This window comes from Rhodococcus sp. 05-2255-3B1 (assembly GCF_002258545.1).
In the GTDB taxonomy this organism is placed as follows: Bacteria; Actinomycetota; Actinomycetes; order Mycobacteriales; family Mycobacteriaceae; genus Rhodococcoides.
In genome coordinates this window covers 1-56,701 of sequence record NZ_NOZC01000020.1, presented here as the reverse complement: position 1 = coordinate 56,701, position 56,701 = coordinate 1, and the positions used below count along the sequence as shown (strand labels likewise).

Below are 56,701 nucleotides of genomic sequence, written 5' to 3'. Positions count from 1 at the left end.
GTGATCTCCGACGAGACGCTCGCTCCACTGGCCGAAGCAGTTGTAGCGCAGAGTGATTCACTGACCGGAATCATCGTCGCCGGAGACGCGTACGAGACGTTGCTGTCCACCGCCGAACCGGCGGACCCCGTCGACGTGCCGGACGACGCCCCGGCACTGATCATGTACACCTCGGGCACCACCGGAAGGCCCAAGGGCGCGGTACTCACACACGCGAACATGCAGGCGCAGGCGTTCACCTGTGTCCGGGCACTGCAGATGAGCGCCACCGACGAGGTCGGCTTCTGCGCCTCACCGATGTTTCACATCGCCGCACTCGGCAGCCTCGCGCCGAGCCTGCTGCTCGGGATTCCCACCGTCGTCCACCCGGTCGGGGCATTCGATCCGGGCACCCTGCTCGACGTACTCGCCGCCGAACGTGTCACCAATCTGTTTCTCGTCCCCGTGCAGTGGCAGGCGATGTGCGCCGAGCAGGCGGCCAACCCGAGAGAACTTGCCCTGCGGGTCATTTCCTGGGGCGCCGCCCCGGCATCGGACACCGTTCTGCGCGCGATGTCGGACACGTTCCCGGGTGCGATGAACGTCGCGGTGTTCGGGCAGACCGAGATGTCGCCCATCACCTGTGTGCTCGACGGCGTCGACGCCCTTCGCAAACTCGGCTCGGTAGGACGCGTCGTCCCGACCGTCGCAGCACGCGTCGTCGACGACGACATGAACGACGTGGCGCAGGGCGAGATCGGCGAAATCGTCTATCGAGGGCCCACATTGATGCGCGAATACTGGGAGAACCCCGACGCGACCGCGGACGCGTTCCACGGCGGCTGGTTCCACTCCGGCGACCTCGTACGCCAGGACGAGGAAGGCTTCGTGTTCGTCGTCGACCGCAAGAAGGACATGATCATCTCCGGCGGTGAGAACATCTACTGCGCCGAAGTCGAGAACGTCCTGTTCTCCCACCCCCGAATCCTCGAGGCCGCAGTGATCGGCCGACCCGACGACAGGTGGGGCGAGGTACCCGTCGCGGTGGTCGCACTGCACGATTCCCCCGACACCCCCGACCTGACTCTCGACGAGCTTCTCGTGTGGCTCGGCGACCATCTCGCGCGGTTCAAACACCCCAAGGAATTGGTCGTCGTCGACGCCCTCCCGCGCAACGCGAGCGGCAAGGTGGTCAAGGTCGCACTCAGGAAGACCTACTCGCCTGCACCTGCCTGAGAGACCGGCAGGGAGGCGTCGGACATGCCCGGTACACGACGCCCTTCGAGAGCCGACACGGGGCCGAAGTGCTGGTCGGGGCACACCCCGAATCGGATAGGACGTAGCCTGGCTGGGAAGGTTCGGTGGCTCGACCGGAATGACAGCCGTGTTGTTCGGTTAGATTGGAAGAGCCACCAGGCACGATGCAAGAGGGTCGAGACCTGTCAACGAGCGACGGGTCACCACAATCGAGGAGAACAGGCCATGGCTTTACCAGTATTGACACCGGAACAGCGCACCGCGGCGCTGGCCAAGGCGGCCGAGGCACGCACTGCGCGGTCGAAGCTGCTCGCATCCGTCAAGTCCGGCGAACTCAGCGTCGCTGACGTTCTCGCCAAGGCGGAGAACGACGAGATCGTCAAGAAGACCAAGGTGTCCGCCCTGATCAAGGCCCTGCCGGGTGTTGGTTCCGTGCGCGCCGCACAGCTGCTCGAGCAGCTGTCCATCGCCGATACCCGCCGTATCGGTGGCCTCGGCGCAAACCAGCGCGAAGCCCTCCTGGCTGCCGTCGCATCCTGATCGAGACGGGTCGGGCTGCACGCCCGATCCTTCGATAATGCGCTGCCTGCAGGGCTAGCATTTCGACCATGAACGTCGAAGTGACCCTGCTGCCGGGAATCGGAGTGCGAAAGGATTTCGCACTCGCTTCCGGGCGTCGCATAGGCGTCATCACCCGCAAGGACGGCGTGAACGAGTTGATCGTCTCGCGCAAGGACGACCCCGATGCGACGCAGGAATCCATCACGTTGAGCAATGAGGAAGCGGCGGCCCTGGGCAATCTGCTCGGGTCGCCGCAACTCATCGCTCAGCTCGGGGAAGAGCATCGAGACCTCCCCGGAATCAACACCCGTCGGCTTCCCATTCGCGCCGACTCACGGTTCGTCAGCCGCACACTCGGCGACACCGCCATGCGCACCAAAACCGGAGTATCGGTCGTCGCTGTCATGCGCGCCGGTCAGGTTCAACCGTCCCCCACCCCCGACTTCACGCTGGCCGCAGGTGACCTACTGGTCGCCGTCGGTACCGCGGACGGACTGGACGCAGCGGCCAAGTTGCTCGGCAATGCCTGAGATCAGTCGGGGCTGAACAGTGGCCGAGAGCGCACTTGCCCTCACCGAGCTGGGTGCAGTGTTCTTCGTTCTCGGACTACTCGCTCGTCTGGCGGGTCGAATAGGTGTCTCCCCCATCCCGTTCTATCTGCTCGGCGGTCTCGCGTTCGGAAACGGCGGCATCGTCAATCTCAGCGGCATCGACGAGTTCAGCGAGATCGCGAGCGAGATCGGCGTCGTCCTGCTGCTGCTCCTGCTCGGACTCGAATACACCGCCGCCGAACTCGTCACCGGTCTGCGCCGATCCTGGATGGCAGGTCTGGTCGACATCGTGCTGAACTTCGCACCGGGTGCACTGGTCGCGTTTCTGCTCGGCTGGGGCGGAGTCGGAGCGCTGGTGATGGGCGGTGTCACGTACATCTCGTCCTCGGGCATCATCGCCAAGGTCCTCACCGATCTGGGCCGACTGGGAAACCGCGAAACCCCCGTCGTGCTGTCGATTCTGGTGTTCGAAGACCTGGCGATGGCCATCTACCTGCCGATCCTGACCGCGGTGCTCAGCGGGGTGAGCTTCCTCGGCGGACTCGAAGCGCTCGGCATCTCACTGTTCGTCCTCACCGTCGTGCTGGTCGTCGCACTGCGCTACGGCAACCTCGTCTCAGCAGTACTCGACAGCCCCGACCGCGAAGTGGTGCTGCTCAAGGTCCTCGGATCCGCGTTGCTGGTGGCCGGCATCGCGTCGGAACTGCAGGTCTCGGCCGCCGTCGGCGCGTTCCTGCTCGGTATCGCCATCTCCGGATCGACGGCCGACAACGCCACCCGCGTGCTCGAGCCACTGCGCGATCTCTTCGCCGCGATGTTCTTCGTGGTGTTCGGACTCGCCACCGACCCGGCGACCATCCCACCCGTGCTCGGCTGGGCCGTCGTGCTCGCGGTCACGACGACAGCCACGAAGGTCGCGACCGGCTGGTGGGCGGCGGGCCGTCAGGGAATCGGACGACCGGGCCGGTTGCGCACCGGTGCGGCACTGGTGGCGCGCGGCGAGTTCTCCATCGTCATCGCCGGACTGGCCGTGGCCGCAGGCGCGGTAGAGGGCGAACTCGCGGCTCTGGCGACGGCATACGTGCTGCTGATGGCAATCCTGGGGCCCATCGCGGCCCGAGTCGTCGAACCGGTCGCGCAGGTCCTCCTTCGCGCGAAGCCCGCCGTGTGATTGGCTTTCGGAATGGTGGACAAGCGTCGAGCATCGGTTCTGCGCCGACGGCCGCAGCTGTCGGAGGAGGTGGCCAGCCACGTCCGGCACCTCGTCATGTCCGGCGAAGTGAGTCCGGGCGACTTCATCCGACTCGACGAGACCGCCGCAGAACTCGGTGTCAGCGTCACTCCCGTCCGCGAGGCACTGCTGACGCTGCGGGGTGAGGGCATCGTCGAACTCGTCCCGCATCGCGGCTACAAGGTTTCGCCGCTGACGCCGAACGACATCGTCGACATCTTCTGGTTGCAGGGCCAGATCGCTGTCGAACTGGTGCGCCGCGCAGCACCGAAGATCACCGAGGCCGAACTCGCCCGACTCGCCGAACTCACCGCACTGCTGTCCGCGGCCGTCGAGAACGGCAGGCCGGAGGATGTCGAGAACTGCGAGTTCGAGTTCCACCGCGTCCTCAACCGACTCGCCGACTCGGCGAAACTGGCGTGGTTTCTCAACAACGCCACCCGCTACACACCCACCCGCCTCTATGCCACCGATCGTGACTGGGGCCGAGCGGCCGTCCGCAACCACGAGGAACTCATCGAGGCACTCGTTCGAAACGACATCGACGCCGCCTGCGAATTGATGAAGCAACAATTCACAGACGGCGCCGAGAGGTTGATCGCGCATCGCGGGTAGATGCCTTCGGCAGTGGTGCGGTTATGTGCCACCGGGGGCACTCGATCGCACCACTGCCTCGGCACTAGCGCAGCGAAGCAGGAACCTGGAAGCGATCGCCGTACTTCTTCGCCAATTCGTCTGCACGAGTGACGAATCCGGCCTGACCTCCCGGGTAGCCGACGACGTACTGGTGCACGCCTCCGGTCCAGGCGGGGAAGCCGATGCCGAAGATCGAGCCGATGTTGGCGTCGGCGGTGGTGTTCAGCACACCCTCGTCGAAGCACTTCTGCGTCTCGATGGCCTCGATGAACAGCATGCGTTCCTTGAGGTCCTCGAACGGGATGTCCGCCGAACCCGACTTGAACGCATCACGCAGTCCGGGCCACAGTCCGGTGCGCTTGCCGTCCTCGTACTCGTAGAAGCCCGCGCCCTTGGCCTTCGACGGACGCTCGAACTCGTCGACCATCTTGTCGATGACGGCACCGGCCGGATCCTCGGGAGGAGTCTGACCCGCGGCGATGAGGGCGTCGTAGGTTTCCTTGCGGATCTTCTGCATCAGGTTGAGCGTCAGCTCGTCCGAGAGCTGAAGCGGCGCAGCCGGGTAACCGGCCTGCAGACCGGCCTGCTCGATGGTCGACGGCTCGACGCCCTCGCCCAGCATCGCAATGGCCTCGTTGATGAACGTGCCGATCACACGCGAGGTGAAGAAGCCGCGGCTGTCGTTGACGACGATCGGGGTCTTCTTGATGATCTGCACCAGGTCGAATGCCTTGGCCAAGGCCGCATCCGACGTCTTCTCGCCGCGAATGATCTCCACCAGCGGCATCTTGTCGACGGGCGAGAAGAAGTGGATTCCGATGAAGTCTTCCTGACGCTTGATGCCCTGAGCGAGGCTCGTGATGGGCAGCGTCGAGGTGTTGGAACCGAGCAACGCCGTCGGATCGACGAGGTCCTCGATCTCCTGGAACACCTTCTGCTTCAACTCTTCCGACTCGAAGACGGCCTCGATGACGAGGTCTGCGCCTTCGACGTCCTTGGCGTCGGCCGTCGGGTGGATCCGCGCGAGCAGAGCGTCGGACTTCTCCTGGGTGGTCTTGCCACGCGAGAGTGCCTTGGCCTCGATGGCCTCGGAGTACGCCTTGCCCTTCTGCGCCGCCTCGAGAGCAACATCCTTGAGCACCACGTCGATTCCGGCCTTGGCACACACGTACGCGATGCCCGCGCCCATCATGCCTGCGCCGAGAACCGCAACCTTGGTGAAGGTGGTCTTCTCGATGCCGTCGGGACGGGACTTGCCGGCGTTGATCGCCTGCAGATCGAAGAAGAACGCCTGAATCATGTTCTTGGACACCAGGCCGGTGACCAACTCGGTGAAGTACCGCGACTCGATGGTGCACGCGTTGTCGAAGTCGACCTGCGCACCTTCGACCGCCGCCGCGAGAATCGCACGCGGTGCAGGCATCGGAGCGCCCTTGATCTGCTTGCGCAGATTGGACGGGAATGCGGGCAGGATCTGTGCGAGCTTCGGATTGGACGGCGTGCCGCCGGGAATCTTGTAGCCCTTGACATCCCACGGTGCGACGCCACCCTCGGGGTTGGCCTTGATCCAGGCCTTGGCGGTGGGCACCAATTCGTCGATGCTGCCGACCAACTCGTGAATCAGACCGATCTCGAGTGCCTTCGCCGGACGGAACCGGGTGCCCTGCGCGAGCACGGTCATGAAGCCGGTCTGGATGCCGAGAAGTCGCGTGATGCGGGCGACTCCACCGCCGCCGGGCAGCAGGCCGAGGGAAACCTCGGGAAGACCGATCTGGACGCCGGGAACGTCGGCCGCGATGCGGTGATGAGTCGCGAGCGCGATCTCGAGTCCGCCGCCGAGTGCTGCGCCGTTGATGGCGGACACGACCGGCTTGCCGAGCTTCTCGATACGACGCAGCTGGCCCTTGACTTCCTGCACCTCGTCGAACACCTGCTGAGCGTCCTCGGGCTTGGCAGCGATGAGCGTGTGCAGATCGCCGCCGGCGAAGAACGTCTTCTTGGCGGAGGTGATCACGACGCCGGTGATGGAGTCGACCTCGGCCTCGAGGCGGTCGACGGTCGCTCCCATCGAATCCTTGTACAGCTGGTTCATAGTGTTGGCGCCCTGGTTGGGGTCGTCCATCGTCAGAACGACGATACCGTCGGCGTCCTGGTCCCACTGAATCATGTTGTCAGACATCGTAATACCTCAGACTCGCTCGATGATGGTGGCGACGCCCATGCCGCCGCCGATGCACAGGGTGATCAAGGCGTACCGGCCGCCGCGGCGCTCGAGCTCGTCCAGCACGGTGCCGGTGATCATCGCTCCGGTCGCTCCCAGCGGGTGGCCCATGGCGATGGCACCACCGTTGACGTTGAGCTTCTCGTTCGGGATGTTCAGATCCTTCTGGAAGCGCAGCACAACGGAGGCGAACGCCTCGTTGAGCTCGAAGAGATCGATGTCGTCGACGGTCAGGCCCGCGGTCGCGAGAACCTTCTTCGACGCCGGGGTGGGCCCGGTCAGCATGATGGTCGTATCGGCACCACTGGTGGCGGTCGCGACGATGCGCGCCCTCGGAACCAGGTTCAGATCCTTACCGGCCTGCTCGCTGCCGACGAGGACGAGTGCTGCGCCGTCGACGATGCCGGAGCTGTTTCCGCCGGTGTGCACGTGATCGATCTTCTCCACCCAGTGGTACTTCTGCAGCGCCACATCGTCGAATCCGCCCATGGCCGCGATACCGGTGAAGGCCGGGTTCAGCTTGCCGAGCGATTCCACGGTGCTACCCGGACGCATGTGCTCGTCCTGATCGAGGATGAGCAGGCCGTTCTGGTCGGTGACCGGAACGACGGACTTCGCGAAGTAGCCACCCGACCACGCTGCGGCGGCGCGCTCCTGCGACTGGACGGCATATGCGTCGACGTCCTCGCGGCTGAACCCCTCGATCGTCGCGATGAGGTCGGCACCGATGCCCTGCGGGGCGAAGTAGGTGTCGTAGTTGGTGACGGGGTCCATGGCCCACGCGCCGCCGTCACTGCCCATCGGCACACGCGACATCGACTCGACGCCACCGGCGATGACGAGCTCGTCCCAGCCCGAGCGCACCTTCTGTGCAGCCAGGTTGACGGCCTCGAGACCGGACGCGCAGAAGCGGTTGAGCTGGAAGCCGCCGACGGTGTCGGGCATCTTCGCTGCGAGCACCGCCGTGCGCGCGATATCGGCACCCTGATCTCCGACGGGTGAGACCACGCCGAGGATGAGGTCGGAGATCCGGTTCTCGTCCATGTCGGGGAACCGTCGACGAAGCTCGTCGATCAGACCGGTCACCAGGGAAATCGGCTTCACCGAATGCAGGGAGCCGTTCTTTCCCTTGCCTCGGGGAGTCCTGATGGCCTCGTAAATGAATGCCTCTGTAGTCACAGCGCGCAGTTCCTTCCAGATACTCGATCTTCTTGCGGTCGCCGTGCCGGCCGACCGCGTCGGTGCGAGGCCATGACAGACCTCAGCTCATGCCACAGTAGGGCGGGCGATGGATCCGGCGTAAGGACCGAAACGAGCGTTGTACATGACCGACGCGAAGGTTCACGTTTGAACGACCTGATCGTGGGACACTCCGATAGATCAGATCTACCGAGCGCGGAAGAAGACCTCCATGGAAACCAACAACGAATTGACCGTGGGCGCTCGCGTCAAAGTACGCATTCACACCACCGGCACCGATGACGAAGCTGCTCAGGACACGTACGAGACCGGGGCGATCGTCGAGGACTTCGGTGTCCAGACACCCGAGACCACCTCCCGGGACTGGGCGGTGGCACGGCGTTGGGCCGTGGCGCTCGACAGCGGACGCCTGGTGTTCGCCGACAACGAGGACCTGACCGTCGGCTGAGTCACCCGTCGATCAGGTCTCCTTGAGCGGTACCGCTCCCAGTTCGCTGACCAGCAGCTCCATCGCGACGGTCTCCGGATCGCGTCGAACCGTCGGATCGGCAGGCTCGGCCGCGGCCTTGAGCAGCTCTTCCTCGTCCTCCGGGGTCTCCGGTGGCGGTGGCCCTACCGGCTCGGGCTCGTCGGGGTAGTCCGGCGCTTCGGGCATCGGAATGTCGTCCGCCCCGATGCCGGCCGAGGATCCATCGCCCGCTGATCCGAACCCGTCCGACGTGGGACGGGAAGCCCCTGCCTGGCTCGGCCTCGAGAACTTCGGCAGCGACGCGGGTTTCGCTGCCGGTTCATCTTTTTTTGCTGATGACTGTTCCGGCGGTGCCGCCGCACCGACCAGGCACACCACCGACCATTCGACCCCGAATACGTCACGCAGAGCGTCGCGAATGACGTCGGCGTTGCGCGGTTCCTCCAGCCGCTTGGCCAGCGGTGCCGAGTCGTGACCGAGCGTGATGGTGCCGTTCTCGACGGTGCGCACCGAGGCACCGGAGAGCATCACCTCGACGGTCCGGCTCCGGTCTCGTACCTTCGTGCGCACCTCCGACCACACAGCTCGAACCGCGGCTGCGTCGGGCTCGCTCGACACGGCGGCGGGGGCCGCCACGGGTTCCGGTTCCGACTCGAACACCGGATCCGGCTCGGGGCCGTAATCGTCCTCGGGCTCCGGCGGAAAATCTTCGTGGGAAACCGAGGCAGCGGGGGCCGGTTCCTGTGATGCCGAAACCGGTTCCGGAGCGGGCTCGGGTGTGGGAGCGGGCTCGGGTGTCGGAGCGGGCTCGGGTATCGGGGCCGGCTCGGGTCGTGCAGGCTCCGGTGCCGGTGTGGGAATCGAGGCAGCGGGTGCGGGCGCCACTGGAGCAGGTGCCGGTGCGGGCGCTGCCGGCTCTGCGGCCGGTGGACGTTGCGACGGTCGCTGAAACTTGCTCACCGGTGCCGGACCCGGGGGCGCGGGTTCCTCGGTGGGTTGCAACTGCGGTCGCGTCGGATCTGCGGCTGCCTGGGCGACGGCTGCTTGCTCCCCCGCCGGAAGGGTGACGTCCAGGCGGCGCTCGACGCGTTCGAGTCGTTGCAGCACCGCCGATTCCGCGTCGGACGCCGAGGGCAGCAGCATTCGGGCACACATCACTTCGAGCAGCAGACGCGGGGCCGTGGCACCGCGCATCTCGCCGAGGCCCGAGTGCACGATCTCGGCGTACCGAGTCAGTGTCGCCGAACCGAGCAGATCGGCCTCGTCACGCAGTCTCTCGAGGACGTCGCCGGGAACGTCGACCAGACCGCGTTCTCCGGCGTCGGGCACGGCCTTCATCAGGATCAGATCTCGCATGCGATCGAGGAGGTCGATGGCGAAGCGGCGTGGGTCGTGGCCCGCGTCCATCACCTTGTCGACGGTGCCGAACAGTGCGCCGCCGTCGCCCGCGGCCAACGCGTCGACCGCTTCGTCGATCAGTGCGACGTCGGTGACGCCGAGAAGCGAGAGTGCGCGCGGGTACGTGACGCCCTCGGGTCCGGCTCCGGCCAGGAGCTGATCCATGACGCTGAGCGAGTCACGGGGCGAACCTCCGCCGGCGCGGATGACCAGCGGGTAGACCGCATCCTCGACCGGAACCTGTTCCTGGCCACAGATCTTCTCGAGCAGACCGCGCATCGTCGACGGCGCGAGGAGCCGGAACGGGTAGTGGTGGGTACGCGAGCGGATGGTGGGGAGCACCTTCTCGGGCTCGGTGGTGGCGAAGATGAAGACGAGGTGCTCTGGTGGCTCCTCGACGACCTTGAGCAGCGCGTTGAAGCCCGCCGGGGTCACCATGTGTGCCTCGTCGATGATGAAGATGACGTAGCGCGATTCAGCCGGGGCGTACACGGCCTTGTCTCGCAGATCTCGCGCATCGTCGACGCCACCGTGGCTGGCCGCGTCCATCTCGACGACGTCGAAGTTGCCGGGTCCGCCCGGTGCGAGGGCGACGCAGGAGTTGCACACGCCGCAGGGGGTCGACGTCGGACCCTCGGCGCAGTTCAGCGATCGGGCGAGGATGCGCGCCGAGGAGGTCTTTCCGCAGCCACGCGGCCCGGAGAACAGGTACGCGTGGTTGATTCTGTTGCTGTCCAACGCCACGCTGATCGGCTCGGTGACGTGCTCCTGACCGACGACCTCGGCGAACGTCGCGGGACGGTACTTCCGGTAGAGGGCCACGCCCGAAAGGGTACCGGCGACCACGGACACAGTTGCATCGCCGGTCATTGTGGACGGGTGGATACCGCTCTGATGTTCATGATGGCGAAGCTCTCGCGGCTGCCGGTCGATTCCGAGAGCGCGTGCAGCCAGTGGCCGTCCTGCAGCGCATCCGAGATCGCGTGCCGAACGATGGCTCCTCTGGAGTTCTGGTAGTCGATGGAGACGGGTGTGCCGCGCGCTGCGGCGTCGGTCAACAGATCCAGCTCACGCGGCAGCAGCCGGCTGTGTGAATCGAGTGCAGACCGCACTCGTGCCTCGTCGACGGCTCCGTCGCCGCCGGCCAGCAGGAGCCGCGCGAGCTCGCGTGGTTCGCGGCGGTGCCGTGCCGGGTGGACGGCACGATGGGTCTCCCGAGTCTCCCCCGTGCGGATTCGAGGCGCGCTGTCGAGTTGGAGTTGCCCGGTGTCGGAGTGCCGCACCGGGGAGTATCCGTGCCTGCGAAGCACGGCGATGGTGTCGATGGGCGTGGCCGAACTGACCAGGACGGTGGGAGCGAGGCGCTGGAACTGCAGCACGGCCAGTGACTCGTCGGTCTCGATGTTCGTCAACAGGACGACGTCCTCAGAGACGATCGCGCACGGGATCCTCCTCACGGCCAGTGCGCCGTAGCTGCGCCAGCAGTCTCGGATCGTGTAGTCCAGTGCCTGAGGCAACTCGGTGTCGGCCATCGCGGTCAACGCATCGATCAACTCCTCGCCGGTGCCGCCGGTGTCGAAGAAGCCCCGGATGGTCGCCGGGGTGAAACGCCAGACCGACGCGACGTCCCTCGACTCGGGCTGCGCCGCCGAGCCGAGTATCGACGCCACCTCGGTACTGGGTGGTCCGGTCACCACCGCCGTGGAATCGGGCAACAGCCGAACGGAGAACGGAACCCACCCGGCCATGTCCTGCAACTGTGCTGTCAGAGCCGCGCGGATCTCGCGAGGGTCGCCGTCTCGACCCGCAGGGAACTCGGTGAGGGTGCGGCACAGATCGGTCGGCGCACCGTCGGCCAGTACCCCGAGTCGACCGGCCTCGAGCCACAGCGCGTGCACGTGACCGGCCCCGGCGCTGGTCGAGACGACCGGGATGTGCCAGTCCAGATACCGGGCAAAATCCTCCGAACCATGCAGAACCGTCGCCGGCGCGTCGGCGTCCTCGTATCGCAGCAGAGCCGTCAGCGCCGTCGCACGCAGGTCCGCTGCCGCCGGGTCGTCGAGCATCTTCTTGAGAACGGGAACGGTCTTCTGGGACGCACGGGGCACTCGGTGGGTGGGCGTGAAGGGCGAACTCCACCATGCCGTCAGCAATGTGGCCGCCTGTTCGGCCCGCGTGCTCGTGGACCACGTCTCGTACGCCGAAGTCAACGCGATTCCGGTCTTCCCGCGTTCGGCCAGCAGTCCGGCTTCGCGGGCCAGCATCAGCATCAACGCGGTGTCGTGTTCGTCGGCGAATCCCAGCCTGCTCGTCAGCGACCGAATCCCCTTGGCACTGACGCCACCGGTCTTCATCGTCGTCAGGCCGTCGGCGTCGATGGCCGTCAGCAACGCCTGCGTGTGTTCGCAGAACTGCAGCAGGGCGATCGAACGTGTGCGCCGCACGTCGTCGTGCGAGAGCACTCGGGTGTCGAATGTCGGCGGCGTGAGTTCGATGGGCAGACGCCACCGCTCCCCTCGCAGGGCGATGCTCACCTCCAACGGCATCTCGACGCGGTGCCCGTCGAGTCGATACAACAATCCCCGCTCGAATGCGGCCGCGCTTGCAGTCGGAGGAACATCGAAGATCAGTGACACCGGCTTGCCATCGACGAAGCGGGACAACATCTCTCGCATCTCCTCGGGCCCGCCGTCGAACAGTGCCCGGATACGTTCGGGCGTCATGGCAGTGGCAACGGAGTCCGCGCGCGCCGCTCGCTCGAGCGTCGGGTCGATACCGAGGAGCGCAAGCACAGCCACCCTGTCCTGCTCGACTGCGCAGTGCAGGAACAGCTTTCGCTGCCTGCGGGCCAGTCCGAACGGATGCGAGAACACCCCGGACAGGTCGACGGGTGAGTATTCGACAGTGCCTGCGCCGAGTGAGGAATTCGGCCAGATCAACCCGTGGGCCGTCAGTGTGGCCAGAGCTGCATCGATGTGTGGTGTCTCGTTGATCGACCCCTCACTCGCCCAGTGCCCGATCTCCGCGCGGCTCAGATCGCCCATCAGCGCGAACAATTCGAGGAGAGCGAGCGCACCGCTGTCGAGTCGACGCGGCAGCATCGACACCCGAGACGGGGCCTCGAGCAACTGCGCGAGCAAGCCGAACGAGCGTGGTGGTGGGTCGGTGGCCACGTCCGGCCGACGGTGCAGCAGATCGGTCAGCGCGTCCTCGTCGAGAGACGCCAGCCAGCCCTCGTACGTCCCGATACTGTCGGCCATCTCGCCCCCCGGTGAAAGTTCTGGTCACTGTAACGACCGGCACCGACAGACTTATTTGTTCTTGGCTGCCGCTTTCGCCGCCTTCTTGAATTCGCGCACCTCGAGCAGCGACTTCTCGTCCACCACGTCGGCGATGGATCGACGCGCTCCGTCGTCGCCGTACGGTCCGGCGGCCTTGCGCCACCCGTCGGGCGTGACGCCCATCTGCTTACCGAGCAGCGCGAGAAAGATGCGGGCCTTCTGATCGCCGTAGCCGGGGAGGGCCTTGAGCCGTTTCAGCACTTCGGCACCGTTGGGATCATCGCGGGTCCAGATCTCCTGCGGCTTCCCGTCGTAGTTCTCGACCAGGAACGCCGCCAGCCCTTGGATGCGCTTGGCCATCGAACCCGGGAACCGATGGACGGCCGGGGTCTGCGCGCACAGGGCCGCGAATTCCTCGGGGTCGGCGTCGGCGACGGTGTCGACTTTCAGGTCGCCGAGACGGTCGACGAGCTTCTTGGGCCCTGCGAACGCCGACTCCATCGGTACCTGCTGATCGAGCAACATGCCGATCAACAGCGCGAACGGATCCTCGGCGAGCAGTGCATCGGCCTCGGGATCGCCGACGAGGTGCAGTGTGCGAGACATGGCCTCGATCCTGCCACGCGCGTGTACTCGTGCGATCAGGTGATCGAGACCAGCTGGGTGATGTCGTCGAAGGGCAGTGGTCCGTCGACGACGGCTCCGACGACGGCGCTGTTGAGGATGATCGATCCGCCGTGGTTGTCGAGGAAGGCGGTGTCGGATGCATCGCGTCCGGTGGCGATGCGCACCAGGGTCGATCGAGGTGCGAGGCACGTCGCGTCCACCACTCGCCATTGGCCTTCGACGAATGCTTCGGCGACCGCGTGGAAGTCCATGGGATCGCAGCCCGGTGCGTACACCGCGACCAGGCGAGCGGGGACGTTGACCGCACGCAGCAGGGCCACCACGAGGTGGGTGTAGTCGCGGCAGACTCCGGCTCCGGCGAGGAGGGTGTCGACCGCGCCGTCGATGGGGTCGCTGCTGCCCGGGACGTAGCTCAGACGGGCACCGACCCAGGACGAGACCTCCGCGAGCAGCTTCTCCGACGGCGGGTAGGAACCGAATTCCGTTGCCGCGAAACCGAAGAACTTGTCCGCTTCGGAGTATCGACTCGGCCGCAGGTAGAGCGAGAGGTCGTAGTCGGAGACCGGAGCAGGCTCGGTGTTGCCGTAGATGGTCGCCGAATACGACGCCTCGAGCTTGCCGACGTCGGCGTGGATCTTGTGGATGCGGGTGCCGTGAGCGCCGCTGATCTCCTGCGCCTCGATCGGTTGACCGTCGAGTGTGAACGAGAGTGCTTCCCACACATCGGTTCCCGGATGAGGTGCGATTGCGATCTGGAACTCGAGGGTGCTGGCCTCGGTCACGTCGACATCGAGGTACGCAGAGACGTCACGTTTCATCGTGCCGATCCTGCCATCTTCGAGCCGTTCGCGCAGACTATGACTCGTCGGTGGGGCGATCGCCGGTCACCAGGAAGATGACGCGTTTGGCGACCTCGACAGTGTGGTCCGAGTATCGCTCGTAGAAGCGTCCGAGCAGCGTGATGTCCACTGCGGCCGGCACACCGTGCGGCCAATCGGGTGCGGAGGTCAGCATGAACAGGCTGCGGTGCAGCGCGTCCATCTCCTCGTCCTGGATCCGGAGGTCGGCTGCGAGTTCGGCGTCTCGGGTTTCCAGCACGCGTTGGGTGGCCGCTGCCTGGGCGACGGCAACCCGGCCCATCTCCTCGAACACTCCCTCGACCTCGGGCGGAAGTACGTGCGCGGGATGGCGGCGGCGAGCCAGCTCTGCGACGTGGACGGCGAGTCCGCCCATCCGCTGTAGGTCGGCGACGATATTGATCCCGGAGACGACGCGTCGTAGATCGTGGGCGACCGGTGCCTGCAGGGCCAGGAAGCCGAATGCTCCGTGCTCCCACTCGGCGGCGAGGGTATCGATCTCCTCGCGGTATTCGATGGTCTGCTCGGCCATGACGATATCGGCGGTCAGCAGTGCACGGGTGGCGTCGACCATTGCCTTCTCGGCGATTCGCGACATTTCGGACAGGTTCGACGCCAAGGAATCGAGCGTCTCCGTGTAACTGTCCCGCATGTGAAACTCACCCCTACCGACTCGGCCCTCGACGCGGGGCCTGTAGGCCTGTACCCCCAAAGGCATCTTTCTACACCAGGTCGGGGCTGTGGGAGCCTTTGTCGCATGAACATTGTGAAGTCGGTCATGCTGTTCGCGGTTGCGGCCGTGTTCGAGATCGGCGGGGCGTGGCTGGTGTGGCAGGGGGTCCGCGAACATCGCGGATGGCTCTGGGCGGGAGCGGGCGTGATCGCCCTCGGTGCCTACGGTTTCGTGGCGACGCTGCAGCCCGACGCCAATTTCGGTCGGATCCTGGCGGCATACGGCGGTGTGTTCGTTGCGGGATCACTGCTGTGGGCGATGGTGGCCGACGGCTTTCGACCCGATCGCTGGGACATCGCCGGGTCGTCGATCGCACTGATCGGCGTGGCGGTGATCATGTACGGCCCGCGCTGACCCGCGCGGGCCGTACATCGGCAGATCAGCAGTTGGACGGCGCGGGCACTCCGTAGAACCGATCCTTGATCCAGTTCTGCGCCTCGCCGAGACCGAGAAGGTCCGGAATCAGGTGTCCGGCACCGGAACCCGGCACGATTGCGGGTACCTGCGCGGCACTCAGCTGCACGGTGGCACCCTTGCCGCACCAGTCACCGGCCAGCCCGACGGCCTGTCCGTGAGGCACGATGTCGTCGGACGTACCGGACTGGATCAGCACCGGAGCGTTGGGCGTGCGCTCACCGATCTTGTTCTTGGCCAGGATTTCCGCGGCGATGGGCAGCCGGTCCAGTACAACCGAGAGCGGCTCGCCGGTCTTGGTGTACTCGTTGGTGCGGTGCAGCCCGACGTTCAGAATCGTTTCTCCCACACACTGATTCGCCACCAGGTTAAGCATGGCCTTGCCTGCGTCATTGATGTTCTCGTCGACGATCGGCTGCAGACCGGGATCGGAATTGAGCAGACCGTTGAGGGTGTAGCCGATCACGCCGGTCAGGATGGTGCCGTCGACCTGCTCGAGGGTCGCCTTCAGATCCGCCGGGGGTGCGCCCGCATAGGTGCCGACGAGGTCGATCTCCGGTGCGTACTCTCCGGCGATTTCCGCTGCAGCAGCCGCTGCTCCGCCGCCCTGCGAGTAGCCGTACGCCGCGACCGGACCGTCCGCGGAGATCTTGGTGCCCTGCAGGTTCTGCGCTGCGCGGGCGGCGTCGAGCACAGCGTGCGCTTCCGAGGCGCGGTTGACGTAGGTGTGCGCACCGGGAGTGCCGAGGCCCTCGTAGTCGGTGATGACGACGCCGTATCCCTGCGACAGCAGGGAGTATGCGGCGAGTACCTCGTACTCGACCATGAAGCCGAGCGGCGGGGTGTAGGTGATGACGTTGTTGAGCATCTTCGATGGCGCGCACTGATCGCCCTGGCCCTGGGTTCCTGGGGCGAGGACGACGAGCGGACGCGGGCCCGGCCCGGTCCACGGTGCGGCAGGATCGATGTAGGTGCCCGTGACGGCATTGGCCGCATCGTTGGAGTCGGTGCTGCGGTACATGATTCGCGTTGCCGCGCCGGGCAGAGGGCCACCGATTCCGGGGACCGACAGAGCGAGATGCGACGGCTCGGACCGGATCACATCACCCGGGGAGCCTGCGGGCAGCGGGCTCGGCGGTACGTAGAAGTCCGATTCGACGGTGGAACCCGTCGACGATCCGGAGCCCGGGGCTGCCGATGCAATCGGATTGGTCATACCGATGAGCACCGCGGATACCGCTACTGCCGAAAAAATGACACGCGTCGAACGCAACTCGAATCCCCCAACGTCGATCCCCAGCTCCCGAGTAAGCGGTACATCGGGTAGCACTCAATTCCGTTAGGGACCCTACGTGATCGATCGCACAACGCAAAGGGTTTCGTGACGTGGACCCAGTTCACTCAGCGTCGACGACGATGCATCACCGTCTTGGCCATGTCGACCTCGTCGCTGGTGAAGGGACGCCCTGGAAGCGCCGAGCGCGGGACACCGTCGCCCCGCAGACCGTCGAGGAGGACGGTGAAGTAGCGACGCCAGTTGGTCGCATCGACGGCGCTGGAGAATTCGACGCTCGCGCCGATCATGCCGAGCACCGGATAGAAGTCGTTGACCGCGATATCGGACCTCAGCTGCCCGGACGCGAGCGCTCGCTCGACGATCTTCTCGAAGAACGGATCGATACGCGAACGAACCCGAGCGATGCCGCGACAGCCTTCGTCCGAGCCGAGGACGACCTCACCGAGTCCCCTGTCGGAGGACATCCCCTCGCACACCTCGGCCAGGAACTGCACCAGCCCCTCCCACGGATCCTCGGCCTCGAGTGCGCGCTCCGCGGTCGCGAGCATGTCTTCGAGTCGCTGCTCGAAGACGCCGTCGATCAACTCTTCCTTGCAGGAGAACCGTCGGTAGACGGTTCCGACGCCCACTTTGGCGTGGGCAGCGACGTCGTCGAGTGTGATGTCGATTCCGCGTGAGGCGAACAGTTCGCGCGCCGCGTCCACGATGCGTCGACGGTTGCGTTCGGCGTCCGCACGGAGGGGCTTCGCTGCCGATGTGTCGGCTCTCACACTCATTCGATGTCCGTTTCACCCGATAAGCGGAGGACAGTCCTCCACTTCGCTGCTACCTTGTTCTACAACCGGAGGATACACCTCCGCATAGTCGAACCGAGGACACCATGACCACCCTTTCATCGGAGAACGTGGGCGACGCGACGTCGACCACGACACCGGCGGACGAACGTGCGCAAAGGAATCGATGGCTGATTCTCGCCACGCTCGGCCTGGCCCAGCTCATGGTCGTGCTCGACGCGACCATCGTGAACATCGCACTCCCCGCTGCCCAGCTCGACCTGGGCTTCGACAACGCCGATCGCTCCTGGGTCGTCACCGCATACGCCCTCGCGTTCGGCAGCCTGCTGCTGCTCGGCGGACGGCTCAGCGACCTCTTCGGTCGCCGCAACACCTTCCTCATCGGCCTCGTCGGCTTCGCGTTGATGTCGGCGGTGGGCGGCGCGGCCGTCAACTTCGGCATGCTCGTCGCGGCTCGCGCCGGTCAGGGTCTCTTCGGCGCACTACTGGCCCCCGCCGCCCTGTCTTTGTTGGCCACCACCTTCACCGACACCAAGGAACGCGCCAAGGCATTCGGCATCTTCGGTGCCATCGCAGGCGGCGGCGGCGCACTCGGCCTGCTGCTCGGCGGCATGCTCACCGAATGGGCCAACTGGCGCTGGAGCCTGTACGTCAACCTGATCTTCGCTGCACTCGCCTTCGTCGGCGGGTTCCTGTTCCTGGCCAAGCACAAGGTCGACGTCCGGCCGAAGCTCGACATCCCCGGCACCCTGGCGGTCTCGGCTGCACTGTTCTCCATCGTCTACGGCTTCGCACACGCCGAGTCCGACGGCTGGAGCAACTCGGTCACCCTCGGATTCCTCGCCGCTGGTGTCGTTCTGCTCGCGGTATTCGTGACCATCCAGATGCGCGTCGAGCACCCCCTGTTGCCGCTGCGCATCGTCCTCGATCGCACCCGTGCGGGATCGTTCCTGGCCGTATTCGTCACCGGCGCAGGCATGTTCGCGGTATTCCTGTTCCTGACCTACTACCTGCAGAACACCCTGAAGTACACACCCATCACCACCGGGTTCGCGTTCATGCCGATGATCGCGTCGCTGATCCTCACCGCCACCCTGTCGACGGCGCTGATCCTCCCCCGCTTCGGGCCGCGCATCCTGATGACGACCGGCCTGATCGTGGCCTCGGTCGGAATGGGACTGCTGACGCAGATCGACATCGACAGCAGCTACGTCACGCACATCCTGCCCGGCCTGGTCATCATGGGCCTCGGACTCGGGGCCACCATGGCACCGGCCATGCAGGGCGCGATCTCGGGCGTCGACCCGGACGACTCCGGCGTCGCATCGGCAACGGTGAACACGATGCAGCAGGTGGGCGGCTCGATCGGCACGGCGCTCCTGAGCACAGTGGCTGCCAACGCCGCCACCAGCTACGTCAGCTCCAACATGGCGACGGCAACCGACGCGGCTCTGCTGCAGGCCAATGCCGAGATCGCCAGCTACACCACCACGTTCTGGTGGGCGTCGGGAATCTTCCTGCTCGGCGCAGTGCTGTCGGCCACGCTGCTGAAGAAGGGACCGCTACCGTCGGCTCCCGAAGGTGCGGTTGTCGTCGGGCACTAGTGCGCTACGCGCAGTGGTGTGGTTATGCGCCTCAGGGGCGCATAACCACACCACTAGCTTTCGAGGAGCTTCTCCGTCGCGGCCAGCAGAACGCAGGTCGCGACGCCGTCCATCGACTTCTCCAGCTCACCGAGCGACGGGAAGCTCGGGGCGAGGCGAATGTTCTTGTCTTCCGGATCTTTTCCGTACGGGAAGGCCGAGCCGGCGGCCGTCAGAGCGATTCCGGCATCCTTGGCCAGCGCGATCGACCGCGCAGCCGTCCCTTCGAGCACGTCGAGGCTGATGAAGTAACCACCCTTGGGTTCGGTCCACGACGCGATCTTCGAGGCACCGAGCCGGTCCTCGAGAATCTGCTGCACCAGCGCGAACTTGGGCTTCAGAATCTCGCGATGCTTGGCCATGTGAGCCCGCACCCCCTCGGCGTCACCGAAGAATCGCAGGTGCCGTAGCTGGTTGAGCTTGTCCGGTCCGATGCTCTTCTTACCGAGGTGCTTCTGATACCAGGCAAGGTTCTCCTCGGAACTGCCGAAGAAGCTGACGCCCGCACCGGCGAACGTGACCTTCGACGTCGAGGCGAACACGAACGCGCGATTGGGGAAACCGGCCTCCGCCGCCATCCCGATGACGTCATAGGACGGCGCGAACTCCTCGGTCAGCGGATGCACCGCGTAGGCGTTGTCCCAGAACAGACGGAAGTCCGGTGCAGCCGTGGGCATCGTGGCCAGCGCTCGCACAACTTCCTCGGAGTAGACGGCACCGGTGGGGTTCGCGTAGTTCGGCACCACCCACATGCCCTTGATCTGCGGGTCCGACGCCACCAGGTTGGCGATCTCGTGCACATCGGGGCCGTCGGGTCCCATGGGAACAGAGATCATCTCGATGCCGAAGCTCTCGGTGATCGCAAAGTGCCGGTCGTAGCCGGGAGCCGGGCACAGAAAGCGCACGTTCGGCTCGGCCGACCAGGCCCGCGGCGAGTCGGGCAGACCGTGCAGCAGCGCCCAGACCACGAGGTCCTGCATGATCTCGAGGCTGGCATTGTTGCCGGCCAGCAGGTTCTTCACCGGGATGCCGAGCAGTTCACCGAAGATGGCGCGCAGTTCCGGCAGGCCCGCGAGCCCACCGTAGTTGCGGCAATCGGTGCCGTTGCCGTCCTTGTAGTCCGCGCCCGGGAGCGTCAACAGCTCGGCAGCGAGATCGAGCTGCTCGGGTGACGGCTTGCCGCGGGTGAGATCCAGCTTCAGATTCTCGGTCTTGAGCTGCGTGTACTTCGCGCTCTGCCGCTCGTGCTCGGAGGCAAGCTCCTCATGGTTCATCAGACCCAACTGGGTTTGCGCTGACATGCGGAGCGGCCTCTCGGTGACTGGGTTCCCCGGACAGTGTTGCTGCCACTGAATAAAGGGGACCCCGCGCACCCGGCAGAGCCCATTGACCCTTGCTGCCTTCCGGCCCTGGGGGAGTTCACAGGATGCGCGCCGCGCGGGATCCGTTAGGAAGTGTAGCCGCCTCCCGCCGGGCAACACATCACCACCCTTCGCGCCTCCCGATTTGGGAGATGGTGGGGGTAACCGGGTAAGCTCCCCCACGGAGGATTCGCCTAGTGGCCTATGGCGCTCGCCTGGAACGCGGGTTGGGTTAACGCCCTCAGGGGTTCAAATCCCCTATCCTCCGCCAGAGAAGCCCCCGTGACACGTCACGGGGGCTTCTTGCTGTTCGGGATGGGTCCATTCACCCGCCCGCCCTGGTTCGCGCCTACCCCGTTCGCGTCAATGGACCCTTGCACCGGTCAGACGTGTGCAAGGGTCCATCCACCCAGTTCACGATTCCGCGTCGATGGCACATTGACACGCTCAGACGTGTGCAGTGGTCCATTGACGCGGGGCGCGGACTATCGAGCCGACCAACCACCGTCCATCGTGTAGGACGCTCCGGTGACCATGCCTGCGTGCTCGGAGGTCAACCAGCCGACCAGTGAGGCGACTTCGGCGGGTTCGACGAGTCGCTTGATGGCAGCCTCGGTCAACAGGACTTTTTCGAGTACTTCGTCCTCGGGGATGTCGTGTGCCTTGGCCTGGTCGGCGATCTGCTTCTCGACCAGCGGCGTGCGCACGTATCCCGGGTTGACGCAGTTGCTCGTCACACCGTGGGCGGCACCTTCGAGGGCCGTCACTTTCGACATGCCTTCGAGTGCGTGCTTGGCGGTGACGTAGGCGACCTTGAATTCCGATGCCCGCAGTCCGTGTACCGAAGACAGGTTGACCACTCGGCCGAAGCCGCGAGAGTACATGTGCGGCAGGGCAGCTCGGATGAGCAGGAACGGAGCCTCGACCATCAGGGTCTGAATTCTGCGGAACGCGCCTGGGTCGAAGTCGACGATCGGTGCGACGGTTTGAATGCCCGCGTTGTTGACCAGGATGTCGACGTCCAATCGGAGGTCGTCGAGAGCGGTGGTGTCGAGCAGATCCACCGACCAGACGTCACCGCCGATCTCCGACGCCAATTCCTTTGCGGCAACGTCGTTCACATCGGCGACGGTGACGCGGGCGCCCCGGCCGGCGAGCTCGCGTGCACACGCGGCCCCGATGCCGGACGCTCCCCCGGTGACGAGGGCGGAGCGTCCGGTCAGGTCGGTCACTGCTTCACATTCTGATCGAGCAAACCAGCCTTGGCCAGCTCGGCTTCGGTGGCCAGGTTCTTGGCGTCGGCGATGTCGATGCTTTCGAGCGCCAGTCCCTTTGTTTCCCTTGCGATGACGACGGCAACCACGGTGATCGCGCAGGCCACGGCGAGGTACACCGCGATCGGCACGGACGAGCCGTAGACGTCGAGCAGCTTCACCGCGATGATCGGGGCCAGCGAACCGGCGACGATCGAGGTGACCTGGTAGCCGAGGGACACACCGGAGTAGCGCATCCGCGTCGGGAACATCTCGGCCATGATGGCCGGCTGCGTGGCGTACATGAAGGCGTGGAACATCAGGCCGATGATGATGGCCAGCATGATGACGACGTTGTGTCCGCTGTTCATCATCGGGAAGGCGAAGAAGCCCCACGTCGCGGCGGTGATGGCACCGGCGAAGTAGACGGGGCGACGCCCGACGCGGTCGGCGAGCTTGCCCACCAACGGAATCGTGCAGAAGTGGATCGCGTGGGCGATGAGCATCCACCACAGGATCGTGGAGGTATCCGTTCCCACTTCCACCGAGAGGTACGTGATCGAGAAGGTGACCACGAGGTAGTACATGACGTTCTCACCGAAGCGCAGGCCCATTGCGGTGAACACGCCACGGGGGTAACGCTTGACGACCTCGAAGACACCGTACGACGCGGCCTTGATGACCTCGGCCTGCTTGTGGGCCTCGAGGAAGATCGGGGCGTCGGAGACCTTGGTGCGGATGTAGTAGCCGACGAAAACGATGACGGCAGAGAGCCAGAACGCGACGCGCCAGCCCCAGCTGAGGAAGGCCTCGTCGGACAGGGTGGTCGTCAGGACGAGCAGAGCGACGGTGGCGAGCAGGTTGCCGGCGGGCACGCCTGCCTGCGGCCAGCTGGCCCAGAATCCGCGGGACTTGTTGGGGCTGTGTTCTGCGACAAGGAGAACCGCGCCGCCCCATTCGCCGCCGACGGCGAAGCCCTGGATGAATCGCAGGGTCACCAGCAGGGCCGGTGCCCAGTAGCCGATCGCCTCGAAGGTGGGCAGGCAGCCCATGAGGAACGTGGCTCCGCCGACGAGGACGAGGCTGAACTGCAGCAACTTCTTGCGGCCGTACTTGTCGCCGTAGTGGCCGAAGACGATGCCACCCAACGGTCGTGCGACGAAGCCGACGGCGTAGGTGACGAAGGCAGCGAGGATGGCGTCGAGCTCGCTGGTTCCGGCGGCGAAGAAGATCTTGCTGAACACCAGTGTCGCGGCGGTTCCGTAGAGGAAGAACTCGTACCACTCGACGATGGTGCCTGCCATCGATGCCCCGACGACCTTCTTGAGGCCTGCGGGGGTGGCATCGGGGTCCGGTTCGGACCGTTCTGCCAGCGGCTGATCGACGCTCATTGACTCTCCTGTGTTACTCGGCACTCGATGGTCACTCTTGTGACAGACCACACATTGGCGGGTTGCTCTGAGTATTGGTGCAGATGTTTCTCGGCGCAAGAGCCATGAACGCAGGTCGGATCTGCAAAACTGCAGACATGACGCTCGGTGGCGCGAAGATCCCCAGTGCAGACGACCTGCTGGTGCTGCTCGCTGTCAGTCGAACAGGTCGCTACAGTTCTGCGGCCGACGACCTGGGTATCAACCACACGACCATTTCCCGACGCATCGCCGCGCTCGAGGACACCCTCGGTGGCCGGGTCCTGACGCGGGGTGCCGGTGGCTGGGAGCTGACGCAGTTGGGCCGCGGAGCGCTGGCCGCTGCCGAGGCCGTCGAGGACGCGCTGCGCACCCTCGTCTCGAGCGACGCGGGTGCGTTGGAGGGCGTCGTGCGCATCTCGGCGACCGATGGCTTCAGTGCCTACATCGCGGCCCCGGCCGCGGCGCGGGTGCAGCGCGCTCACCCGCGGGTGAGTGTCGAGATCGTCGCGGTCACCCGACGGGCATCGCAGCAGCGATCGGGCCTGGACATCGAGATCGTCGTCGGCCAACCGCAGGTGCACCGCGCGGAGGCCATCCGGCTGGGGGACTATCTACTCGGCCTCTATGCCTCCGAGGCCTATCTGAAGGACCACGGAACTCCGCAGGTGCCGGCCGACCTCTCCGCGCACCCGTTCATCTATTTCATCGACTCCATGTTGCACGTCGACGATCTCGATCTGGCCCCCAACTTCACCCCGACGATGCGCGAATCGGTCACCTCCACCAACGTCTTCGTCCACGTCGAGGCGACCCGCGCCTCGGCCGGCATCGGACTGCTGCCGTGCTTCATGGCCGACCGCCACTCCGACCTACAACGAATCCTGCCCGACGCCATCGCGGTGAAACTGACCTACTGGCTCGTCACCCGAAGCGAAACGTTGCGACGGCCGGAGGTGTCGGCGGTGGTCGACGCCATCCGCGCGGTGGTGAACGAGCAGCGCGCGGCTCTGTTGGGCGAGAACTGACAGTGTCGGCGCGGGTATACCGTCGACCACACGGAACTTCCGTCCCAGAAGGAGCGTCCCCTCGATGGCCGATATCGACTTCTACTTCGATCCGGTGTGCCCGTTCGCCTGGATGACCAGCAAATGGGTCCGCAAGGTCCAAGCCCAACGCGACTACACCGTCGACTGGCGGTTCATCTCGCTGCGCCTGCTCAATTCGCACATCGATTACGACGCGCACTTTCCACCCGAGTACGAGGCCGGTCACACCGCAGGTCTGCGACTGTTGCGGGCTGCCGCCGACATTCGTCGCGAGCACGGGTCGGACGCGATCGGGCCACTGTACGAGGCCCTCGGCACGCACATCTTCGACACCGAGGTGGTGCCCGACGACGCTGCGAGCCACGGACATCGCGGCACCGCGGAATTCCTCGGGCCGATCCTCGAAGAACTCGGGCTACCCACCCGTCACACCGCAGCACTGGATGACTCGTCTCTGGACGAGGAGATCCGAGCCGAAACCGATCATGCGCTGTCACTGACCGGCAAGGACGTCGGCACACCCATCATCGCCTTCGAGCCGCCGGACGGAGTTGCCTTCTTCGGCCCGGTGATCAGCCGACTCCCCAGCGACGAGGAGGCAGTAGCACTGTGGGACAACGTGATCGGCCTCGCTCGGTTCCCCGGCTTCGCCGAGATGAAGCGCAGCCTGCGTGAGCTTCCTCAGTTGAAGGCCCTCGGTGTGCAGGACGACGAAGCGGGCGTGGTCCAGGACTGGCACGGCGGGAGCCGACGCCAGAAGAAGTGATGGTGCGGCCGGCTTGTCGTTGTTCGTTTTCACCCCAACGCTTTTCGCAGGCTCTCGGCGAATCGGCTCCGATCAGGTGACCGCAACGCACGTGCCGTCGTGATCGGGTGAACCTCGGCCCGAGCGAAAAATCACCGGAGAGTGTCGCCTAGTCGTAGAGAACGGCAGTTCCCGTTCGCCGCAACGCCTCCAGACCGTCTCGGAAACGCTGCAGGTATTCGGGCGAATGACCGACCCAGTCGGTCATCTCCGCGACGATGCGTACCGGTTCTGCACTGCGATAGGAGTGGGTCGGGTTGCCGGGAAACTTCTTGTCCGTGACGTTCGGGTCGTCCTCTACACTGCCGGTCGGCTGCACGATGTAGACCCGCGGATTCCCCTCGCCGACGGCCATTTCGGCCGCGAGCACGGCACCGTCGAGCACCTTGGTCATGTAGACGTAGTTCGAGATGTGCTCGGGACGATAATTCGAGCGATAGCCGGGGACCAAGAAGTCACCGGCCTCGAGATCGGCCTTCGTGCCATGAAAGTAGGCACCGGACTCGTGTACGCGAAATCGCTCCGGTGTATCGGCCATGTCTGCCATCACAACTCCTCCGTGTCGGTAGCCGGAAGAGTGTGCACCGCCGACGGGGTCTTGCCGCAAGCCCCCTACCCGGCGATACACTGAAGGCAACGGTGGCGGGCACGGCCATGTCACGTCGCGCGTTCACTCGAAACGAGAAAGTCACGCGTAGTTCGTGGTTCGCGACCGAGCAGTTCGCCCAACAGCGGGTCGGTCCCGGCGAATCGGCCGTCGTGGGCGGCGACAAAGATGCCGAGGGTGAAGCGAGCCATGAACTCGTTCGCACCTGCAGCCACGCGATCGGTGACCCACTGCTCCTCACCCACGATCGAGACCTGGATCTTTCGACCCACGACTTGTGACGCGATGGCCGCTACCTCGGTCATTGTCGGGGCATCGCGGGCCGTCAACACCGTAGGGCCCTCGTATGCGCCATCCGACGTGAGTATCGCGGCGGCAGCTTCCGCCGAATCCGCTCTGTCGGTCCACGAAACAGGGCCGTCCACGGGTATGGATACAACGCCGGTCTCGCGCCAATCGCCCATGACGAAATCGAGGCTGTGTGCGTAGAAACCGTTGCGTAACGACGTCCACGCCACACCGCTGTCGGCCAACATCTGCTCGGTCGCAGCGTGATCGCGCGCAGGCTTGAACGGACTGTCGAGCCCCGCGCCCTGGTGACTCGTATAGAGAATGCGTCCGGCACCGGCGGCGACCGCCGCATCGATCGCGTTGCGATGCAACGCTGTCGCGTCGGCCCCGGGATCGCTGGACGAGACGAGCAACACCTGGTCTGCCCCGTCGAACGCCGTCGTAAGCGAGTCCGAATCGTCATAGTCGCCTCGACGCACCTGCACGCCTCGATCCGCAAAGCGCTGCGCCCGAGCCACATCGCGAACCGCGACGGCGATCTCCGAGGGGGGAAAGCGTTCGAGTAGATGGTCGACGGTGGCACCGTTCAATGCCCCGGTAGCTCCGGTGATGACGATCATGACAACCTCCTGTTATCAATGGAATCATCTAGAAGCTAACATCGGAAACATGACGATATCAACAGTGCGTTATCGTCGATACGTGAGGGATTCGTCGACGAGCACCAGAGACAGCACACGTCAACGAATCGTCGATGCCGCAGCTCGGCTTCTGCAGGAAAACGGCCCGGGGGCGGTGACCACTCGCGGCGTCGCCGAGTCGGCCGGGGTTCAGGCACCGGCAATCTACCGATTGTTCGGGGACAAGAATGGTCTGCTCGACGCCGTGGCCGAACATGTCATGGCCACCTATGTGTCCACCAAGTCCGAGATCGCAGACAATGAGCTCGCCGAGAATGGTGACCCCGTGGAGGATCTGAGAACCGGATGGCGCGCACAGATCGAGTTCGGAATCGCCAACCCAACCTTGTTCGCTCTGCTCAGCGACCCTGGTCGAGTGCCCGATTCTCCCGCGGTCCGGGAAGGAGAAGCGGTTCTCGCGGCACGGATTCGCCGGATAGCCCGCACCGGCCGACTTCGGGTCACCGAGCAGCGCGCGGTGGAGCTGGTTCATGCCGCGGGTACGGGTGCTGTCCTGACCATCCTCGGCACACAGCACGATCGCCGAGACGTCGGATTGGCCGACGAGCTGTTCGATGCAGTCATGCGCCACATAGTCGTCGACACACCTCGGTATCCCGAGAGCTCTGCGCACGGTGCAGCGATTGCCTTGCGAGCCTCGATTTCCGAAGTCGACGTACTGAGCAATTCGGAGCGGCAGTTGTTGGCCGAATGGCTCGATCGGATATCCGGGTAGCGATGCACCCGATGCGCGGACGCTGGCGGTATCGCCGAACGCATTGACTCGATCGCCGTTCGACAAGGCAGACCTCGCGCGCCGATGTGCCGTTCGACGCCACCGTTCATGAACTCGGCTCTGCCGAGCCGGAGTTGACCGTCCCGACGCGAATCTGAATGTGGCCGCCGCGGACAGCGCGAGTCGACAGATCCCGCAGCAGTGGCGCCATCGCCGTCCACGGATGAGCCTCGATGTCCGACCCACCGAGTCGACACGCGAGTTTCGCCAGCGGGGTCCACCCCGCCGACCATCCGACGGGACGCTGCATGTCGACGACAGCCACGACGCCGCCCACTCTCGTCGCCGCGATCATCGCCTCGAGGGCCGCCTGCCATGGCGTCATCAGCGACAGCGCGTAGGTGCTCAGGGCCGCATCGAACGGGGCCTGTTCCCCCAGATCCGCGGACGTCAGGGCGGTGGCGTCGGCTGCGACGAGCGTGACGTTGCTCCAACCGAACCGGTCGGCTCGCCGTCGGGCCTGTTCGAGCATCTGCGGGCTGGCGTCGACTCCGGTGATCGAGCCGGTCGGGCCGATCATCCGCTGCAGCCCCGCGAAATTCAGCCCCGTCCCGCAGCCGAGGTCCAGAACATGGCTCCCCACAGGCAGATTCAGCAACTCGAACGCCGCCTCCCGCCCGGCGCGATACACCGGCCACTCGAAGGAGATCACGTCGTACAGGCGCGCCGAGACGGTGTACTTGGTCGGTCGTCTCATCTCGGGTCTCTCCAAGGCGCAGGCATAGTGGGAGGTATGGGAATCCGTCGTTCGTCTTCGAGTGTGCCCGAGAACCGTGCCGACGTGGTCATCGTGGGCGGCGGTACCGCCGGCATCGTGGCAGCGAAGACCGCGGCGGGCTTCGGTGTACGTGTCGTACTGATCGAGCGTGACCGCACCGGCGGCGACTGCCTGTGGACCGGATGCGTTCCGTCCAAAGCATTGCTCGCGGCGGCTTCGGTGGCCGCGACGGTTCGATTCGCGTCCCGCTTCGGCATCGACACCGAACCGCCGCGCGTCGATTTCGCGCGCGTGATGCGGCACGTGCACGGTGCGATCGCCGAGATCGCGCCGATCGATTCACCTGCGGCCCTCACCGAGGCCGGAGTACAGGTGATCAGCGGCGACGCGGTCTTCACCGGTCCGAACACTGTGAGAGTCGGAACGCGGATACTGCATTTCGGTCAGGCAATCGTGACCACCGGCGCGCATCCCACGGTGCCGGCAATCGACGACATCGAGCACGTGGACTACCTGACCAGCGACACCCTCTGGGATCTGACGGACTTACCGCAGCGACTGCTGATCGTGGGAGCCGGATCGGTGGGTTGCGAGATGGCGCAGGCATTCTCGCGTCTCGGGTCGGACGTGACCCTCGTCGGGCGGTCGGCCACGATCCTTCCCCGCGAGGACCGGTCGGCCTCGTCCGTACTGACTCGGAACCTCACGAACGAGGGCGTGCGGGTCCTGACCTCCACCGCCGTCGTGCGCATCGACGACGGCTCGGCCACCACCGACACGGGCGTCGAACTCGGATTCGACCGGGTTCTGATCGCCACCGGACGAACGCCGCGCACCGCGGCACTCGGCTTGGACACGGCCGGAGTGGCTCTGAGCGACAACGGATTCGTACAGGTCGACGAAAATTTGCGGACCACCAATCCTCGCATCTGGGCGGCCGGGGATCTCACCGGTCACCCGCAGTTCACGCACACCGCAGGCGTGCACGGCAGTCTGGCCGCGAGCAATGCAGTCCTCGGCCTTCGGCGAAAGGTGAGTACCACGGGAACTCCACGAGTGACGTTCACCGAGCCCGAGATCGCCTCGGCCGGAATCGATGTACGCACCGCCAGGCAGTGCGGGTTGCGACTGCAGACCCTCGACCACCACCACGTCGACCGCGCCGTCACCGAGGGGGCAACGAACGGATCGACGACGCTGGTGCTCGACGCCAAGCGTCGTATCGTCGGGGCCTGCGTGGTCGGACCTCGAGCGGGCGAGACCATCGGGGAGCTGATCATCGCCATCGAGCAGGGGCTGAGGACCCGAGACCTCGCCGGAGCCACCCACCCGTATCCGACGTACAACGACGGTCCGTGGAACGCTGCGATCGCAGACGTGAAGGCGCAGTTGAGTTCTCCCGTCATCTCGCGGGCAACGGCCGTACTGGCGAAAGGGCGGAGCAGATGGATCAGGAGAGGGCGCGATAGCCGGCGATGATCCGCTGACCGGAACTGACCGCAACCACTGCCGCCCAGACCACCGCGATCTGCCATGAGATACCGGGCAGCAGCAGCCAGAGACTGTGCACCGCAATCGTTTCCGCACCCTCGGCCAGGCCTCCGAGGAACGACAGCGAGCGGCCGTCGTCGATGGTGCGGCCGTTGCGTTCGGCGACCGAGGAGAACGCGAGAAACGCGGTGCCGTTGATGTAGTACGCCAACAGCACCAGCAGGAACGGCCACCACGGGGCGTCGTATGCGGCCGAGGCACCCACCGCGACGCCCACCACGGTGGTTCCGTAGACCACGAAATCGGCGGTGATGTCGAAGAATCCACCGGCACCGGCAGTTGTCGCCCGCCTACGCGCCAGCGGCCCATCCAGGCCGTCGGCGGTGCGGGAGACGATCCACAAGGCCAACGCGAGCAACCAGAACTGCAGGCCGGCCGCCAGTGCACTACCGAGACCGAGCACCAGTCCGGCGGCGGTGATGCGGTCGGGCGTGATCGACGGGCGGTCGAGCGTGCGGGCACAGCGATCGAGCGGGCCTTCGAGATGGCGGCGCAGAAAGCTGTCGATCATTCGGCAGCTCCGGTGAGTCCCAGGCGTCGCGCCAACAGGGCCGAACCGGCCGCGATCGCCAGCACCGCGAGCAGTGCGATAGCGAACGGCCACGACAGCGGAGACGTTCCGTAGGCCCCGAGTGCGGTGTAGGCGACGGTCGCGGGCACGATGCCGATCATGGTGCCCACCACGTAGTCGCGCTGGCCCACCGCGCTGACTCCGGCCGCGTAGTTGACCAACGAGAACGGAAGCGGCACCAGACGCACGAGCAGAACCGACAGCAATCCCCGACGGCCGAGCATGGCGTCGAGCCGGCGGAGCCTGTCCCATTCGGTGCGGGCCACCTGCCCGCGGCCCAGCGCCCTCGCTCCCCAGTACCCGAGGTACGCCCCCATCGTCGCGGCGAACACCACGACGGTTGCGCCCACTGCCAGACCGAACAGCAGTCCCGACGCGATGGTCAACGTGCTGGCGGGGAACGGAGTGGCGGACAGGACGGCGTAGAGCACGACGAACAACGCGATGCCCCAGGGCCCGGCCGACGCCACTCGGTCTCGGATGTACGACGGATCGGGCAGGTCGACGGTGCCGAGCACGATCACCAGAGCGACGACGACCACGGCGGCCCCGAGCAATTTCAGGGTCGTGCCTCGCCGGCGACGCGTCGGGCGGTCCTGCGTCACGGTGTGTGCCTCTCGTCCGACGGTTCACGCTCCATTGTGCACACGGCCGGTCTGCCCGCGTGTTCAGCGGTTGTCTCATTCGACCGATTACGGTGGTGAGGGCAGCGTCGACGACGGCTGCTTCGGTTGATCTGGAGGCCCACGGTGATTCGTTCGGTACGGTGCGCAGTGACGATTGCCGCGAGCGCAGGGCTGCTGCTCACGGCCTGCGCTGCGCCGGATTCGGAAGCTCCGATCGCCGAGGCGCAGTCGTGGAGCGAGATCGAACAGCAGGCACAGGGGCAGACCGTCTCGCTGTGGATGTACGGCGGCGACGAGCAGGGCAACGCCTACGTCGACGATGTGCTCACCCCCGCGGCGGCCGAGGAAGGCGTCACACTGCGCCGGGTGCCGGTGGAATCGACCACCGATGCCGTCAACCGCATCCTGTCCGAGCGGCAGGCCGGGGTCACCGACGGCGAAGTGGACCTGGTGTGGGTCAACGGCGCGAACTTCGGCACCGGCCAGCAGGCGGGCGCGTGGCTGTGCGGGTGGACGCAGAACCTGCCGAACATGGAACTGACCGATCCCGAGGATCCACTGTTGCTCGACGACTTCGGCACACCGGTCGAGAACTGCGAATCACCCTGGCACAAGGCTCAATTCACATTGGTCTACAACGCGGCGGCCATCCCCGATCCGCCGACCACATTCGACGGCGTGCTCGACTGGGCTCGCGCGAACCCGGGCCGCTTCACTTACCCCGCTCCCCCGGACTTCACCGGATCGGTGTTTCTGCGTGAGGCGTTGATCAATGCCTCGGGCGGCGTCGACGAGGTTCCCGCTCGGTTCGATCAGGACTCCTACGACCGCTTGGCCCCGGCATTGTTCGATCGACTGAACGAGCTCGCCCCGTCACTCTGGCGCGAAGGCACGACGTATCCACAGTCCTCCTCCGAGCTCGACGCCCTCTACGCCGGCGGTCAGGTCGACATGACCATGACGTACGGCCCCGCGACCCTCCCGAAACTCGTCGCCGACGGCACCTTCCCGCCGGAGACTCGCGTCCTGACTCTCGACGAGGGAACCGTCGGGAATGCGAGTTTCCTTGCCATCCCATCGACGTCGGGGAAGTCGGCGGCGGCACAGGTGGTCGCCAATCTCGCGTTGTCGCCCGAGCAACAACTCGCGAAGGCGACGCCGGACGTGTGGGGTCAGTTCACCGTTCTCGATCTGGATCGGTTGACGCCGGAGTCTCGCGCGCAGTTCGAGGCGTTGCCGAGTTCGACGGTGCTGCCCTCCTACGAGGAGTTGTCGGCCGATGCGCATCCCGAACTCTCGGCGGACTGGGTCTCGCCGCTCGACGAGGGTTGGCGTCGAAGCGTGCTCGCCGGTCAGTGAGCGCGTCCACGAAGAGCTTTCGCGGCGCGGCGGCGGTGCTGCCTGCCGTCGTGTTGGTCGTTCTCGTCGTCGGCGGCGGTCTCGGGACGGTGGTGCTGCAGAGCCTGGGTCTGATGCCGTTGGTCGGCACCCCCGAATTGTCGGTCGGCGCGTATTCGGCGCTCGGCGGTGACCTGTGGCGCTCAGTGGGGCTGACGCTGTCGATTGCCATCGTCTCGACGGCGTTGGCCACGGTGATCGGGTTGGCCGTTGCACTGACGGCTCTGTCGGGTGGACGCGCCGCGTTGGTCGCGGCCGGGGTGACGGTTACGGTGCCGCACCTGATCGGTGCCGCCGCGATGGCATTGTTGCTGGCCGATTCGGGGATGCTGCCCCGCATTCTCGGCATGACCGACGGTGGCTGGCCGGAATTGGTCGGTGGGAAGTGGTGGATCGCCGTTGTCCTCGAATACGCCTGGAAGGAATCGGCTTTCGTGGCCGTCGTCGTGGCGGGCACGCTCGCCACCCGAATAGCAGCATTCGACGAGACGGCCGCGACCCTCGGTGCAGGCCGGTGGGCTCGGCTCCGTTTGGTCACGCTGCCGTTGGCTCGGCCCGCGTTGATCGCGTCGGCGGCTATCGCGTTCGCCTACACGGTCGGCTCGTACGAGGTGGCCCGTATTCTGGGTCGGCCGTATCCGGAGCCGTTGTCGGTGATGGCGATTCGCCTGTTCACGTCGATCGATCTCGAGACGCGTCCGCAGGCAGCCGCTGCGGCGACCGTCGCCACCGCTCTGACGGTGGTCGTGGCCGCGGTGGCACTGCATTATCTGCGCAGATCGGCAGCGTGGAAGTGAATCGCGTTCCTCCTTTCGCCGGCCGGGCCGTGCTGGTCCTGTGGTTCTTGCTGCCGTTGATTCCGGTTGTCCTGTGGGCCATCAGCAATCGCTGGTCGTTTCCCGGTTCGGTTCCCCAGGAATGGGGATTCGACGGCGTCCGCAGCGCCCTCGATGCCGGGGGTACCGATGCTTTCATGCGATCGACGCTTCTCGCTCTCGCCGTCGCCGCCATCGCAACGCCATTGGGCGCGTTGGCCGCTCGCGCCCTGGTGAACGGTACCGTGCGCCTTCCTGCTGTCGTGGCCGGTGTTCTGTTCGCGCCTGTGGCTCTACCCCCGTTCGCCGTGGCGTTGGGGCTCGACGTTCTGGTGCTGCGCTCGCGCATTCCGAGCACGGTGGCGGTGATCGCTCTGCTGACCGTCGCGGCCATTCCGTACACGACGTATCTGATGCGAGTGGCATTCGGCGCGTACGACATCGGCTACGAGGAAGAAGCTCGCACACTCGGTGCGTCGAATGCCATGGTGCTGAGACGGATTCGCATTCCGCTGTTGGCTCCGGCGTTGGCGGGTTCGGCACTGCTCGCGTTCCTCGTGGCGTGGAGCGACTACGTGATAACCCTGCTGATCGGTGGAGGCAGACTGGTCACCGTGCCCATTCTCGTCGCGTCGTTCGCTGCCGGGACCGGCAACGATTCGGTGGTGGCTGCACTGTCGGTCGCCGCTGTGGTGCCGCCGTTGTTGCTGGTGCTCATGCTGGCCCGGTTGCGTCGTAGGAGTGCACGATGAGCGTCGAACTGTCCGTTCACGGACTCACCAAAGTCCATGCCGGTCAATCGGTTGCGGCTCTCGATTCGATGGATCTCACCGTGCCACCGGGTTCGTGCACGGCGATTCTCGGGCCGTCGGGATCGGGCAAGAGCACTGCACTACGACTCATCGCGGGACTCGATTCACCCACTGCCGGCACGGTGCGCATCGACGGACACGAGGTGAACGACGTCGCGGCCGAAAATCGCGGCGTCGGCATGGTGTTCCAGCGTCCGATGTTGTTCCCGCACATGTCGGTACTCGACAACATCGGCTTCGCCTACCGCGCCGCCGGGGACAGTCGCAAGCGGTCGCGCGAACGTGCCCGGGAGTACCTGGACCTGGTCCACCTCGGCGATATCGGAGGTCGTGCGGTGTCCGAGGTATCGGGCGGGCAGGCTCAGCGGGTGGCGTTGGCGCGCTCGCTCGCCGGCTCACCGCGCGTGTTGTTGTTGGACGAGCCCTTCAGTGCACTGGACCCGTTGTTGCGCAGCGAGATGCACGACCTGGTTCGCGAATTACGTTCGACGCTCGATCAGACCCTGCTGCTCGTCACCCACGATCAGCAGGAAGCGGCCGTGCTCGCCGATTCGGTGGCGGTGCTCATCGACGGTCGATTGGAGCATCACTCCGATATCGCCACGGCCTACACGCGCCCCAGCACGCTGGCAGTGTCGCGCCTGATGGGTGGGGTCAACGAAATCGAGGGTCAGTGGGACGGGGTTGGGGTGCATCGCTCCGAGCTCGGGGAGTTGGAGGTCGACGGGGTTTCACTTCCGGCTGGGCCGGCCGTGCTGTTATTGCGACATGAGCTGATCACTCTGGATGACAACGGGATTCGTGGGGTTGTTTCCAACCTGCGGCCTACCGGATTTCGCAGCATCGCGGACGTGACCGTGGGGTCACTGACTGTGAAAGTTGAGTTGGCGGCGGGGTCTGCGTTGCGGGTCGGGGATGCGGCGGGGTTGCAGATTCCGCGTGGGGCGAGGTTTGTTGTCACGGATTGAGTTCGTGAGTGGGGCGATTCGCAGAGAACGTGGCCGAACTCGATAAGCGCTCGGTATGCGGTCGATGCTGTTGTTCTGTACCAGGCCGGCGAGCGGATCTCACAGTTCGCAGGGGTTGAGGGTCTTTCCGAGGCCTGTCCGTTGACGCGGCCGACGCCATGCTCCGCATCAGCACGTTCGTCGTCGAGGGGTTGCTGACGCACGCGGCGTCACCGGCAGGCCCGCGAGCGGTCATCGAGCAACTCGTCGCATCCATCGCATCGGGTCACCCAGGACACAACCCGCCCTGAGTGACCCGATGCCGAGTGATGGAGCTACGAGCCGCTCGTCCTGCTTACCGCGACAATGCCGTTGCGACGGTGACCACGCGGGTGGCCATGTGCTCGAGGGCCGCAAGCGTGGCATCCTCCAGTTCGTTCTGGTTGTCGCCCCCGGTCACATGGCTGACGCCATAGGGGTTGCCGTCGGCGAACTTCAGACCGTCGGTGTATCCGGGCGGGACCAGGACGCCGCCGAAGTGCATCAGCGAGGTGTACAAACCGGTGAGCGTCGTCTCCTGGCCGCCATGCAAAGTCTGGCTGGAGGTGAACGCGGCGTACGCCTTGTCCGCAAGTTGTCCCTTGGCCCAGTAGCCACCGAGCGAGTCCATGAAGGTCTGGAACTGTCCCGCGGTGCTACCGAAACGCGTCGGCGATCCGAAGATGACGCCGTCGGCCCAGACGATGTCGTCGCCGCTGGCAGCCGGAAGATCCTTTGTTGCTTCGTACTGCGCCGTCCAGGCGGGGTTCTCGGCAAAGGTGCTCGGGTCACGTGTCTCTGCGATGTGCCGCACGCGGACCTCCGCTCCCGCAGCTGTGGCTGCGTCGGCGAGCTTGTTCGCCATGGTGGCCCCGTGACCGGTTGCCGAGTAGTAGATGATCGCGATCTTGGTCATGTGATGACGCCTTTCGGTATGCGGAGCAGGTCGGCCCTCGGCGGGTGTGACTTCTTGACGTCTCACCGGGCGCTTCGGCAACGTGCGCCGTCGGCCTGCAAGTCGTTGCGATGTCAACAACTTCGACCGTACCCGAAGTAGTTGCTTTGTCAACCATCTACCTACCGGAGCGTGCTGCGATACTGGCGCGATGGACGATCTCGGAAGCGACACCGATCGACGTTTCCGGGAATGCGGCGTCGTCGTTGTCCAGGAAAAAGAGAACCACCACAAGGAGCTCAGTTCGTGACCGATCCCGACAACCCGAACATCTCGCCTGCGCTGCGTCGACCACGCGTGATCGTCTTCGACGTCAACGAAACGCTGTCCGACATGTCGCCGCTGTCGCATTGCTTCACCGACGTGGGAGCCCCCGCAGAACTCGCGTCACTGTGGTTCGCGAGTGTCCTGCGTGACGGCTTCGCCCTCACCGCAGCCGGCTCGGCGCAGCCCTTCGCGGACGTCGCATCCGGGCTACTTGCAGTGATGCTGCAACCTGAGGCGCTGAATCGGGAGATCGACGACGCCGTCGAGCACATAATGGGCGGCTTCATGGGCCTGGACGTGCATCCCGACGTAGCAGACGGCATCAGAGCACTGGCTGCGCTCGAGATTCGGCTGATCACCCTGAGCAACGGCGCGGTCGGCGTTGCTCGAAAACTGCTCGACGGTGCCGGAGTTTTGGAACACGCAGAGATGCTGCTGTCCGTCGACCAAGCCGGGGCATGGAAGCCCGCCGGACAGTCGTACCGATACGCACTCGATCGGTGCGGCGTCGAACCCCACGAGGCCATCCTCGTCGCCGTCCACCCCTGGGACATCGACGGTGCCCACCGTGCCGGACTGTCCACGGCCTGGATCAACCGCACCGGCACCACCTACCCGCAGCACTTCACCGCGCCGGACCTCGAGGCGACCTCACTGCTCCACCTCGAGCAACTTCTGCGGCACTCGACCTAAGGTTGTCCCCGTGCCCGCCGGACGCTTCGCCCCCAGTCCTTCGGGCGATCTGCATCTCGGCAATCTCCGAACCGCGCTTCTGGCTTGGCTCTTCGCCCGCTCCACCGGACGTCGGTTCGTGATGCGCGTCGAAGACCTCGATCGCGTCAAACCCGGCTCGGAGCAGCGGCAACTCGACGACCTCGCCGCCATCGGAATCGACTGGGACGGGCCGATCATGCGGCAATCCGAGCGTCGAGAAATTTACGACGCCACGATTCGGGCGCTCACCGCAGCCGGGCTGACGTACGAGTGTTTCTGCACGCGTCGGGAAATCCTCCAGGCCGCCTCCGCCCCGCATGCTCCCGACGGCGCGTATCCCGGAACCTGCCGCGACCTCACCGCAAACCAGAGAGCAGCGAAGGACCGCCCACCTGCCATTCGATTGCGTTCACAGGTAACCGAATTCACCATCGTCGATCAGCTGCAGGGGCTGTTCCGAGGCCAGGTGGACGACTTCGTCCTGCGTCGATCCGATGGCGTGCCCGCCTACAACCTGGCTGTCGTCGTCGACGATGGCGCGCAGGGCGTCGATCAGATCGTGCGCGGCGACGACCTGCTCACCTCCGCGCCGCGACAGGGCTACCTCGCTCAGCTCCTCGGCCTCACCCCCGCGACGTACGTCCACGTTCCCCTCGCGCTCAACGTCGAGGGCAAGCGTCTGGCCAAACGAGACGGCGCGGTGACGCTAGCCGAACGACCCGACGCGTGGGCACTCATCACCACTTCCCTCGGTGTGCCCGACGTAGAGAACGCCGAGGAATTACTCGAGCGGTGGAAGCCGACGCAGGTACCCCGCGAACCGTGGGTGTTCGACCCCGCGAATCCCTGATCCACGAACCGATCGAGATCACGTTGCAATGTGACGGGACCCAACTCGGGATCGATCGGACGTACAGTGACCGCGACAACTCTTCCCGAGGGAGAAGGACACGATGACCTCAGGCGGTTACGACCCCGACAAGGATCCACAGAACCCCGGTGGCTATCCGCCGCCGCAGGGCGGTTACCCACCACCTCCCCAGGGCAACTACCCACCGCCCCCGCAGGGCGGCTACCCACCACCCGGGAACTACCCGCCGCCTCCACAGGGCAACTACCCGCCGCCTCCGTCGTTCGGTGAGTCGCCGATGCCGACGCAGTTGTCGGTCGGTTCCGCCATCGGATACGGCTTCGAGAAGTTCAAGCAGAACGCCCTCGTCTGGATCGGCATCGTCCTGATCGCCGCGATCATCCAGGGCGTCCTGAACTTCGTGCTGACCTCCGACAACTTCGTCCTCAGCTTGATCTTCAGCGTCATCGTCGGAGTCGTCGCCCTCCTCATTCAGGCGGCACTCGTCCGCGGCGCTCTGCACGAGGTGGACGGGATCAAGCCCGCTTTCGGGTCCTTCTTCCAGTTCAACAACGTCTTCGCCATCGTCATCGCCGGCGTCCTCGTGGGCATCGCAACCGGCATCGGCTACATCTTGTTGGTCATCCCAGGACTCGTCGTCACGTTCTTCACGTGGTGGACCTTCCAGTTCGTCATCGACCGCGGCGACGAGCCGATCCCCGCCATCAAGGCCAGCGCCAAGGCGATCGCATCGAACGGCGGGACCATCTTCGTCCTCGCGCTCGCCCTGTTCGGCCTCAACATCGTCGGCGCGATCCTGCTCGGCATCGGTCTTCTGGTGACCATTCCGATCACGATCATCGCCGGCACCTACGCGTACCGCGTCACCGTGGGCGGCCGCGTCGCCTGACCGGTTATACGCCTCGATGGGCGCGCATCCCTCACCCGGGATTCGCGCCCATCGTCGTCTCGGTGCTTGGATCGAGCGGTGACTACTACCGAACACACCGCCCCCGACGGCGGCACCGAGTCTGGGCAGGCCACATTCGCTCACATCAGCCGGGGCTACTACCCCACCATCGTCGCGCTCTTCGTCGCGACGCTGCTGATCTCGAATGTGGCCGCCAGCAAAGGTGTCGCCTTCTTCGCCTCGTCCGACGTCATGCTCGGACCTTTCCAAATCCTGCCGATCAACACCGACGGCGCATTCTTTCTGTTCCCCCTCGCCTACATCCTCGGCGACGTCCTCAGCGAGGTGTACGGCTTCAAGGCCGCACGCCGCGCGATCTACCTCGGCTTCGGATCGTTGCTGCTCACCTCGGTGTGCTTCTGGATCGCCATCGAACTTCCCGCCGCGTCCTTCTACGAGAACCAAGAGGCCCTCGAAACCGTCGTCGGTGTCGTCCCCCGCCTCGTTCTCGCCGGTCTCGCCGGCTATACCGTCGGGCAGCTCCTGAACTCGGTCGTCCTGGTCAAGATCAAGGAACGCACCAAGGAAAAGCACCTGTGGGCGCGACTGATCGGGTCGACCATCGTCGGCGAATTCTTCGACACCCTGATCTTCTGCTCCATTGCCGCCGGAGTCATCGGCATCAGCACCTGGACCGACTTCATCAACTACGTCATCGTCGGATTCCTGTGGAAGACCCTGGCCGAGGTCATCGTCATGCCGATCACGTATCGCGTCATCTCGTACATCAAGAAGCGCGAACCGTCGTATCGACCCATTCCCGACTGATCTCCAGGTAGCGCTCACGCGCCGCATCGAAAGTCGCGACGGCCCGGGTCCCCGGCCAGTCCTCCGGTGTCATGCACGGAGGCAGGCCCGGGTCGACGTAGGGAATGACACGCCACTCGTCGAGCAACGGCACGAACGTGACGAACGCGTCGCGGGGGTTCCGGGCCGGCGACCCGCCGTCGTGAGCGGCAAGGAATGCCCGATGCCGATCGGCGATGCCCGCCAGGTCCCACCACTGGGCGGCGCTCTCACGCAGTGTGGCCGGTGGCGCTACCTCGGAGGCCACGAAGCTCGTCACGTATTCCGACAACTCCAACGCGTCGATGATGTCGCCCGCCTCACCCGCGAGGTATTCGGGCGCGATCCACAAACCGGGTGAGACCGTTCCGCATCCGATTGCGGTGAGTCGACGCCTCAGTTGGTGGCGCGCGGCACGTTGCGTCTCCGGAATGGTGAAAGAGATGAGCCGGAACGGATCGCCGTCGGCCATCCGACGGAACCCGAAGATCCGACCGTCACCGCGCGCGAACATGGTGTCGGCCTGCTCGGTGATGCGATAGCCGGTGCGGCCCTCACGATTATCGGATTCGACGACGCCCTTCTTCTTCAGCCTGGTCATCGCGATGCGCGTACTCTCCGGTGCCGCTCCGAGCGCATCCATCCACACGACGAAGTCGGCGATGGCAAACCACCCTCCGAGGGGCCGAACGTACGCCCCGAGCACCGTGCGAACCAGTGAGGTGGCGCTTCCCGGACGAGAGTCGAAATCGTCGAGAATTGCCCCGGCGGTGCTAGGTGCGGAGTTCGTCACGGATCGCCACGATTCCCAGGTACACCTCGCGGTACGAGGTGCTCAGTGGGCTCAGGCCCAATCGAATACCCTGTGGCGCGCGGTAATCCGGGATGACACCTCGCTTCCACAGACGAGCGGTGATGGCCTTGAACTCGGGATGGTCGATGGTGACGTGCCCGCCGCGTCGCGTCGAATCCTCGGGTGAGGCGATCTCCACTCCCAACGGCACCAACATCTCACGCACCAGCTCGAGGGCATACTCGGTGAGCGCAACGGACTTCGCGCGTATCGCGTCCATTCCCACCTCGGCGATCATCTCGATGGTGTCCTGCATCGCGATCATGCCGAACACCGAGGGCGTGCCACTGATGACCCGTCGAATACCCTGTGCCGGAACGTAACCCTGCGCCATCTCGAACGGATCGGCCCGACCCATCCAGCCCCAGATCGGCTGGACGAACTCGCCCTGAAGATCACTGCGCACGTACGCGAACGCGGGCGATCCGGGACCGCCGTTGAGGTACTTGTAGGTGCACCCGACGGCCAGATCCACTCCCCAGGAATCGAATTCGAGCGGCACCGAACCGACGGAATGGCACACGTCCAGCAGCATCAGTGCGCCGGCCTCGTGCGTGATACGTGTCGCCTCGGCCACGTCGACGAGGAAGCCGGACCGGTAGGCAACGTGGGTGATCACCACCAGCGCGGTGTTCTCCCCCACCACCTCGGCGAGTTGTTCCGGTTCGATACCACCGCGGCGGTCCGTCTCGATCCATCGCAGCGTCATGTTCGATTCCGCCGCAATGCCTTCGAGAAGATAGCGATCGGTCGGGAAGTTGTCGCGGTCGATGACGATCTCGGTGCGACCCGGCCGCATGGCGATCGCCGCCCGTGCCAGCTTGTACAGCAACACCGTCGTCGAATCGCCGATCGTGGTCTGCCCGGGCGCGGCTCCCAGGGTGGCGTCGGCCAGGGCGTCGCCGATGGTGACGGGTAGGTCGAACCACTGCTCGTCCCAACCGCGGATCAGGCGTCCACCCCAAGCGTCGGTCATGAAGGTGTTGATCCGTTCGACGCTCGCCTTGGTAGGCCGGCCCAACGAGTTTCCATCGAGATACGCGCTGATCGACGGGTCGTCGATACCGAGGAATCTGTCGCGGTAGCTACGGAGTGGATCCTGGGCGTCCAGTTCGTCTACGCGTTGCGTCATCGTCCGATATCCGTTCTCACAGCCAGCAATTCGGGAAAGAAGGTGAGCTCGAGCGCCTTCTGCAGAAATCCGACTCCACTCGATCCACCGGTTCCGCTCTTCATTCCGATGGTACGGAGCACCGTCCGCATGTGACGGAAGCGCCAGAGCTGGAAGTTCTCCTCCAGATCGACGAACTCCTCGAAGGCCTCGTACACCGTCCAGTGCTCGGTGTGGTTCTCGTAGACGAATGTGATCAGCGGCATCAGGTCCTCGTTGAACGTGTATGCCGCGGTGACGTCGCGATCGAGGGCTGATGCCGGTACGTCGTACCCCTGCCGCGCCAGCGACTGCCACAATGCGTCGTACAGGCTCGGCTGATGCAACAGCGTCGAAAGCAGCTCATGCGCAGCCGGATCCGACTCGAAGACCTTCAGCATGCCCGCATTCTTGTTGCCGAGCACGAATTCCACCGCCCGGTACTGGTACGACTGGAAACCCGAGGAGTTGCCGAGAAAATCGCGGAACTGCGAGTACTCCGTCGGGGTGAGTGTGGCCAACACCGACCACTGCTCGGTCAGCGTCTTCTGAATGTGCTTGACTCGCGCAACGCATTTCAGTGCGGTTCCGATGTCGTCGGCGTCCAATGCCGCTCGGGCCGCGAGTGTCTCGTGAATGACCAGCTTGAGCCACAGTTCGGTGGTCTGATGCTGAATGATGAACAGCAGTTCGTCGTGATGCTCGGGGGTGCTCACCGGCTTCTGCGCGCTGAGCAGAGTGTCGAGGTCCAGGTACGCGCCGTAGCTCATACGATCGCTGAAATCGGTGACGACGGTTTTCTCTATCGCGCGGGTGTTGGCTTCGACGCTCATGGATGGTCCTCGAGATCGTGGGCTGATAGCGCCAGAGTATTACACGATCGCGCCGCCCGCTAGGAGTACGAAATATCTCAGCGTTGCACGCAAGCCCGTTACCTCGATCTTCAGCCGGACGGTCGATCAGATCCCGGCCACTCCAGCCAGTTGGCCGATCGCGTAGGTGACGGCCATCGCGATCGCGCCACCGATCACGATTCGAGTCACCGCCGGGCGACTCGGCGCTCCACCGAGGCGCGCGCTGACGGTGCCGGTCAATGCCAGAGCCAGCAACACGACAACAAACGTGACCGGAATACGTTGCGAAGCAGGCAGAAGCAGGATCGAGAGCAACGGCAAGAGGGCACCGCTGATGAACGACACCGCCGACGACGCGGCCGCTTGCCATGGATTGGTCAACGCGTCGGGGTCGATCCCCAACTCGACGTCCACGTGCGCGGCGAACGGATCGTGGTCGGTCAGTTCCTGCGCAACCATCTGCGCGGTCTCCGTCGAAAGCCCTTTGGCTTCGTAGAGTGCAGCCAGCTCGGCCAACTCCTCCTCGGGTTCCTCGGCCAGCTCCCGCCGCTCCTTGATCAGCAGAGAACGCTCGGCGTCGCGCTGCGTGCTCACCGAGACGTATTCGCCGAGCGCCATCGACACCGCTCCGGCGACGAGACCGGCGATGCCCGCCGTGAGCAGCGACCCACGATCGGTGGTGGCAGCGGCCACGCCGACCACCAGGCCCGCCGTGGACACGATGCCGTCGTTCGCGCCCAATACGCCTGCCCGAAGCCAGTTCAGCCGACCCGACAGATCACCGTGCGGTTCGTGCTCGTGCAGGGCCGGCTCGGGCTCAGACATTACCGACCGCTGTCACGTCTTCCCACGCGGCACGCGCGCCGGACTCTCCGATTCTGTACACCTGCACGATTGTCGTCGTTCCGATCTGTTCTGCAAAGACAACGGCACCGCCGTGCTGGTGTGAGACCGAGGCTCCTAGAGTTCATTCGTGCCGCCGAACAACCACTATCACCACTTGATGTTCGGCCCTGCCGCGATTGCGCGGCAGAAGGTCGACGGCAGCTACACCGCCTACGGCTCGCAGACCGAGCGTCCCGACGACGGCCCGACGCCTCTCGACACTCGCGAGAAGGCCATGATTCGCGCGTTGGATCAGTTCCAGATCGCCACCGTCGCCGAGACCGGGTGGCCCTACATCCAGTATCGAAGTGGACCGAAGGGCTTTCTGCAGGTCCTCGACGATCACACGCTCGGCTTCGCCGACTTCGCCGGAAACCACCAGTACGTCACGGCGGCCAATCTCGACCACGATGACCGCGTCGCACTGTTTCTGGTGAATTATCCTCTGCGGCAACGTCTCAAGCTCTACGGGCGGGCCCGTACCGTCGAAGCGGCGGACAATCCCGAACTGTTGTACCGACTGAGAAGGATCGGCGACACGACCGTCGCCGCCACATGCGAACGCAGCGTCGTCATCGACGTCGAGGCCTTCGACTGGAACTGCACCCGCAGCATCATTCCCCGCTACGACGCGAATTACCTCGCGGAGCTGTCCGAGGTCTACCAGCGCAAGGCCACTGAGCGGGAACAGGAACTGCTACAGCGTATTTCGGAGCTGGAAGATCAGCTCACGCAGTCTTCGCAGCATAGAACCGACCCAGAAACTCCGTCCTGAATTCGGCGAAGCGCCCCTGCTCGATCGAGGCGCGAATGTCGTCGACCAGTTTGACCGTGAAGCGCTCGTTGTGGATGGTGCACAGCGTCGAGGCGAGCATCTCCTTGGCCTTGAACAGGTGATGGATGTACGCCTTGGTGTAGTGCGTGCAGGTGTAGCAGTCGCAGCTGTCGTCGATCGGGGTGAAGTCGCGTCGATGCTTTGCGGTGTTGATGTTGAAGCGGCCCGTCGGCACGTAGATCGCCGCATTGCGCGCCACCCGTGAGGGATTGACGCAATCGAAGGTGTCGGCACCGTTCTCGATGGCGGTGAAGAAGTCGTCCGGCTCGCTGATGCCGAGCATGTGCCGCGGCTTGTGCTCGGGCAGTTCCTCGTTGACCCACCGAGTGATGGTGCCGAGGTTCTGCTTCTCGAGTGCGCCGCCGATGCCGTAGCCGTCGAATCCTCTGCCGGTCTCTCCGGTGATGGTCTCGAGATCGTGTGCAGCCTTGCGTCGCAGATCCTCGTACTGCGCGCCCTGGACCACCCCGAACAGGGCCTGGTACGGCTTGTCGGCGCGCTCGACCGTGAGCCGTTCGTGTTCGAGGACGCACCGCTCGGCCCACGCCTGCGTCCGATCGACCGACTTCTCCTGGTACCCGCGGGTATTCATCAGCGTCGTCAGTTCGTCGAACGCGAACATGATGTCGGCACCGAGGCGATGCTGAATCTGCATCGAGACCTCGGGGGTGAAGCGATGCTTGGAGCCGTCGAGGTGGGACTTGAACGTCACCCCGTCGTCGTCGACATGCGCGAGGCGTTCCTTGCCCTCGGCGATGACGTCGTCGGACTCCACCCGCGAGGCGTCCATCGAGATGACCTTCTTGAAGCCGACGCCGAGCGACATCACCTGGAATCCGCCGCTGTCGGTGAACGTCGGCCCGTCCCAGTTCATGAACTTGCCCAGCCCACCCGCCTCGTCGACGATGTCCGAGCCCGGCTGCAGATACAGATGGTACGCATTGGCGAGCACCGCCTGCGCGCCGAGTTCCTTCATCGCTTCCGGCAGCACTGCTTTGACGGTCGCCTTGGTACCCACCGCGATGAACGCGGGGGTGGCGATGTCACCGTGCGGGGTGTGGATGGTGCCGGTGCGGCCCAGCTCACCGTCGAGCCGGGTGCCGATATCGAAGCCGAAACTGGAGGAACTCACCGCGTCAGTATGCCGCTACGCGGCTTGTGAGTGGAAATTCGTAGCCTGCTACGAGGCAGGAGTGGAGCCTGCGGAACGACCGGTGAATCAGCCGTGCACCTGCGGCGCAGCCGCTCCAGCCGCATTCAGCCGGAAGTAGGCACCCCTGGCCGCGAGCAGTTCCTCGTGATTGCCCTGCTCGACGATGCTGCCGTTCTCCATCACCACGATGGTGTCCGCGTCACGGATGGTCGAAAGCCGATGTGCGATAACGAAACTGGTGCGATCGGTGCGCAGCTTCGCGGTGGCCTTCTGCACCAGCAGTTCGGTGCGGGTGTCGACGGAGCTCGTGGCCTCGTCGAGGATGAGGATCAGCGGCTTGGCCAGGAAGGCGCGGGCAATGGTGATGAGCTGCTTCTCACCGGCGCTGACGTTGTTGCCTTCCTCGTCGATGATCGTGTCGTAGCCGTCGGGCAACGAGTGCACGAATCGGTCGACGTAGCTCACCCGCGCGGCCTCGAGGATTTCCTCTTCGCTGGCACTCGGGTCGCCGTAGGCGATGTTGTCGCGAATGGTTCCGCCGAACAGCCAGGTGTCCTGCAGCACCATTCCGGTACGGGCTCGCAATTCTTCGCGGGTCATCTTCATGGTGTCGACGCCGTCGAGGGTGATGCGGCCGGAATCGATCTCGTAGAACCGCATGATCAGGTTCACCAGCGTGGTCTTGCCAGCACCGGTCGGTCCGACGATCGCGACCAGATGCCCGGGATCGGCAACCAGCGACAGGTTCTCGATCAGCGGGCGGTCGGGCGAGTAGCCGAACGAGACGTTCTCGAATTCGACGCGTCCTCGGCGCTGAGTGGGTCGAACGGCATCGACCGGGTCCGCGTCCTCTTCCTCGGCGTCGAGCACCTCGAAGATGCGCTCGGCGGACGCCACACCCGACTGCACCAGGTTGACCATCGAACCCACCTGGGTGAGCGGTTGCGTGAATTGACGCGAGTATTGAATGAACGCCTGCACCTCACCGAGCGTGAGCGTGCCCGACGCCACCCGCAGCCCGCCGACGACGGCGATGACCACGTAGTTGATGTTCCCGAGGAACATGATGACGGGCATGATCATGCCGGAGATGAACTGCGCCCGGAAGCTCGATTGGAACAGCTTCTCGTTGCGGTCGCCGAATTCGCGTTCCACGTCGGCCTGACGGCCGAAGGCCTTGACGATCTCGTGGCCCGTGTAGGTCTCTTCGATCTGCGCGTTGAGCTTGCCGGTGTGCTTCCACTGCGCGACGAAGTGCGGCTGTGAACGCTTGGCGATGACGGCGGTGACCGCGAACGACGCCGGAATGGTCAGCACCGCAACGAGAGCGAGCAACGGCGAGATCCAGATCATGACGCCGAGGATGCCCAGGACGGTGAGGATGCCGGTGATCAATTGGCTCAGCGTCTGCTGCAGGCTGGTCGAGACGTTGTCGATGTCGTTGGTGACGCGGCTCAGCGTCTCGCCGCGGGCATTGTTGTCGAAGTACTTCAGCGGCAGTCGATGCACCTTCGCTTCGACGCTGCCGCGCAGCAACAGGATTCGACGCTGCAGCGCGATGTTGAGGATGTATCCCTGCGCCCAGGCCAGCACCGCAGAGAGCACATACAGAAAAAGGACCCACATCAGTACGGTTCCGACTGCACCGAAGTCGATTCCGGCTCCGGGAGTCAGGTTCGTGCCGGACACCAGATCCGCGATGGAGTCGTTGCCTTGGGCGCGCAGCTGGTCGATGGCCTGGTCTCTGGTCTGACCCGGATCGAGCTCGCGGCCGACGACGCCGTTGAAGATGAGGTCGGTCGCGTGTCCGAGGACGCTGGGCGCGGCGACGGTGAGCACGGTGCTGGCGATACCGAACGCCAGCATGATCGACAGGAGCACTCGCTCGGGAGCGAGCAGGCCGATCAGTCGTTTGAACGAGCCCTTGAAGTTGCGGGCCTTGGTTCCCGGCTTCACAGTCTTGGAGACGGGAGCGATGTCCTCCTCTTCCGCCTTCTCCACCTGCGCGGTCACAGTGCACCCACGGCGTGCTGCGAGTCGACGATCTCGGCGTAGGTGGGGCAATCGGCCATCAATTGGTCGTGGGTACCCACACCTACCGGCTTTCCGTCGTCGAGTACGAGTATCTGATCGGCGTCGATGATGGTCGAGACGCGTTGAGCGACAACGATCATGCACGCATCTCGCGTCACTGCCTTCAGCGCCGCACGCAGATTGGCGTCGGTGGTGAGGTCCAGCGCGGAGAACGAGTCGTCGAACAGATAGATGCTGGGTTTGCGGACCAACGCGCGGGCGATGGCGAGGCGTTGCCGCTGACCGCCGGAGACCGTCGTACCGCCCTGCGCGACGGGTGTTTCCAGTCCCTCTGGCATGGCCCGAACGAAGTCGGCACCCTGGGCGATCTCGAGTGCCTCCCACAGTTCCGCGTCGGTGGCGTCGGATTTGCCGTAGCGCAGGTTGCTCGCGATGGTGCCCGAGAACAGGTACGGCTTCTGCGGAATCAGACCGATCTCCGAGCGCAGCAGGTCCAGATCGAGTTCACGGATATCGACTCCGCCGACGCGTACCTCACCGCCGGTGACGTCGATCAGTCGCGGAATCAGGTTGACGAGAGTGGACTTTCCCGAGCCGGTACCGCCGATGATGGCGGTGACCTTGCCGGCCTCGGCCCGCAGGTTCACCCCGCACAGCACCGGATATTCGGCCCCGGGGAAGGAGAATTCGGCGTTGACGAGCTCGACCGTTCCCGGGGAGGACGTGAACGTCTTCGGCTTGTCGGGCAACACGACCGAGGATTCGGTGGCGAGTACCTCGCTGATGCGATCGGCGCACACCGACGCACGGGGCACCATCATCGCGATGAACGACGCCATCATCACCGACATGAGGATCAGCATGATGTAGCTCAGAAGTGCTGTGAGAGAGCCGATCTGCATCGTACCGTCGTCGATCGCGTGGCCGCCGAACCAGATGACGGCGACGCTGGTGACGTTGCTGATGAGCATGACCGTCGGGAACATCAGGGCCATGAGCCGTCCGACGCGAAGGGCAGTATCGGTGAGCGCGCTGTTGGCCGCCCCGAAACGGTCGACCTCGAAGTCCTCGCGAACGAACGCCCGTACCACGCGGATGCCGGTGATCTGTTCACGCAGAACACGATTGACGGCGTCGATGCGCTTCTGCATGGAGCGGAACGCCGGCACCATCTTGACGATGATCAGACCCATCGAGATGGCCAGACCCGGTACTGCGATGAGCAGGATCCAGGACAGCCCGAGATCCTCGCGCAGCGACATCACGATGCCGCCGACGCACATGATCGGGGCCATCACCACGATGGTGAACCCCATGACGATCACCAACTGCACCTGCTGAACGTCGTTGGTGTTGCGGGTGATCAGCGACGGCGCACCGAACTGGCCGACCTCACGGGCGGAGAACGTACCGACGCGATGCAGGATGGCACCGCGCAGGTCGCGTCCGACACCCATGGCTGCGCGCGCACCGATGAACACCGCCGCGACCGAGCTGATGATCTGCACCGCCGACACCAGCAACATGACGCCACCGGCCGAGAGGATGTAGCCGGTGTCGCCGGTGGTCACACCCTTGTCGATGATGTCGGCGTTGAGACTGGGCAGGAACAGGGCTGCCAGCGTGGCGACCAATTGCAGCAGAACCAGCGCGACGATCGGCATCTTGTACGGGGCCAGATACGTGCGCAGCAGGGGAATCAGCATGATGGCCGAAGATTACTCGTACACATGGATAACAGTCTCTCCGTTTTTCGAGTGTTGCGGGTAATCTTCGGCCGACCGGCTCAGACCGTTACTCGGGCGTCCTTCTCCGGTGCCGTCTTCAGCTTGGCACCTTCGATGTCGACGTTGGGCAGGATCTTGTCCAGCCACTTCGGCAGCCACCAGGCCTTGTCGCCCATCAATGCCATCACCGACGGAATCAGCACCATCCGCACGACGAACGCGTCGAAGAATACGGCCGCGGCGAGCGCGAATCCGATGGACTTGATGAACGAGTCCGGCTCGGCGATGAATGCGGCGAACACCGAGATCATGATGACCGCAGCCGAGGTGACCACGCGTGCGCCGTACTTGAACCCGTTGACGACGGCATCCTTGGCGGCGGCTCCGTGAACGAATTCCTCACGCATACGCGAGACGAGGAACACCTGGTAGTCCATCGCGAGACCGAACACCACACCGATGAGGAAGATCGGCATGAAGCTGACGATCGGCTGCGGGTTGGAGATCAGGCCGAGGCCGCCCTCTTGGAAGATGAACACCGTGGCACCGAAGGTCGCGAGCACGCTGAGCAGGAACCCGAGCGTTGCGGTCAGCGGCACCAGGATGGAGCGGAACACGAGCATCAGCAGAACGAAGGCCAGACCGACGACCACTGCCAGGTACGGGATCAACGCGTCCTGCAGTCGTTCGGAGACGTCGAGCTCGAGTGCCGTCTGACCGGTGACTCCGTAGGAGACGCCGTCACTGGCCACCACGCCCGGTTCGGCGTCGCGCAGATTCGCCACGAGGTTCTTCGTCTGCTCACTGTTCGGTGAGGACGACGGAGTGACCAGGATCTGTGCGGTGTCCCCGGCTTGGTTGACGGCGATGATCTGGGCGTTGGTGACGTCGGGCTGCCCGGTGATGGTCTCGACGACCTTGCCGAACGACGCCGTGCGATCGGCCTCGGCCACGCCGGAAGCGTCGGCGATGACCAGCAGCGGGCCGTTGCGTCCGGGACCGAAGCCCTCGTCGACGATGTCGTAGGCCTGACGTGCAGGCGTCGACGGGTCGGCGGTGGCGGTGGACGGCAGTGCCAGCGACAGACCGGTGGTGGGTCCTGCGATGACACCGAGCAGGACGATGCCGCCGATGAGTCCCAGCGCGGGCCTCTTGACCAGGAATCGGGCCCAGCGAAGTCCGTTGGTCGGCGTGGCGTTCGGGTCTTCCGGGTCGGTTGTGTTGACGAACTTGATCTTGCCCGCGAAGGCCTTGCCCTTGTAGAGGCCGAGCATCGCCGGCAGGAACGTCAGTGCGATCAGGACCGCGATGAACACCGCGAAACCTGCGGCGAGGCCCATCTGGGAGAGGAACGGAATCCCGACGACGCGCAGGGCGACGAGGGCGATGAGCACGGTGGCACCGGCGAACACCACAGCCGAGCCCGCGGTTCCCACGGACCGTCCGACGGCTTCCTCTCGGTCGTCCGTCAACGTCAGTTCGTGGCGATAACGCGCGAGGATGAACAGCGAGTAGTCGATCGCGACGGCCAGACCGATCATGATCGCGAGCACCGGCGTGAACGACGACAGGCTCGCGAAGCCGGACGCCGTGGTGATCGCCAGGCTCGAGATACCGATTCCGACGATGGCGGTGATCAGCGGCAGGCTGGCGGCCGCGGCGGATCCGAACATGATGAGCAGCACGACGGCGGCGACGGCCAGACCGACGATTTCCGACGTACCACCGGGCGCGACGTTCTCCTGCGCGACGGTGCCGCCGAGGAGGACGGTCAGTCCGGCGTCACGAGCGGGCTGCGCGGCCTCGTCGAGCTCGGTCCGGATCTGGTCGGTGACGTCGGCGAGTTCGACGTTGATCGGCACGGTGACGGTGCCGACGTTGCCGTTGGGGCTCAGCGGTGACGTGGCTGCCGCGTCGGCGGCCACCTGGTCGGCCGGGGTGCCCGCTTCGGTTGCCGCCTCGGTGTATCGCTCGATGATCGACTGATTGGCCGCAACCGGATTCGCCAGCGGCTGCGCACCTTCGGCGGGTTTGGCGGCGTCGATCTTCTCGATCTCGGCGATGGTTGCGTCGATCGCCGAGGTGTATTGCGGAGTGTCCAGCGTCTGCCCGTCGGGTGCCTGGAACACGTACTCGGCGCTGACGGCGGTGAGCGGGTCCTCGGCGGAGCCGAACCGCTCGGACTGCAGATCCAGCGCAGCCTGCGCGGGCGTTCCCGGGATGCTGAACGAGTTCGCGGTGGGGCCGGACAGCGTCGCTGCGCCCACTCCGGCGAGCACCAGAATCGCCAGCCACAGTCCGAGGACGATGCCCTTGCGTCGGTACGCGAATCTTCCGATTCGGTAGAGATAGGTGGCCACTGTCAAGCTCCTCGGTTGGGTTCGGACGGTTGCGGCTCGGGAAGTCCAGCGCGCAGTTGGTCGAAGGCGTCCTCGATGAGGGCCCTCGGCGTCGATGCGCCTGCAGAATCGGTGACCCAGATGTTCAGTGCTGCCGTGACGGCACCACCGACGGCCATCTGGAGCAGGTTGGGGTAGAGGTCGGTGTCGATGTCGGTACCGGTTCGCTCGGCGATGGCTTCGCCGAGTTTGCGGGTCAGCGATTGGTGCATCTCGAGCTTGCGAGCCATCAGGGCGGGGTTGGCTTCGATCAGCCGGGCAGCCGCGAAGGTGTCGTCCAGATCTCGGCCCGGGTCCGCGACGAGGTCGATTGCGATGTGCCGCAACGAGTCCCAGATCGGTTCGGTCGACGGCCTGGCGCGCAGGAGCTCGAACCATTCGAGGGCAGACACTTCGATGTGGTGAAGAACTGCTTCTTCCTTGTTGGAGAAGTAGTTGTGGAACGTGCGGGTGGAGACTCCCGCTTCGTGCGCGATGGCGTCGGCGGTGACCGCGTCGATGCCGTGCTCCTTGCCCAGACGCACGGCAGCCATGCCGAGCGCGTCGCGGGTGGCCGCCTTCTTCAGATCGCGAAGGCCCGTCGGAGAAGTCACGATTACCAACCTACGGAACTTGCACTGTTCTGCAAGTTTGCAGTGGTGTGCAATTTTGTCGATCCCGCCACAGCCGGCACTGGATGTGACTCAGGTCATCGACGCGCCCACGCGGTCGGCTCGCTGATCAGCTCTCCGACGAAGTCCGGCAGCTCGTTGTCGACGATGTCCGCCAGCGACACCGCCTCGAGCACCGCACGCAGATTGACGCGTACCGCCAGCCAGACCCGGGTGAGCGGCTCGGCCGGACCGGAATACTCCGCATCCTCGGGCCGCTGTCCGCGCACCGACGCCAACGGGCCTTCGACGGCTCTCATCACATCGGCAACCGAAATGTCCGACGCCTCCCGCGCCAACCAGTAGCCGCCGTCGGGTCCCCTCCTACTACACACGAGATCTGCGCGACGCAGATCCGAGAGCACCGATTCGAGAAACTTGTGCGGGATGCCCTGCGCCATGGCCAGCGCCTCGGCCTTCGCGGGCCGCTGACCACCGACGGCAGCGAGTTCGACGAGCGTGCGAACCGCATAGTCCGCCTTGGCCGTGATGTGCACGTTCAATTCCTACCATCGCAGTAGGGAATTAGCGAGCACGTGCGGGACACCCCGACGCGTCAGGAACCGTCCGGTACCGCCACGACCACCTCGTTACGACGCAACGGCGCCAAGGTCCACGGCGGATCGTAGAACCAGGTCATCGGCTCACCCAGCATCTCGATGCCCTCGGCGCGCAACGCTTCGGTCAACGCCGCGATCTGCGGTTGGACATCGCCTCGGCCGCGGCCACCGCTGAAACGAAGTACAGCGACCGTCTCCGCCGGAACCTCGGTCAACGTCACGCGGTCGTCGTCGGGCTCGGGCAGCGTGTCCATCGTCCACTCGGCAGGCATGAAGAACCGGACAACCCACCCGTCGCTGCCGGGCGTACTCGATACCGGCGCAGTCATGGCGATCTTCTGCGACCCTGCCGGCGATTGACTGACGGGAGCGGTCATCGCGACCCGTTTCTTGCCTCCGTTCCCGCCGAAGATGTAGCGAGCCAGGCGGCGGAAACCCTCCTGCCGTGCCTCTTCCTCATCGGCGTCGACGACTGTCTGTGCCGCGATGCGTGGTCGGTAACGACGGATCTCCACAGCATCGGTCAGTCGACGGCTCGTATGCGGCGGTTCCTCGGTACCGACCCGGATACCGACGACACCCAACGCCGACCCGACCACCTGTCCGATCGTGGACGCGATTTTCTGCAACAAGTCCGACTCCGCTCTCTCGGCCGATTGGTGCGCCGCCTTCCACGGTACGAGCCCTGGGGAAACCGAACAGAAAAGCGTTACACTCAACCTCTAACTGTCACGCAGGAGGTTTCGATGAGCGAGTGGATCGGTTCGGCGTGGAATGCACTCCCCGAACCGCTGCGCGATCCCGTGGCCCTGGCCATTCCCGCGTTCGCACTGTTGTTGGCGATCGAGTGGATCGCGGCCGCGAAGCTCGAGGACGGTGAACGCGGTAGCTATTCCGCCAGGGATGCGCGCTCGAGCCTGAGCATGGGACTGGTGTCCATCGCGACCACCACGGCATGGAAGGCGCTCGCCCTCGTCGCCTACACGGCGATCTACGTCTACGTCGCGCCGTGGCATCTTCCGGCCGACGCCTGGTACACGTGGGTGATCCTGATCCTGGGCGTCGACCTGCTGTTCTACGGATATCACCGCATCGCGCATCGGACCCGAATCATCTGGGCGACGCATCAGTCCCACCATTCGAGCGAGTACTTCAACTTCGCCGCGGCGCTGCGACAGAAGTGGAACAACAGCGGCGAGGTCATCATGTGGCTACCGCTGCCCCTGTTGGGCATGCCGCCGTGGATGGTGTTCGTCGGATTCTCGATCAACCTCGTCTACCAGTTCTGGGTGCACACCGAGCGCATCGACCGGCTGCCGCGTCCGTTCGAGTACGTCTTCAACACGCCCTCGCATCACCGCGTCCATCACGGCCGCGATCCGCAGTATCTCGACAAGAACTACGGCGGCATCCTCATCATCTGGGACCGCCTGTTCGGCACCTACGCCGACGAGGTCGAGCGCCCCAACTACGGACTCACCAAGCCCGTCGACACGTTCAACATCTGGACCCTCCAGACACACGAATACCGCAACATCGCGCGGGATGTTGCGGCATCGCGGTCATGGAAGGAACGCATCGGATATCTCGTCGGACCGCCGGGATGGACGCCCGAGCCCGCGCGAGAACCCGCTACTGCTGATTCAGATTGATCAGGAAATCGATGGTCCCGGACGGATCGACGGTGACGAAGCCGAGTGATGGCGGCTCGATCTGGTAGTCGGTCCACGTCGTCGGAATGGCACCCGACGCGATGAGCGTGTCGCCGGACTGCAGCACTTCCATCTCCACCGAGACCGGACGTGTCTGATCCTTGAGCGTCAACGTGCCCTCGGCGGTGACCGTCATGGTGGTGCCGTCCTTGGGCAGTGCGGACAGATCGATCGGCGAGTCGATGTTGAACGTCGCCGTCGGATAGGTCGCGGTGTCGAAGATGTTGCCGCGGAACTGACTGTCGCGACGGTCACTGTCGGTGCTGATCGAGTTGGTCATGACGACCACCTGTCCCTCGGTGAGCGTGTTGTCGGCTATGACGACGTTGCCCGCGACCTCGGTCGTCGACCCGACGACCGTGACATCTGACCCGTTCAACAGCTCGTCGACGGTGTAGCCCGCGGCAGTCGTGTTGGCGGCGTCACCCGGAGTGACGATCCACCGTCCGTCGATGTCCTGTGTGGTCGCGGCCTGCGCGCCGGAGGTCGACACGGTTGCCGCCGGTGCGTCGTCGCCCTCGAACGAGGCATAGATCTTGGGGCCGAAATACAATCCGAGCGCCACTACGACAACGACGATCGCGCCGACAATCCACCATTTCTTGGTCATGACTGCCGATGGTAGTTGCAGCTTCAAGCCTATGGGGAGTGAGCGACCTGGTAAGTCCCTGAGAGTTTTGTCCGTTTACCCCGTGAACACGTGTCGGTACCGCCAGGCACAATGGACCGCATGGATCCGGTGGACGCACTTCGAGAGATCGGCTTCTGGCTCGAACGCTCCCGCTCGGACACCCATCGAGTCAAGGCCTACCGTCGGGCCGCAGATGTAGTCGAATCCCTCACGCCCGCACAACGATCCGAGCACGAGAAGGCAGACAGCTGGTCCTCGCTGACCGGTATCGGAGCCAAGACCTCGCTGATCATTCGCCAAGCACTGACTCAGGACGTCCCGGACTATCTCCGCGAGCAACGAGACGCGGCAGAACCCATCGGAGACAACGACCTTCGCGGTGCATTGAAGGGCGATCTGCATACCCATTCCAACTGGTCCGACGGCGGCAGCCCCATCGAGGAGATGATGCGCACCGCCGCGAGGCTCGGTCACCAGTACTGCGCTCTCACCGACCATTCCCCACGCCTCAAGGTCGCCAACGGCCTCACCGCCGAGCGTCTGCGCGCACAACTCGACGTCATCGCCGAACTCAACGAGCGGCTCGCACCGTTCCGCATCCTCACCGGAATCGAAGTCGACATTCTCGACGACGGATCGCTCGACCAGGACGAGGGTCTGCTCGCAGAGCTGGACGTGGTGGTGGCGAGCGTGCACTCGAACCTGCGAGCCGACTCCAAGACCATGACCAAACGTATGGTCACCGCCATCGCCAACCCGCATGTCGACGTACTCGGTCACTGCACCGGACGGCTCGTCGAGGGTGGCCGCGGAACCCGACCCGAATCGACGTTCGACGCCCCCGTGGTGTTCGAGGGATGCCGCCAGTTCGGCACCGCAGTGGAGATCAACGCCAGACCCGAGCGCCAGGATCCCCCGGAGCGACTGATCGACATCGCCCTCGAGCGCGACTGCCTGTTCTCCATCGACACCGACGCGCACGCACCCGGACAGCTCGACTGGCAGGGCTACGGCTGCATCCGAGCCGAAGAGCGCGGCGTCCCCGCGGAGCGCGTGATCAACACCTGGCCGCTCACCGAACTGCTCGACTGGACGGATCGGCACGCGTGAATCGTCGCCACTTCCTCTCCGGCCTGCTGGCGGTCGCGCTGGTCGGCTGCAGCTCGGCCGACACCGACTCCTCACCGAGTACCGCAGAGACGTATTCGGCTGCGCTGCAACCGGTATCGGGCCCGGCCGGGGATCCCATTCGACTGAACTACGGATACGAACCGGACAACATCGGCGACCTGTACCTCCCCGACAACAACGCCACCTCGCTCCCGGTGGTGGTGATGATTCACGGCGGCGGATGGCAGGAAGACCTCGACCTGTCGTACTTCCAGCAGATGTCGACGGCCATCGCCGACGAAGGCATCGCCGTGTGGAACGTCGAATACCGACGCGGGCCGAACAATTGGGCCAACACCCTCTCCGACGTCGACGACGCCACCGAGGCACTGGCAACCGTCGTCCAGAATGCTGCCGATGGTCGCCTCGATCTCGATCGCGTCCACGTCGCCGGACACTCGGCAGGCGGCCAACTCGCTGCATGGGTCGCGGCTCGACACCTCATGCCGGTCGACGCGCCGGGCGCGGAACCGAAGATCCGACCACGCAGCGCCACCATCATGGCCGGCGTCTTCGACATGAAGCGGGCAGCCGACATCGGCGGCGACAAGTTCGTGCCTGCCTTCCTCGGCGGCATGCCGAACGAGGTGCCCGGACGCTACGAGATCGCCTCCCCCATCGAATACCTCCCCCTCGACGTTCCGCTCACTGCGCTGCACGGTGACGCCG

The 56,701-nt window shown here is 65.0% G+C and carries 55 protein-coding genes, 1 tRNA gene and 1 other RNA gene (1 of these 57 cut by a window edge); 26 read left to right on the top strand and 31 right to left on the bottom strand.

Annotated elements, in window-relative coordinates:
- The 5 genes from fadD5 to CH249_RS12320 form a co-directional block, all read left to right on the top strand.
- Positions 1–1,215, top strand: the 3' portion of a protein-coding gene (fadD5, locus tag CH249_RS12340; RefSeq protein ID WP_094682087.1) for a fatty-acid--CoA ligase FadD5. The gene continues 342 nt to the left of window position 1, outside the view; the window shows 1,215 of its 1,557 coding nt (coding positions 343–1,557); its start codon lies beyond the left edge, outside the window; its stop codon occupies positions 1,213–1,215.
- Positions 1,216–1,461: 246 nt separating this feature from the next.
- A complete protein-coding gene (gene mihF / locus CH249_RS12335) occupies positions 1,462–1,776 on the top strand; it encodes an integration host factor, actinobacterial type (RefSeq protein ID WP_008712632.1) in 315 nt (104 codons plus the stop codon).
- A 68-nt stretch (positions 1,777–1,844) separates the two neighbouring features.
- Complete coding sequence (locus CH249_RS12330) at positions 1,845–2,327, top strand: cation:proton antiporter regulatory subunit (RefSeq protein ID WP_032395305.1); 483 nt, start codon at positions 1,845–1,847, stop codon at positions 2,325–2,327.
- 19 nt (positions 2,328–2,346) lie between these two features.
- Positions 2,347–3,519 carry a cation:proton antiporter gene (locus CH249_RS12325; RefSeq protein WP_094682088.1) on the top strand — a complete coding sequence of 391 codons (1,173 nt, stop codon included), beginning with the start codon at positions 2,347–2,349 and terminating at the stop codon, positions 3,517–3,519.
- A gap of 12 nt (positions 3,520–3,531) precedes the next feature.
- The gene (locus CH249_RS12320) at positions 3,532–4,194 is read left to right on the top strand and encodes a GntR family transcriptional regulator (RefSeq protein ID WP_176459422.1); all 663 of its coding nucleotides are present in this window, start codon (positions 3,532–3,534) and stop codon (positions 4,192–4,194) included.
- A 64-nt stretch (positions 4,195–4,258) separates the two neighbouring features.
- Here the strand turns inward: CH249_RS12320 and CH249_RS12315 are convergent, their stop codons facing one another.
- Both CH249_RS12315 and CH249_RS12310 read right to left on the bottom strand, forming a co-directional pair.
- Positions 4,259–6,394, bottom strand: a complete 2,136-nt coding sequence (locus CH249_RS12315; protein WP_032395307.1) for a 3-hydroxyacyl-CoA dehydrogenase NAD-binding domain-containing protein — start codon at positions 6,392–6,394, stop codon at positions 4,259–4,261.
- 9 nt (positions 6,395–6,403) lie between these two features.
- Positions 6,404–7,615 (bottom strand): acetyl-CoA C-acetyltransferase, encoded by a 1,212-nt coding sequence (locus CH249_RS12310; protein ID WP_032395308.1) that lies wholly within the window; start codon positions 7,613–7,615, stop codon positions 6,404–6,406.
- A 232-nt stretch (positions 7,616–7,847) separates the two neighbouring features.
- Here CH249_RS12310 and CH249_RS12305 point away from each other — a divergent pair, with 232 nt between their 5' ends.
- Positions 7,848–8,084 (top strand): hypothetical protein, encoded by a 237-nt coding sequence (locus CH249_RS12305; RefSeq protein WP_094632114.1) that lies wholly within the window; start codon positions 7,848–7,850, stop codon positions 8,082–8,084.
- A gap of 12 nt (positions 8,085–8,096) precedes the next feature.
- Here CH249_RS12305 and CH249_RS12300 read toward each other — a convergent pair whose 3' ends face one another.
- The 5 genes from CH249_RS12300 to phoU are packed head-to-tail and all read right to left on the bottom strand — an operon-like array spanning position 8,097 to position 14,920.
- Positions 8,097–10,325: a DNA polymerase III subunit gamma and tau gene (locus tag CH249_RS12300; RefSeq protein ID WP_094698931.1), complete on the bottom strand. Its 2,229-nt coding sequence runs from the start codon at positions 10,323–10,325 to the stop codon at positions 8,097–8,099.
- 44 nt (positions 10,326–10,369) lie between these two features.
- Positions 10,370–12,763 carry a helicase-associated domain-containing protein gene (locus CH249_RS12295; RefSeq protein WP_094682089.1) on the bottom strand — a complete coding sequence of 798 codons (2,394 nt, stop codon included), beginning with the start codon at positions 12,761–12,763 and terminating at the stop codon, positions 10,370–10,372.
- Between the two features lie 51 nt (positions 12,764–12,814).
- Positions 12,815–13,390: an HhH-GPD-type base excision DNA repair protein gene (locus CH249_RS12290; RefSeq protein WP_032395311.1), complete on the bottom strand. Its 576-nt coding sequence runs from the start codon at positions 13,388–13,390 to the stop codon at positions 12,815–12,817.
- Between the two features lie 35 nt (positions 13,391–13,425).
- A complete protein-coding gene (locus tag CH249_RS12285) occupies positions 13,426–14,229 on the bottom strand; it encodes a transglutaminase family protein (RefSeq protein WP_052049483.1) in 804 nt (267 codons plus the stop codon).
- A gap of 37 nt (positions 14,230–14,266) precedes the next feature.
- Entirely contained in the window at positions 14,267–14,920 is a 654-nt protein-coding gene (phoU, locus tag CH249_RS12280) for a phosphate signaling complex protein PhoU (protein WP_032395313.1), read from the bottom strand.
- 105 nt (positions 14,921–15,025) lie between these two features.
- Here phoU and CH249_RS12275 point away from each other — a divergent pair, with 105 nt between their 5' ends.
- The gene (locus CH249_RS12275) at positions 15,026–15,355 is read left to right on the top strand and encodes a YnfA family protein (RefSeq protein ID WP_032395314.1); all 330 of its coding nucleotides are present in this window, start codon (positions 15,026–15,028) and stop codon (positions 15,353–15,355) included.
- A gap of 25 nt (positions 15,356–15,380) precedes the next feature.
- On the opposite strand, the gene CH249_RS12270 is transcribed toward CH249_RS12275, so the two are convergent.
- Positions 15,381–16,631, bottom strand: coding sequence for a lipase family protein (locus CH249_RS12270; RefSeq protein ID WP_094632215.1), 1,251 nt, complete (start codon positions 16,629–16,631; stop codon positions 15,381–15,383).
- 185 nt (positions 16,632–16,816) lie between these two features.
- Entirely contained in the window at positions 16,817–17,488 is a 672-nt protein-coding gene (locus CH249_RS12265) for a TetR/AcrR family transcriptional regulator (RefSeq protein WP_094646625.1), read from the bottom strand.
- 104 nt (positions 17,489–17,592) lie between these two features.
- Between CH249_RS12265 and CH249_RS12260 the strand changes: the two genes are divergently transcribed.
- On the top strand, positions 17,593–19,110 hold the full coding sequence (locus CH249_RS12260) for a DHA2 family efflux MFS transporter permease subunit (RefSeq protein ID WP_094646624.1): 1,518 nt from the start codon (positions 17,593–17,595) through the stop codon (positions 19,108–19,110).
- A 53-nt stretch (positions 19,111–19,163) separates the two neighbouring features.
- On the opposite strand, the gene CH249_RS12255 is transcribed toward CH249_RS12260, so the two are convergent.
- On the bottom strand, positions 19,164–20,450 hold the full coding sequence (locus tag CH249_RS12255; RefSeq protein WP_094646623.1) for an aminotransferase class I/II-fold pyridoxal phosphate-dependent enzyme: 1,287 nt from the start codon (positions 20,448–20,450) through the stop codon (positions 19,164–19,166).
- A 53-nt stretch (positions 20,451–20,503) separates the two neighbouring features.
- An RNA gene (gene ffs, locus CH249_RS12250) (signal recognition particle sRNA small type) lies at positions 20,504–20,598 on the bottom strand.
- A 95-nt stretch (positions 20,599–20,693) separates the two neighbouring features.
- On the opposite strand from ffs, the gene CH249_RS12245 reads away from it, so the two are divergent.
- A tRNA-Ser gene (locus CH249_RS12245) sits at positions 20,694–20,781 on the top strand.
- A 214-nt stretch (positions 20,782–20,995) separates the two neighbouring features.
- Here CH249_RS12245 and CH249_RS12240 read toward each other — a convergent pair.
- Both CH249_RS12240 and CH249_RS12235 read right to left on the bottom strand, forming a co-directional pair.
- The gene (locus tag CH249_RS12240) at positions 20,996–21,742 is read right to left on the bottom strand and encodes a 3-hydroxybutyrate dehydrogenase (protein ID WP_032395318.1); all 747 of its coding nucleotides are present in this window, start codon (positions 21,740–21,742) and stop codon (positions 20,996–20,998) included.
- A complete protein-coding gene (locus CH249_RS12235) occupies positions 21,739–23,154 on the bottom strand; it encodes an MFS transporter (RefSeq protein ID WP_032395319.1) in 1,416 nt (471 codons plus the stop codon). Before CH249_RS12235 ends, CH249_RS12240 begins: the two co-directional genes overlap by 4 nt.
- A 137-nt stretch (positions 23,155–23,291) precedes the next feature.
- Here CH249_RS12235 and CH249_RS12230 point away from each other — a divergent pair, with 137 nt between their 5' ends.
- Together CH249_RS12230 and CH249_RS12225 are read left to right on the top strand one after the other, a co-directional pair.
- Positions 23,292–24,200, top strand: coding sequence for a LysR family transcriptional regulator (locus CH249_RS12230; protein WP_179273014.1), 909 nt, complete (start codon positions 23,292–23,294; stop codon positions 24,198–24,200).
- Between the two features lie 64 nt (positions 24,201–24,264).
- Complete coding sequence (locus CH249_RS12225) at positions 24,265–24,987, top strand: hypothetical protein (protein WP_032395321.1); 723 nt, start codon at positions 24,265–24,267, stop codon at positions 24,985–24,987.
- Between the two features lie 148 nt (positions 24,988–25,135).
- On the opposite strand, the gene arr is transcribed toward CH249_RS12225, so the two are convergent.
- Together arr and CH249_RS12215 are read right to left on the bottom strand one after the other, a co-directional pair.
- The gene (gene arr / locus CH249_RS12220) at positions 25,136–25,564 is read right to left on the bottom strand and encodes an NAD(+)--rifampin ADP-ribosyltransferase (RefSeq protein ID WP_032395579.1); all 429 of its coding nucleotides are present in this window, start codon (positions 25,562–25,564) and stop codon (positions 25,136–25,138) included.
- A 119-nt stretch (positions 25,565–25,683) separates the two neighbouring features.
- Positions 25,684–26,544 (bottom strand): NmrA family NAD(P)-binding protein, encoded by an 861-nt coding sequence (locus tag CH249_RS12215; protein WP_094646622.1) that lies wholly within the window; start codon positions 26,542–26,544, stop codon positions 25,684–25,686.
- A gap of 82 nt (positions 26,545–26,626) precedes the next feature.
- Between CH249_RS12215 and CH249_RS12210 the strand changes: the two genes are divergently transcribed.
- On the top strand, positions 26,627–27,340 hold the full coding sequence (locus CH249_RS12210; RefSeq protein WP_218828366.1) for a TetR/AcrR family transcriptional regulator: 714 nt from the start codon (positions 26,627–26,629) through the stop codon (positions 27,338–27,340).
- A gap of 106 nt (positions 27,341–27,446) precedes the next feature.
- On the opposite strand, the gene CH249_RS12205 is transcribed toward CH249_RS12210, so the two are convergent.
- Complete coding sequence (locus CH249_RS12205) at positions 27,447–28,097, bottom strand: class I SAM-dependent methyltransferase (protein ID WP_094682103.1); 651 nt, start codon at positions 28,095–28,097, stop codon at positions 27,447–27,449.
- Positions 28,098–28,160: 63 nt separating this feature from the next.
- Between CH249_RS12205 and CH249_RS12200 the strand changes: the two genes are divergently transcribed.
- Positions 28,161–29,597: an NAD(P)/FAD-dependent oxidoreductase gene (locus CH249_RS12200; protein ID WP_256988293.1), complete on the top strand. Its 1,437-nt coding sequence runs from the start codon at positions 28,161–28,163 to the stop codon at positions 29,595–29,597.
- On the opposite strand, the gene CH249_RS12195 is transcribed toward CH249_RS12200, so the two are convergent.
- On the bottom strand, positions 29,569–30,180 hold the full coding sequence (locus CH249_RS12195; RefSeq protein WP_094646619.1) for a CDP-alcohol phosphatidyltransferase family protein: 612 nt from the start codon (positions 30,178–30,180) through the stop codon (positions 29,569–29,571). The two genes, CH249_RS12200 and CH249_RS12195, sit on opposite strands and share 29 nt — an antisense overlap.
- The gene (locus CH249_RS12190; RefSeq protein WP_230596763.1) at positions 30,177–30,845 is read right to left on the bottom strand and encodes a TVP38/TMEM64 family protein; all 669 of its coding nucleotides are present in this window, start codon (positions 30,843–30,845) and stop codon (positions 30,177–30,179) included. Before CH249_RS12190 ends, CH249_RS12195 begins: the two co-directional genes overlap by 4 nt.
- Positions 30,846–31,013: 168 nt before the next feature.
- On the opposite strand from CH249_RS12190, the gene CH249_RS12185 reads away from it, so the two are divergent.
- The 5 genes from CH249_RS12185 (at position 31,014) to CH249_RS12165 (ending at position 35,149) form a co-directional block, all read left to right on the top strand.
- On the top strand, positions 31,014–32,225 hold the full coding sequence (locus CH249_RS12185; protein ID WP_256981132.1) for an ABC transporter substrate-binding protein: 1,212 nt from the start codon (positions 31,014–31,016) through the stop codon (positions 32,223–32,225).
- Positions 32,222–33,061 (top strand): ABC transporter permease subunit, encoded by an 840-nt coding sequence (locus tag CH249_RS12180; protein ID WP_094646617.1) that lies wholly within the window; start codon positions 32,222–32,224, stop codon positions 33,059–33,061. The genes CH249_RS12185 and CH249_RS12180 overlap by 4 nt, the downstream gene beginning before the upstream one ends.
- Positions 33,058–33,831: an ABC transporter permease gene (locus CH249_RS12175; protein ID WP_094632092.1), complete on the top strand. Its 774-nt coding sequence runs from the start codon at positions 33,058–33,060 to the stop codon at positions 33,829–33,831. The genes CH249_RS12180 and CH249_RS12175 overlap by 4 nt, the downstream gene beginning before the upstream one ends.
- Entirely contained in the window at positions 33,828–34,859 is a 1,032-nt protein-coding gene (locus CH249_RS12170; RefSeq protein WP_094646616.1) for an ABC transporter ATP-binding protein, read from the top strand. The genes CH249_RS12175 and CH249_RS12170 overlap by 4 nt, the downstream gene beginning before the upstream one ends.
- Before the next feature lie 158 nt (positions 34,860–35,017).
- Positions 35,018–35,149 (top strand): hypothetical protein, encoded by a 132-nt coding sequence (locus CH249_RS12165; protein WP_256981131.1) that lies wholly within the window; start codon positions 35,018–35,020, stop codon positions 35,147–35,149.
- Positions 35,150–35,193: 44 nt separating this feature from the next.
- On the opposite strand, the gene wrbA is transcribed toward CH249_RS12165, so the two are convergent.
- Entirely contained in the window at positions 35,194–35,793 is a 600-nt protein-coding gene (wrbA, locus tag CH249_RS12160; protein ID WP_032395327.1) for an NAD(P)H:quinone oxidoreductase, read from the bottom strand.
- A 285-nt stretch (positions 35,794–36,078) separates the two neighbouring features.
- On the opposite strand from wrbA, the gene CH249_RS12155 reads away from it, so the two are divergent.
- The 4 genes from CH249_RS12155 to CH249_RS12140 all read left to right on the top strand — a co-directional run bounded on the left by CH249_RS12155 (position 36,079) and on the right by CH249_RS12140 (position 39,401).
- Positions 36,079–36,792 carry a haloacid dehalogenase type II gene (locus CH249_RS12155; RefSeq protein ID WP_256988292.1) on the top strand — a complete coding sequence of 238 codons (714 nt, stop codon included), beginning with the start codon at positions 36,079–36,081 and terminating at the stop codon, positions 36,790–36,792.
- 10 nt (positions 36,793–36,802) lie between these two features.
- Positions 36,803–37,663, top strand: coding sequence for a tRNA glutamyl-Q(34) synthetase GluQRS (gene gluQRS / locus CH249_RS12150; protein ID WP_094646614.1), 861 nt, complete (start codon positions 36,803–36,805; stop codon positions 37,661–37,663).
- A 103-nt stretch (positions 37,664–37,766) separates the two neighbouring features.
- On the top strand, positions 37,767–38,573 hold the full coding sequence (locus CH249_RS12145; protein WP_094698927.1) for a hypothetical protein: 807 nt from the start codon (positions 37,767–37,769) through the stop codon (positions 38,571–38,573).
- Positions 38,574–38,651: 78 nt separating this feature from the next.
- On the top strand, positions 38,652–39,401 hold the full coding sequence (locus CH249_RS12140) for a queuosine precursor transporter (protein ID WP_094632082.1): 750 nt from the start codon (positions 38,652–38,654) through the stop codon (positions 39,399–39,401).
- On the opposite strand, the gene CH249_RS12135 is transcribed toward CH249_RS12140, so the two are convergent.
- The 4 genes from CH249_RS12135 to CH249_RS12120 form a co-directional block, all read right to left on the bottom strand.
- Positions 39,361–40,212 carry a PaaX family transcriptional regulator C-terminal domain-containing protein gene (locus CH249_RS12135; protein WP_094682092.1) on the bottom strand — a complete coding sequence of 284 codons (852 nt, stop codon included), beginning with the start codon at positions 40,210–40,212 and terminating at the stop codon, positions 39,361–39,363. The two genes, CH249_RS12140 and CH249_RS12135, sit on opposite strands and share 41 nt — an antisense overlap.
- Positions 40,193–41,404, bottom strand: a complete 1,212-nt coding sequence (gene kynU, locus CH249_RS12130) for a kynureninase (RefSeq protein WP_094682093.1) — start codon at positions 41,402–41,404, stop codon at positions 40,193–40,195. The genes CH249_RS12135 and kynU overlap by 20 nt, the downstream gene beginning before the upstream one ends.
- Positions 41,401–42,255, bottom strand: coding sequence for a tryptophan 2,3-dioxygenase (locus CH249_RS12125; protein WP_094646610.1), 855 nt, complete (start codon positions 42,253–42,255; stop codon positions 41,401–41,403). The genes kynU and CH249_RS12125 overlap by 4 nt, the downstream gene beginning before the upstream one ends.
- Before the next feature lie 126 nt (positions 42,256–42,381).
- Positions 42,382–43,101 carry a VIT family protein gene (locus tag CH249_RS12120; RefSeq protein WP_094646609.1) on the bottom strand — a complete coding sequence of 240 codons (720 nt, stop codon included), beginning with the start codon at positions 43,099–43,101 and terminating at the stop codon, positions 42,382–42,384.
- Between the two features lie 178 nt (positions 43,102–43,279).
- Between CH249_RS12120 and CH249_RS12115 the strand changes: the two genes are divergently transcribed.
- Positions 43,280–43,936: a pyridoxamine 5'-phosphate oxidase family protein gene (locus CH249_RS12115; protein ID WP_094646641.1), complete on the top strand. Its 657-nt coding sequence runs from the start codon at positions 43,280–43,282 to the stop codon at positions 43,934–43,936.
- Here CH249_RS12115 and tgt read toward each other — a convergent pair.
- The 7 genes from tgt to CH249_RS12080 form a co-directional block, all read right to left on the bottom strand.
- Positions 43,890–45,128 carry a tRNA guanosine(34) transglycosylase Tgt gene (gene tgt, locus CH249_RS12110; RefSeq protein WP_094682094.1) on the bottom strand — a complete coding sequence of 413 codons (1,239 nt, stop codon included), beginning with the start codon at positions 45,126–45,128 and terminating at the stop codon, positions 43,890–43,892. The genes CH249_RS12115 and tgt overlap by 47 nt on opposite strands.
- A gap of 87 nt (positions 45,129–45,215) precedes the next feature.
- On the bottom strand, positions 45,216–47,150 hold the full coding sequence (locus tag CH249_RS12105) for an ABC transporter ATP-binding protein (protein WP_306436623.1): 1,935 nt from the start codon (positions 47,148–47,150) through the stop codon (positions 45,216–45,218).
- Between the two features lie 8 nt (positions 47,151–47,158).
- Positions 47,159–48,889, bottom strand: coding sequence for an ABC transporter ATP-binding protein (locus tag CH249_RS12100; protein WP_032395341.1), 1,731 nt, complete (start codon positions 48,887–48,889; stop codon positions 47,159–47,161).
- An 80-nt stretch (positions 48,890–48,969) separates the two neighbouring features.
- Positions 48,970–51,270 (bottom strand): MMPL family transporter, encoded by a 2,301-nt coding sequence (locus CH249_RS12095; RefSeq protein ID WP_094682096.1) that lies wholly within the window; start codon positions 51,268–51,270, stop codon positions 48,970–48,972.
- Positions 51,271–51,272: 2 nt separating this feature from the next.
- Entirely contained in the window at positions 51,273–51,911 is a 639-nt protein-coding gene (locus tag CH249_RS12090) for a TetR/AcrR family transcriptional regulator (RefSeq protein WP_094632062.1), read from the bottom strand.
- A gap of 86 nt (positions 51,912–51,997) precedes the next feature.
- Positions 51,998–52,456 carry an Rrf2 family transcriptional regulator gene (locus CH249_RS12085; RefSeq protein ID WP_032395344.1) on the bottom strand — a complete coding sequence of 153 codons (459 nt, stop codon included), beginning with the start codon at positions 52,454–52,456 and terminating at the stop codon, positions 51,998–52,000.
- 59 nt (positions 52,457–52,515) lie between these two features.
- A complete protein-coding gene (locus CH249_RS12080; protein WP_094682097.1) occupies positions 52,516–53,151 on the bottom strand; it encodes a heme-binding protein in 636 nt (211 codons plus the stop codon).
- Positions 53,152–53,265: 114 nt separating this feature from the next.
- Between CH249_RS12080 and CH249_RS12075 the strand changes: the two genes are divergently transcribed.
- Positions 53,266–54,171, top strand: a complete 906-nt coding sequence (locus tag CH249_RS12075; protein ID WP_094682098.1) for a sterol desaturase family protein — start codon at positions 53,266–53,268, stop codon at positions 54,169–54,171.
- On the opposite strand, the gene CH249_RS12070 is transcribed toward CH249_RS12075, so the two are convergent.
- On the bottom strand, positions 54,152–54,841 hold the full coding sequence (locus tag CH249_RS12070; protein ID WP_032395347.1) for a YceI family protein: 690 nt from the start codon (positions 54,839–54,841) through the stop codon (positions 54,152–54,154). The two genes, CH249_RS12075 and CH249_RS12070, sit on opposite strands and share 20 nt — an antisense overlap.
- Positions 54,842–54,961: 120 nt before the next feature.
- Here CH249_RS12070 and CH249_RS12065 point away from each other — a divergent pair, with 120 nt between their 5' ends.
- Positions 54,962–55,972, top strand: coding sequence for a PHP domain-containing protein (locus CH249_RS12065; RefSeq protein WP_094682104.1), 1,011 nt, complete (start codon positions 54,962–54,964; stop codon positions 55,970–55,972).
- Positions 55,969–56,701: alpha/beta hydrolase (locus tag CH249_RS12060; protein ID WP_094698929.1), on the top strand; the 733-nt coding region annotated here is incomplete at its 3' end. The genes CH249_RS12065 and CH249_RS12060, both read left to right, overlap by 4 nt.

Excerpts from the sequence above, each read along its gene's own strand:
- mihF (WP_008712632.1), top strand. The coding sequence starts at position 1,462 with ATGGCTTTACCAGTATTGACACCGGAACAGCGCACCGCGGCGCTGGCC.
- CH249_RS12330 (WP_032395305.1), top strand. The coding sequence starts at position 1,845 with ATGAACGTCGAAGTGACCCTGCTGCCGGGAATCGGAGTGCGAAAGGAT.
- CH249_RS12320 (WP_176459422.1), top strand. The coding sequence starts at position 3,532 with ATGGTGGACAAGCGTCGAGCATCGGTTCTGCGCCGACGGCCGCAGCTG.
- CH249_RS12315 (WP_032395307.1), bottom strand. The coding sequence starts at position 6,394 with ATGTCTGACAACATGATTCAGTGGGACCAGGACGCCGACGGTATCGTC.
- CH249_RS12305 (WP_094632114.1), top strand. The coding sequence starts at position 7,848 with ATGGAAACCAACAACGAATTGACCGTGGGCGCTCGCGTCAAAGTACGC.
- CH249_RS12295 (WP_094682089.1), bottom strand. The coding sequence starts at position 12,763 with ATGGCCGACAGTATCGGGACGTACGAGGGCTGGCTGGCGTCTCTCGAC.
- CH249_RS12290 (WP_032395311.1), bottom strand. The coding sequence starts at position 13,390 with ATGTCTCGCACACTGCACCTCGTCGGCGATCCCGAGGCCGATGCACTG.
- CH249_RS12285 (WP_052049483.1), bottom strand. The coding sequence starts at position 14,229 with ATGAAACGTGACGTCTCTGCGTACCTCGATGTCGACGTGACCGAGGCC.
- phoU (WP_032395313.1), bottom strand. The coding sequence starts at position 14,920 with ATGCGGGACAGTTACACGGAGACGCTCGATTCCTTGGCGTCGAACCTG.
- CH249_RS12275 (WP_032395314.1), top strand. The coding sequence starts at position 15,026 with ATGAACATTGTGAAGTCGGTCATGCTGTTCGCGGTTGCGGCCGTGTTC.
- CH249_RS12270 (WP_094632215.1), bottom strand. The coding sequence starts at position 16,631 with ATGACCAATCCGATTGCATCGGCAGCCCCGGGCTCCGGATCGTCGACG.
- CH249_RS12265 (WP_094646625.1), bottom strand. The coding sequence starts at position 17,488 with ATGAGTGTGAGAGCCGACACATCGGCAGCGAAGCCCCTCCGTGCGGAC.
- CH249_RS12260 (WP_094646624.1), top strand. The coding sequence starts at position 17,593 with ATGACCACCCTTTCATCGGAGAACGTGGGCGACGCGACGTCGACCACG.
- CH249_RS12255 (WP_094646623.1), bottom strand. The coding sequence starts at position 20,450 with ATGTCAGCGCAAACCCAGTTGGGTCTGATGAACCATGAGGAGCTTGCC.
- CH249_RS12235 (WP_032395319.1), bottom strand. The coding sequence starts at position 23,154 with ATGAGCGTCGATCAGCCGCTGGCAGAACGGTCCGAACCGGACCCCGAT.
- CH249_RS12230 (WP_179273014.1), top strand. The coding sequence starts at position 23,292 with ATGACGCTCGGTGGCGCGAAGATCCCCAGTGCAGACGACCTGCTGGTG.
- CH249_RS12225 (WP_032395321.1), top strand. The coding sequence starts at position 24,265 with ATGGCCGATATCGACTTCTACTTCGATCCGGTGTGCCCGTTCGCCTGG.
- arr (WP_032395579.1), bottom strand. The coding sequence starts at position 25,564 with ATGGCCGATACACCGGAGCGATTTCGCGTACACGAGTCCGGTGCCTAC.
- CH249_RS12215 (WP_094646622.1), bottom strand. The coding sequence starts at position 26,544 with ATGATCGTCATCACCGGAGCTACCGGGGCATTGAACGGTGCCACCGTC.
- CH249_RS12205 (WP_094682103.1), bottom strand. The coding sequence starts at position 28,097 with ATGAGACGACCGACCAAGTACACCGTCTCGGCGCGCCTGTACGACGTG.
- CH249_RS12195 (WP_094646619.1), bottom strand. The coding sequence starts at position 30,180 with ATGATCGACAGCTTTCTGCGCCGCCATCTCGAAGGCCCGCTCGATCGC.
- CH249_RS12170 (WP_094646616.1), top strand. The coding sequence starts at position 33,828 with ATGAGCGTCGAACTGTCCGTTCACGGACTCACCAAAGTCCATGCCGGT.
- CH249_RS12165 (WP_256981131.1), top strand. The coding sequence starts at position 35,018 with ATGCTCCGCATCAGCACGTTCGTCGTCGAGGGGTTGCTGACGCACGCG.
- wrbA (WP_032395327.1), bottom strand. The coding sequence starts at position 35,793 with ATGACCAAGATCGCGATCATCTACTACTCGGCAACCGGTCACGGGGCC.
- CH249_RS12145 (WP_094698927.1), top strand. The coding sequence starts at position 37,767 with ATGACCTCAGGCGGTTACGACCCCGACAAGGATCCACAGAACCCCGGT.
- kynU (WP_094682093.1), bottom strand. The coding sequence starts at position 41,404 with ATGACGCAACGCGTAGACGAACTGGACGCCCAGGATCCACTCCGTAGC.
- CH249_RS12125 (WP_094646610.1), bottom strand. The coding sequence starts at position 42,255 with ATGAGCGTCGAAGCCAACACCCGCGCGATAGAGAAAACCGTCGTCACC.
- CH249_RS12120 (WP_094646609.1), bottom strand. The coding sequence starts at position 43,101 with ATGTCTGAGCCCGAGCCGGCCCTGCACGAGCACGAACCGCACGGTGAT.
- CH249_RS12115 (WP_094646641.1), top strand. The coding sequence starts at position 43,280 with ATGTTCGGCCCTGCCGCGATTGCGCGGCAGAAGGTCGACGGCAGCTAC.
- CH249_RS12100 (WP_032395341.1), bottom strand. The coding sequence starts at position 48,889 with ATGCTGATTCCCCTGCTGCGCACGTATCTGGCCCCGTACAAGATGCCG.
- CH249_RS12075 (WP_094682098.1), top strand. The coding sequence starts at position 53,266 with ATGAGCGAGTGGATCGGTTCGGCGTGGAATGCACTCCCCGAACCGCTG.
- CH249_RS12070 (WP_032395347.1), bottom strand. The coding sequence starts at position 54,841 with ATGACCAAGAAATGGTGGATTGTCGGCGCGATCGTCGTTGTCGTAGTG.
- CH249_RS12065 (WP_094682104.1), top strand. The coding sequence starts at position 54,962 with ATGGATCCGGTGGACGCACTTCGAGAGATCGGCTTCTGGCTCGAACGC.